Annotated in this window: 52 protein-coding genes (2 of these 52 only partly in view); 29 read left to right on the forward strand and 23 right to left on the reverse strand. The window is 60.9% G+C overall.

What is annotated here, in order from left to right; genetic code table 11:
- The 3 genes from AC1DPR_RS12780 to AC1DPR_RS12790 all read left to right on the forward strand — a co-directional run.
- Nucleotides 1–38 carry the final stretch of a tellurite resistance TerB family protein gene (locus tag AC1DPR_RS12780; protein ID WP_113470626.1) on the forward strand. The gene continues 673 nt to the left of window position 1, outside the view, so only the last 38 of its 711 coding nucleotides appear in the window; its start codon lies beyond the left edge, outside the window; its stop codon occupies nucleotides 36–38.
- A 70-nt stretch (nucleotides 39–108) separates the two neighbouring features.
- On the forward strand, nucleotides 109–801 hold the full coding sequence (locus tag AC1DPR_RS12785; RefSeq protein WP_113470627.1) for a GNAT family N-acetyltransferase: 693 nt from the start codon (nucleotides 109–111) through the stop codon (nucleotides 799–801).
- On the forward strand, nucleotides 798–1013 hold the full coding sequence (locus AC1DPR_RS12790) for a hypothetical protein (protein ID WP_018856554.1): 216 nt from the start codon (nucleotides 798–800) through the stop codon (nucleotides 1011–1013). The genes AC1DPR_RS12785 and AC1DPR_RS12790 overlap by 4 nt, the downstream gene beginning before the upstream one ends.
- An 11-nt stretch (nucleotides 1014–1024) precedes the next feature.
- Here the strand turns inward: AC1DPR_RS12790 and AC1DPR_RS12795 are convergent, their stop codons facing one another.
- The 3 genes from AC1DPR_RS12795 to AC1DPR_RS12805 form a co-directional block, all read right to left on the reverse strand.
- Nucleotides 1025–2104 carry a nickel/cobalt transporter gene (locus AC1DPR_RS12795; RefSeq protein WP_018856555.1) on the reverse strand — a complete coding sequence of 360 codons (1080 nt, stop codon included), beginning with the start codon at nucleotides 2102–2104 and terminating at the stop codon, nucleotides 1025–1027.
- Nucleotides 2098–2739, reverse strand: coding sequence for a DUF1007 family protein (locus AC1DPR_RS12800; RefSeq protein ID WP_018856556.1), 642 nt, complete (start codon nucleotides 2737–2739; stop codon nucleotides 2098–2100). Before AC1DPR_RS12800 ends, AC1DPR_RS12795 begins: the two co-directional genes overlap by 7 nt.
- Before the next feature lie 87 nt (nucleotides 2740–2826).
- Nucleotides 2827–3720 (reverse strand): LysR family transcriptional regulator, encoded by an 894-nt coding sequence (locus AC1DPR_RS12805; protein WP_018856557.1) that lies wholly within the window; start codon nucleotides 3718–3720, stop codon nucleotides 2827–2829.
- 566 nt (nucleotides 3721–4286) lie between these two features.
- Between AC1DPR_RS12805 and odc2 the strand changes: the two genes are divergently transcribed.
- The 3 genes from odc2 (at nucleotide 4287) to AC1DPR_RS12820 (ending at nucleotide 8042) form a co-directional block, all read left to right on the forward strand.
- Nucleotides 4287–5420, forward strand: a complete 1134-nt coding sequence (odc2, locus tag AC1DPR_RS12810) for an ornithine/lysine decarboxylase (RefSeq protein ID WP_025658907.1) — start codon at nucleotides 4287–4289, stop codon at nucleotides 5418–5420.
- A gap of 88 nt (nucleotides 5421–5508) precedes the next feature.
- Complete coding sequence (locus tag AC1DPR_RS12815) at nucleotides 5509–6099, forward strand: GNAT family N-acetyltransferase (RefSeq protein ID WP_018856560.1); 591 nt, start codon at nucleotides 5509–5511, stop codon at nucleotides 6097–6099.
- A 932-nt stretch (nucleotides 6100–7031) separates the two neighbouring features.
- Entirely contained in the window at nucleotides 7032–8042 is a 1011-nt protein-coding gene (locus AC1DPR_RS12820; protein ID WP_113470629.1) for a serine hydrolase domain-containing protein, read from the forward strand.
- 20 nt (nucleotides 8043–8062) lie between these two features.
- Here AC1DPR_RS12820 and AC1DPR_RS12825 read toward each other — a convergent pair whose 3' ends face one another.
- The 3 genes from AC1DPR_RS12825 to AC1DPR_RS12835 form a co-directional block, all read right to left on the reverse strand.
- A complete protein-coding gene (locus AC1DPR_RS12825) occupies nucleotides 8063–9052 on the reverse strand; it encodes a WD40 repeat domain-containing protein (protein ID WP_026371715.1) in 990 nt (329 codons plus the stop codon).
- Nucleotides 9052–10164, reverse strand: coding sequence for a CobW family GTP-binding protein (locus AC1DPR_RS12830; RefSeq protein ID WP_018856564.1), 1113 nt, complete (start codon nucleotides 10162–10164; stop codon nucleotides 9052–9054). Before AC1DPR_RS12830 ends, AC1DPR_RS12825 begins: the two co-directional genes overlap by 1 nt.
- Nucleotides 10165–10289: 125 nt before the next feature.
- Entirely contained in the window at nucleotides 10290–11081 is a 792-nt protein-coding gene (locus tag AC1DPR_RS12835; RefSeq protein WP_025658912.1) for a creatininase family protein, read from the reverse strand.
- Between the two features lie 174 nt (nucleotides 11082–11255).
- Here AC1DPR_RS12835 and AC1DPR_RS12840 point away from each other — a divergent pair, with 174 nt between their 5' ends.
- From AC1DPR_RS12840 to AC1DPR_RS12850, 3 genes are all read left to right on the forward strand, one after another.
- Nucleotides 11256–11768 carry a MarR family winged helix-turn-helix transcriptional regulator gene (locus tag AC1DPR_RS12840; protein ID WP_169682349.1) on the forward strand — a complete coding sequence of 171 codons (513 nt, stop codon included), beginning with the start codon at nucleotides 11256–11258 and terminating at the stop codon, nucleotides 11766–11768.
- Between the two features lie 121 nt (nucleotides 11769–11889).
- Complete coding sequence (locus tag AC1DPR_RS12845) at nucleotides 11890–12912, forward strand: LacI family DNA-binding transcriptional regulator (RefSeq protein ID WP_018856567.1); 1023 nt, start codon at nucleotides 11890–11892, stop codon at nucleotides 12910–12912.
- A gap of 19 nt (nucleotides 12913–12931) precedes the next feature.
- Nucleotides 12932–13879 carry a 2-hydroxyacid dehydrogenase gene (locus tag AC1DPR_RS12850; protein WP_018856568.1) on the forward strand — a complete coding sequence of 316 codons (948 nt, stop codon included), beginning with the start codon at nucleotides 12932–12934 and terminating at the stop codon, nucleotides 13877–13879.
- A 74-nt stretch (nucleotides 13880–13953) separates the two neighbouring features.
- Here AC1DPR_RS12850 and AC1DPR_RS12855 read toward each other — a convergent pair whose 3' ends face one another.
- Entirely contained in the window at nucleotides 13954–14325 is a 372-nt protein-coding gene (locus tag AC1DPR_RS12855; protein ID WP_477816435.1) for a COG4315 family predicted lipoprotein, read from the reverse strand.
- Between the two features lie 292 nt (nucleotides 14326–14617).
- On the opposite strand from AC1DPR_RS12855, the gene AC1DPR_RS12860 reads away from it, so the two are divergent.
- Together AC1DPR_RS12860 and AC1DPR_RS12865 are read left to right on the forward strand one after the other, a co-directional pair.
- Nucleotides 14618–15520: an adenylate/guanylate cyclase domain-containing protein gene (locus AC1DPR_RS12860; RefSeq protein ID WP_477816436.1), complete on the forward strand. Its 903-nt coding sequence runs from the start codon at nucleotides 14618–14620 to the stop codon at nucleotides 15518–15520.
- 122 nt (nucleotides 15521–15642) lie between these two features.
- Nucleotides 15643–16317 carry a VOC family protein gene (locus AC1DPR_RS12865; RefSeq protein ID WP_477816437.1) on the forward strand — a complete coding sequence of 225 codons (675 nt, stop codon included), beginning with the start codon at nucleotides 15643–15645 and terminating at the stop codon, nucleotides 16315–16317.
- 45 nt (nucleotides 16318–16362) lie between these two features.
- Here the strand turns inward: AC1DPR_RS12865 and AC1DPR_RS12870 are convergent, their stop codons facing one another.
- Nucleotides 16363–17142, reverse strand: a complete 780-nt coding sequence (locus tag AC1DPR_RS12870) for a gamma-glutamyl-gamma-aminobutyrate hydrolase family protein (RefSeq protein ID WP_018856572.1) — start codon at nucleotides 17140–17142, stop codon at nucleotides 16363–16365.
- Between the two features lie 298 nt (nucleotides 17143–17440).
- On the opposite strand from AC1DPR_RS12870, the gene AC1DPR_RS12875 reads away from it, so the two are divergent.
- Nucleotides 17441–18550, forward strand: a complete 1110-nt coding sequence (locus tag AC1DPR_RS12875; protein ID WP_018856573.1) for a TRAP transporter substrate-binding protein — start codon at nucleotides 17441–17443, stop codon at nucleotides 18548–18550.
- A 59-nt stretch (nucleotides 18551–18609) separates the two neighbouring features.
- Here AC1DPR_RS12875 and AC1DPR_RS12880 read toward each other — a convergent pair whose 3' ends face one another.
- Together AC1DPR_RS12880 and AC1DPR_RS12885 are read right to left on the reverse strand one after the other, a co-directional pair.
- Nucleotides 18610–20157 carry a TRAP transporter large permease gene (locus AC1DPR_RS12880; protein ID WP_477816438.1) on the reverse strand — a complete coding sequence of 516 codons (1548 nt, stop codon included), beginning with the start codon at nucleotides 20155–20157 and terminating at the stop codon, nucleotides 18610–18612.
- 20 nt (nucleotides 20158–20177) lie between these two features.
- On the reverse strand, nucleotides 20178–20717 hold the full coding sequence (locus AC1DPR_RS12885; protein WP_018856575.1) for a TRAP transporter small permease subunit: 540 nt from the start codon (nucleotides 20715–20717) through the stop codon (nucleotides 20178–20180).
- 331 nt (nucleotides 20718–21048) lie between these two features.
- Between AC1DPR_RS12885 and AC1DPR_RS12890 the strand changes: the two genes are divergently transcribed.
- The 7 genes from AC1DPR_RS12890 to AC1DPR_RS12920 all read left to right on the forward strand — a co-directional run bounded on the left by AC1DPR_RS12890 (nucleotide 21049) and on the right by AC1DPR_RS12920 (nucleotide 28417).
- Nucleotides 21049–23352 carry a putative bifunctional diguanylate cyclase/phosphodiesterase gene (locus tag AC1DPR_RS12890; RefSeq protein ID WP_026371718.1) on the forward strand — a complete coding sequence of 768 codons (2304 nt, stop codon included), beginning with the start codon at nucleotides 21049–21051 and terminating at the stop codon, nucleotides 23350–23352.
- A gap of 162 nt (nucleotides 23353–23514) precedes the next feature.
- Nucleotides 23515–24267, forward strand: a complete 753-nt coding sequence (locus AC1DPR_RS12895; protein ID WP_477816439.1) for an N-acyl amino acid synthase FeeM domain-containing protein — start codon at nucleotides 23515–23517, stop codon at nucleotides 24265–24267.
- Nucleotides 24268–24445: 178 nt separating this feature from the next.
- The gene (locus tag AC1DPR_RS12900) at nucleotides 24446–24670 is read left to right on the forward strand and encodes an aa3-type cytochrome c oxidase subunit IV (RefSeq protein ID WP_018856578.1); all 225 of its coding nucleotides are present in this window, start codon (nucleotides 24446–24448) and stop codon (nucleotides 24668–24670) included.
- Between the two features lie 96 nt (nucleotides 24671–24766).
- The gene (locus AC1DPR_RS12905; protein ID WP_018856579.1) at nucleotides 24767–25912 is read left to right on the forward strand and encodes a Re/Si-specific NAD(P)(+) transhydrogenase subunit alpha; all 1146 of its coding nucleotides are present in this window, start codon (nucleotides 24767–24769) and stop codon (nucleotides 25910–25912) included.
- The gene (locus tag AC1DPR_RS12910; protein WP_018856580.1) at nucleotides 25912–26310 is read left to right on the forward strand and encodes a proton-translocating transhydrogenase family protein; all 399 of its coding nucleotides are present in this window, start codon (nucleotides 25912–25914) and stop codon (nucleotides 26308–26310) included. The genes AC1DPR_RS12905 and AC1DPR_RS12910 overlap by 1 nt, the downstream gene beginning before the upstream one ends.
- A gap of 7 nt (nucleotides 26311–26317) precedes the next feature.
- Complete coding sequence (locus AC1DPR_RS12915) at nucleotides 26318–27712, forward strand: NAD(P)(+) transhydrogenase (Re/Si-specific) subunit beta (protein ID WP_018856581.1); 1395 nt, start codon at nucleotides 26318–26320, stop codon at nucleotides 27710–27712.
- 81 nt (nucleotides 27713–27793) lie between these two features.
- Complete coding sequence (locus AC1DPR_RS12920; RefSeq protein WP_018856582.1) at nucleotides 27794–28417, forward strand: LysE family translocator; 624 nt, start codon at nucleotides 27794–27796, stop codon at nucleotides 28415–28417.
- Nucleotides 28418–28468: 51 nt separating this feature from the next.
- On the opposite strand, the gene AC1DPR_RS12925 is transcribed toward AC1DPR_RS12920, so the two are convergent.
- The 4 genes from AC1DPR_RS12925 to rpsU (AC1DPR_RS12940) form a co-directional block, all read right to left on the reverse strand.
- Nucleotides 28469–28951, reverse strand: a complete 483-nt coding sequence (locus AC1DPR_RS12925) for a DUF992 domain-containing protein (RefSeq protein ID WP_018856583.1) — start codon at nucleotides 28949–28951, stop codon at nucleotides 28469–28471.
- A gap of 60 nt (nucleotides 28952–29011) precedes the next feature.
- Nucleotides 29012–30670: a sensor histidine kinase gene (locus tag AC1DPR_RS12930; RefSeq protein WP_018856584.1), complete on the reverse strand. Its 1659-nt coding sequence runs from the start codon at nucleotides 30668–30670 to the stop codon at nucleotides 29012–29014.
- Nucleotides 30671–31166: 496 nt separating this feature from the next.
- Nucleotides 31167–32027 (reverse strand): tetratricopeptide repeat protein, encoded by an 861-nt coding sequence (locus AC1DPR_RS12935; protein ID WP_018856585.1) that lies wholly within the window; start codon nucleotides 32025–32027, stop codon nucleotides 31167–31169.
- A gap of 134 nt (nucleotides 32028–32161) precedes the next feature.
- Complete coding sequence (gene rpsU, locus AC1DPR_RS12940; RefSeq protein WP_003585885.1) at nucleotides 32162–32374, reverse strand: 30S ribosomal protein S21; 213 nt, start codon at nucleotides 32372–32374, stop codon at nucleotides 32162–32164.
- A 442-nt stretch (nucleotides 32375–32816) separates the two neighbouring features.
- On the opposite strand from rpsU (AC1DPR_RS12940), the gene AC1DPR_RS12945 reads away from it, so the two are divergent.
- The 3 genes from AC1DPR_RS12945 to AC1DPR_RS12955 all read left to right on the forward strand — a co-directional run bounded on the left by AC1DPR_RS12945 (nucleotide 32817) and on the right by AC1DPR_RS12955 (nucleotide 33980).
- Nucleotides 32817–33026, forward strand: a complete 210-nt coding sequence (locus AC1DPR_RS12945; RefSeq protein ID WP_018856586.1) for a cold-shock protein — start codon at nucleotides 32817–32819, stop codon at nucleotides 33024–33026.
- Between the two features lie 456 nt (nucleotides 33027–33482).
- The gene (gene rpsU, locus AC1DPR_RS12950; protein ID WP_007527643.1) at nucleotides 33483–33722 is read left to right on the forward strand and encodes a 30S ribosomal protein S21; all 240 of its coding nucleotides are present in this window, start codon (nucleotides 33483–33485) and stop codon (nucleotides 33720–33722) included.
- A gap of 39 nt (nucleotides 33723–33761) precedes the next feature.
- On the forward strand, nucleotides 33762–33980 hold the full coding sequence (locus tag AC1DPR_RS12955; RefSeq protein WP_018856588.1) for a hypothetical protein: 219 nt from the start codon (nucleotides 33762–33764) through the stop codon (nucleotides 33978–33980).
- A gap of 89 nt (nucleotides 33981–34069) precedes the next feature.
- Here AC1DPR_RS12955 and AC1DPR_RS12960 read toward each other — a convergent pair whose 3' ends face one another.
- Nucleotides 34070–35503 carry a DUF1254 domain-containing protein gene (locus AC1DPR_RS12960; RefSeq protein WP_409564060.1) on the reverse strand — a complete coding sequence of 478 codons (1434 nt, stop codon included), beginning with the start codon at nucleotides 35501–35503 and terminating at the stop codon, nucleotides 34070–34072.
- Nucleotides 35504–35944: 441 nt separating this feature from the next.
- Between AC1DPR_RS12960 and AC1DPR_RS12965 the strand changes: the two genes are divergently transcribed.
- The 6 genes from AC1DPR_RS12965 to AC1DPR_RS12990 all read left to right on the forward strand — a co-directional run bounded on the left by AC1DPR_RS12965 (nucleotide 35945) and on the right by AC1DPR_RS12990 (nucleotide 42847).
- The gene (locus tag AC1DPR_RS12965; protein ID WP_018856590.1) at nucleotides 35945–37198 is read left to right on the forward strand and encodes a sarcosine oxidase subunit beta family protein; all 1254 of its coding nucleotides are present in this window, start codon (nucleotides 35945–35947) and stop codon (nucleotides 37196–37198) included.
- 12 nt (nucleotides 37199–37210) lie between these two features.
- Entirely contained in the window at nucleotides 37211–37552 is a 342-nt protein-coding gene (locus AC1DPR_RS12970) for a sarcosine oxidase subunit delta (protein WP_018856591.1), read from the forward strand.
- A complete protein-coding gene (locus AC1DPR_RS12975) occupies nucleotides 37549–40542 on the forward strand; it encodes a sarcosine oxidase subunit alpha (RefSeq protein WP_018856592.1) in 2994 nt (997 codons plus the stop codon). The genes AC1DPR_RS12970 and AC1DPR_RS12975 overlap by 4 nt, the downstream gene beginning before the upstream one ends.
- Entirely contained in the window at nucleotides 40535–41083 is a 549-nt protein-coding gene (locus AC1DPR_RS12980) for a sarcosine oxidase subunit gamma (protein WP_018856593.1), read from the forward strand. Before AC1DPR_RS12975 ends, AC1DPR_RS12980 begins: the two co-directional genes overlap by 8 nt.
- A 152-nt stretch (nucleotides 41084–41235) precedes the next feature.
- Nucleotides 41236–41631 carry a VOC family protein gene (locus AC1DPR_RS12985; protein ID WP_018856594.1) on the forward strand — a complete coding sequence of 132 codons (396 nt, stop codon included), beginning with the start codon at nucleotides 41236–41238 and terminating at the stop codon, nucleotides 41629–41631.
- Nucleotides 41632–41713: 82 nt separating this feature from the next.
- Entirely contained in the window at nucleotides 41714–42847 is a 1134-nt protein-coding gene (locus tag AC1DPR_RS12990) for a zinc-dependent alcohol dehydrogenase family protein (protein WP_113470635.1), read from the forward strand.
- Here the strand turns inward: AC1DPR_RS12990 and AC1DPR_RS12995 are convergent.
- The 7 genes from AC1DPR_RS12995 to AC1DPR_RS13025 form a co-directional block, all read right to left on the reverse strand.
- Nucleotides 42844–43329 (reverse strand): MaoC family dehydratase, encoded by a 486-nt coding sequence (locus AC1DPR_RS12995; RefSeq protein ID WP_062374398.1) that lies wholly within the window; start codon nucleotides 43327–43329, stop codon nucleotides 42844–42846. The genes AC1DPR_RS12990 and AC1DPR_RS12995 overlap by 4 nt on opposite strands.
- 91 nt (nucleotides 43330–43420) lie before the next feature.
- On the reverse strand, nucleotides 43421–45385 hold the full coding sequence (gene glgX / locus AC1DPR_RS13000) for a glycogen debranching protein GlgX (protein WP_477816440.1): 1965 nt from the start codon (nucleotides 45383–45385) through the stop codon (nucleotides 43421–43423).
- Between the two features lie 9 nt (nucleotides 45386–45394).
- Nucleotides 45395–47026, reverse strand: a complete 1632-nt coding sequence (locus AC1DPR_RS13005; protein ID WP_018856598.1) for an alpha-D-glucose phosphate-specific phosphoglucomutase — start codon at nucleotides 47024–47026, stop codon at nucleotides 45395–45397.
- A 6-nt stretch (nucleotides 47027–47032) separates the two neighbouring features.
- A complete protein-coding gene (glgA, locus tag AC1DPR_RS13010) occupies nucleotides 47033–48475 on the reverse strand; it encodes a glycogen synthase GlgA (RefSeq protein ID WP_113470637.1) in 1443 nt (480 codons plus the stop codon).
- Between the two features lie 3 nt (nucleotides 48476–48478).
- Complete coding sequence (gene glgC / locus AC1DPR_RS13015; protein WP_113470638.1) at nucleotides 48479–49741, reverse strand: glucose-1-phosphate adenylyltransferase; 1263 nt, start codon at nucleotides 49739–49741, stop codon at nucleotides 48479–48481.
- 20 nt (nucleotides 49742–49761) lie between these two features.
- Nucleotides 49762–51969, reverse strand: a complete 2208-nt coding sequence (gene glgB, locus AC1DPR_RS13020; protein ID WP_113470639.1) for a 1,4-alpha-glucan branching protein GlgB — start codon at nucleotides 51967–51969, stop codon at nucleotides 49762–49764.
- Complete coding sequence (locus tag AC1DPR_RS13025; protein WP_018856602.1) at nucleotides 51966–54428, reverse strand: glycogen/starch/alpha-glucan phosphorylase; 2463 nt, start codon at nucleotides 54426–54428, stop codon at nucleotides 51966–51968. The genes glgB and AC1DPR_RS13025 overlap by 4 nt, the downstream gene beginning before the upstream one ends.
- Nucleotides 54429–54466: 38 nt before the next feature.
- Here AC1DPR_RS13025 and AC1DPR_RS13030 point away from each other — a divergent pair, with 38 nt between their 5' ends.
- On the forward strand, nucleotides 54467–54907 hold the full coding sequence (locus AC1DPR_RS13030) for a hypothetical protein (protein ID WP_162763411.1): 441 nt from the start codon (nucleotides 54467–54469) through the stop codon (nucleotides 54905–54907).
- On the opposite strand, the gene AC1DPR_RS13035 is transcribed toward AC1DPR_RS13030, so the two are convergent.
- A protein-coding gene (locus AC1DPR_RS13035; RefSeq protein WP_477816441.1) for a transglutaminase family protein crosses the window boundary here: on the reverse strand, nucleotides 54891–55620 show its 3' portion. It continues 158 nt past the right edge of the window; only the last 730 of its 888 coding nucleotides appear in the window; the start codon falls outside the window, past its right edge — the gene reads right to left on this strand; it ends in the stop codon at nucleotides 54891–54893. The genes AC1DPR_RS13030 and AC1DPR_RS13035 overlap by 17 nt on opposite strands.

Raw genomic sequence — 55620 nt, forward strand, 5'->3', positions numbered from 1 at the left:
TCGAGGCGACGGTGTCCTCCGCCAAGGTCAGCCTCTAAAAGCATCATTCGGCCAGTTGCCTTTCCCAGGCGGCTGGCCTAAGCCATGTCTCCTTACCCGGAGGAGCGTATGCGCGATCTATCGAATTTCAAGGGCTGTCCGGCACCCCAGCCGGTGACCCTCAGGGGGCGTTTTGTCACCGTCGAACCCTATGTCCGCGAGCAGCATCTGCAGGCTTTGTGGGACGGACTTGGCGGCATGGCCATCAATCCCTTGCTGCGCTACTTCTCGCAGCCCGATTTTACAGGTACCGAGGACTTCGCCGCCTGGCTTCAGTCGGTCGCCAAATCGGGTTGGCTGACGCATGTCTTCCGAGACAACAGCTCCGGCAAGATCGTCGGCATGGCGAACTACATGCGGGCCGATCCGGCCAATGGCGTGGTCGAGGTCGGCGGCGTCGCGCACGGTTCCGACATGAAGCGCTCGCCGCTCTCCACCGAAGTTCACTATCTGATGGCCAAGCATGTCTTCGAGGATCTCGGTTACCGGCGCTACGAGTGGAAATGCGACAATCTGAACGAGGCGAGCAAGACGACGGCGGCCCGCTACGGTTTCACCTACGAAGGCGTGTTCCGCCAGCACATGATTTCCAAGGGCCGCAATCGCGATACGGCCTGGTTTTCGATGCTCGATTCCGAATGGCCTGTCCTGAACGCAGCGTTCGAGGCCTGGCTGTCTCCCAGCAATTTTGATGCAGACGGCAAGCAGAAGCGGCGGCTGGAGGAAATCCGCGCCGAGCTGACCAAGGAATCGACAGAGTGACGGATCCGAGATCGGAAGGCCGTTCGCAGGCAATTGCGGCGGCCATCATCCTTATGGCCGCCGGCCTCGTGCTCTATTTCATGCCGGCCATCATTCTCGCACTTGGCAGCTACTCGCCGTATCTGGCGGCTGGTGTCGGCGCGTGCCTGGTTCTGGCTTTTTTCGTCGTCTTCTGGCTGAGGGCGCGATATCAGCGCCAGCGCGGTAAATAGCGCCGTAGGCTCTAGCCCTGTAGCGAGGCGCCGAGCAGCAGTGCGCCCATGGCAATCACCAGCAGGGCGCCTAGGATTTCGATCGTATTCCCGATCCACACCGACGCGGCTGAGCCGCGCCCGGCGAGGCGCATCGCAGTGCCTTTGGCAGTGACCGCGAGCGTTGCCAGCATCGCGACCGTTATCGCGGTGCCAAGCGACATCGCGATCACCGATAGCACGCCGCCGAGATAGAGGCCGTTCAGCAGCGAGAATGTCATGACCAGCAGCGCGCCCGAGCAGGGGCGTAAGCCAACGGCGATGATGGCCGACCAGGCTTCGCGGACATTGAACTTCTCGGCCTTGAGCAGGGACGGATCGGGCATGTGCGATTGGCCGCAGGTCTCGCAGGCCATGCCGGCAATGAACTTGTGCCCGGCTCTGAGCGCCTGTGCTTCACCGAAGGCGTAGCTCGAACCTTGCTTCTGCGCTGCATTGTCCTGCCAGTCCAGCATCATGCTGACGGGGCCAGACGACGTTGCCATGACCTCACGGCGTGGCATGCCTGCAATGATCCCCCGCAGCTTGCGGAACAACAGCCAGCAACCGAAGAGGATGACCAGGATGAAGCTGGCAATCTCCATCGCCTGCGTCGCGGCCGTCAGGCTTATGCCGGTGCCGCGCAGCACCAGCCATGCACCGCCGACAAGTGCGATTGCGACAAATCCCTGGAGGAAGGCGGAGACGAAGGAGATGGATACGCCGCGTTTCAGCTCGATCTCATTGGCGATCATGTAGGAGGAGATAACAGCCTTACCGTGCCCGGGGCCGGCGGCGTGAAAGACGCCATAGGCGAAGGAGAGGCCGATCAGCGCCCAGAGATGCCAGGAATCCGCACGCATGGCTCGCAGCGCACCCGTCAGGGCACGATAGAAGGCCTGCTGCTGTGCATTGACATAGAGGAGGAGGGGAGCAAGCGGGCCGCCCGTCGGCTGGAAGCTCGGTTCCGATGTGCCGATGCCGAGCGGCGACTGCGCATGCGCAACGGCCATGCCCGCGACCAGCACGAATGCGGCGCCGAGCGCAATCGGCCGAAGCCGGTGTCTCAGCATGTGAGATCCAGTCGCGTCGCGAAGAGCTTCGACATGTTCGTCCCCGTCGGGTCGTTGAAGAAAGCGTCGGTCAAGGACTGCTTGTTCTCGGCGATCACCTGGTCGGCATCGGGGCGGACGACCTGGTGCTTGCAACTTTTGAACCGGTCGCCGACCAGAACCAGCTCGTTGTCGGTCGGGAAGTCGATCGAGGTGTAGAGCGTCGGGTCGTAGACACCGAAGGTAAGGCCTCCCTTGAGCGGCATCTTTTCTGCCGGCTTGACGGCGAAGAACATCAGCAACTGACCCTGCTTGTAGTCCACATGGATCAGGTCGGGCTTCTCGACCTTTATATTCTTACCGTTCATCGTAAGGTTCATGTAGTAGTCGTAGTCGACCAGCGAATCCCGCACGGTCTTGCCGACCTCGGCCAGCTCGTTCGGGTCCAGCTTCAGATCGGTGTTCTTGTCGAAATCCATCACGACGGACGACGAGAATACCTCGTCGAAGCGCCAGACGTTGCGCAGTTCAGCAACGTTGCCGTCGTCATCGGCGACGACCTCCAGCCGCGCTTCGACAAACACATGCGGGTGTGCAAAGGCTGCGGCTGGCAAAAGCGACAGGAGCGACGCCATCAGGAATGTCGATTTCTTCATGCGTGCTCTTACTGCGGGATCCCAAACTCACCTGATTCCTCGCCAGTAAATGGGACGGAATTGGGACCGGCCCCAGACGGGAAGCGGTCAGGAATGCTTCTTGAACCAATTGTGAAGGTAGTCGACGAAGATGCGGACCTTGGCCGGCAAGTAGCGGCGATGGGGGTAGACGGCATAGATACCGCGATCGGTCGGAATGTAATCGTTGAACAGCGTCACCAGCTCGCCGCTCTCGATCGGCTTGCGGGCGATGAAATCGGGAATCAGCGCGACGCCGATGCCTGACAGTGCGGCGCGCAGCGTCGCATGTGGGCTGTTGACCTCCATGGGGCCTGTCACCGCAACGGCAAAAGATGTGCTGTCCGGATTGTAGAAGCGAATGCTGCCCTGGCTGCGCGAGTTGGTGTCGACGATGAAGGGGACGTTCGACAGATCCGATGGGTGGGCAAGATCCGGATGGCGCTCCACGAAGTCGGGTGTCGCGCAAAGATGGACGCGGAAATCCGAGATCTTGCGGGCGATCATGCCGGAGTCCTCGAGCTTGGTCACGCGAATGGCGACATCGAAGCCTTCCTCGATGAGATCGACGAATCGGTCGTCCGCGGCGATCTCCAGCGCGAGATCCGGGTTTTCCTTGGCGAAGTCGATCAGCGACTGGCCGACCTCGGCATCGACGAAGGTGCGTGGCACCGAGACCTTCAGTCGGCCCTTCAGTTGGGCGTTATTCTCGCGCACGAGATCGGCGAGGTTGTCGATCTCCTTCAGGATGTCGGATGCCGTGCGGTAGTAGGTATGACCGGCCTCGGTCATGGAGAATTGGCGGGTCGTCCGGTTCAGCAGCAGGGCGCCGAGTTCGTCCTCCAATTCACGCACATATTTCGACAAAAGCGCCTTGGAGCGGCCGGTGCGCCTCGCCGCAGCCGAAAAGCCTTCTGCTTCAACGACATCGATGAAGGCGCGGATGCGGGTGAGGGTGTCCATGACGATCTCCTGAAAAAGCGCCGAACCACCATTCAAATCAGTCGGTTGCGGGCCGTTTTACCACGTTGAACAAATTGCGGTGTATTGTTCAAATATTTTCTGCCGGGAGATGCGAAAAAACCGCTTGATTATGACGGCGAATATTCCTATCTCGTGGTCAGCCCAAAGTCGCACGTGCCCATGGGTGTCCGCCGAACCCTCGAATTGGTGAGGAAATCGGTAAGGTACCTGGAATTAACCCCTCCAGTCGCTATTCTGGCCAACCGGAAAATGCGAGGACGCCTGAAGCAACGACGGTGCGGGCCTTTTTGTTCTCTCCCTGCTTTCCATCAGCGGGGGTTACTGAAGAGGCACACCTTCATTGCCGGAAGTGCGGTAGGGAACTCCCTCCAATCCATGGCAGACAAAGCCGGATCCATGTCGCTTTCGCGGCGTTGATCCATCATTTGCGCTATCAAGCGCTTGCTAAGGTTCCGGGGTCTCCACCGGCTGGTTCCTATGCGAGCGATTGATTGCCCTTTGTCCTCCGGTTTTCCGGAGCTCTGGAATTGGAAGAGGGAATCGATATGACCACCCAGCGCATCCGCGACTTTCTCGCAACCCGACGTCCCGACGGTCCCTGCCTCGTGGTCGACCTCGACGTCGTGCGCGATAATTTCTCTGCTTTCCGTCACGCCATGCCGGACAGCGCGATCTACTACGCCGTCAAGGCAAACCCGGCTCCGGAAGTCCTGAAGCTGCTCGCCGACATGGGCTCGAGCTTCGATTGCGCGTCAGTCGCTGAAATCGAAATGGCGCTCAATGCCGGTGCAACCGCTGCCCGTATTTCCTTCGGCAACACGATCAAGAAGGAACGCGACGTTGCCCGCGCGCATGCGCTCGGCGTCAGCCTCTTTGCGGTCGACAGCCACGAGGAAGTCGAGAAGATCTCGCGTGCCGCTCCCGGCGCCCGCGTGTTCTGCCGCGTCCTGACGGATGGTGAAGGTGCTGAATGGCCGCTGTCGCGCAAGTTCGGCTGCGTCCCGCAGATGGCTGTGGACGTTCTCGTCTACGCGCATCAGCTCGGCCTCGAGTCCTACGGTGTGTCGTTCCACGTCGGTTCGCAGATGACCAAGGTCGATGCCTGGGATTCAGCTCTCGCCGACGCCAAGCGCGTCTTCGTTCAGCTGGCCAAGCAGGGCATCCACCTGCAGATGGTCAACATGGGCGGCGGCTTCCCTACCAAGTATCTGCGTGATGTTCCGTCGGCGGAAGCTTACGGTCGTGCGATCTACCAGAGCCTTCGTGACCACTTCGGCAACAACCTGCCGAAGACGATCATCGAGCCGGGCCGTGGCATGGTCGGCAACGCCGGTGTCATCAAGACTGAGGTCGTGCTGATCTCGAAGAAGTCGGACAACGACGCAGCCCGCTGGGTGTTCCTCGACATCGGCAAGTTCGGCGGTCTCGCCGAGACGATGGACGAAGCCATTCGTTACCCGATCCGGACCGAGCGCGACGGCGACGAAATGGAGCCTTGCGTGATTGCCGGCCCGACCTGCGATTCCGCAGACGTGCTCTACGAGAAGAATCTTTATCCGCTGCCGATCTCCCTTTCGATTGGCGACGAGATCCTGATCGAAGGCACCGGGGCCTACACAACCACCTACTCGGCGGTCGCGTTCAACGGCTTCGAGCCGTTGAAGGCCTACGTCATCTAATATTGCCAGCCCCGTAGCCAGCCGGGGCGGCATTCTCACAATTCATATCAATCGCCGCTCATATCGGTTTTGGGTACGGGAGGCCACGATGGCCGCTGTTCTTGATTCTGTCCGCGCATTTTTTGCGCCTTCTGTCTTTACCATCGACGCCGAGAACGCTGGCGACGTCGTGGCTCGCGAAAACCTGCTGGATCGTGCCATGGGCGCGAACCGCCGCAAGAAGTCGTCGGAAAAGATCCGCCGCGGCCGTGTGCCGGCTGAAGGCCTGGCGCTGGTTGCACGCGATCGCGACGGCCATGTCATCGGCACCGTGCGCCTGTGGAACGTCGAGGCCGGCGTCAACGCCGAAGGCACGCCGATCAACGCGCTGCTGCTCGGGCCGCTGGCGGTTGATGCGAGCTTCGAGGGCAAGGGCGTCGGTTCGGCGCTGATGCGCGCCGCCATGCTGGAAGCGAAGAACCGTGGGCATGGCGCGATCCTGCTCGTCGGCGATGCCCCTTACTACGAACGTTTCGGTTTTTTTTCCGGGAAGGCTCAACATCTCGTCATGCCGGGTCCCTTCGAACGCTCGCGCTTCCTGGCGCTGGAGCTCATCGAGGGCTGGCTTGACGGTGCGGCCGGCATGATCGTCCCCTCGGGGCGGATGCTGGCAAGCGCCCCGGTCCGCAGGGCGGCGTGATCGGCAAGGCCTCTCCCCTGATGGGGAGGGGCCTTTTGTTTTCTCGTTTTTCGGAAATCAAGTTTAGGAGGCGCCGGAAAACCGGACGAACGCTTAGCCTAAACTTTTATGACTGCGTGCCCCCTCAGGCTTCAATTATTTGACGACGCTTGTGTCGACCAATTGAGTTCCGGCAGTCTGAACGACATTTTCAGGTATAGCGGCGATGAAGAACATCGTGAAAGCATAAACCGCGAATATAGTCGCTGCGGCAGTGGCCCTTAGAATCATTCATGCACTCCTATTCTCAGGAGTCCAATGTGGGCTCAAAAAGTGGCTTTCCAAAGAGTTTTCTGAACGCCAGATGAACAAAAAACTGTGAGAGCAAAAATTAATGATATTTTAGCAACACCTGAGTTTCGCCCCAAAGTGGGCGAAATTCCTGATTTGTTCTCACGAATTTGCAATTATTTCAAGCATATAGATGAAAGTTTGGGCATTGGTTTTCCTCGCTGGCGCGTGGTCGCCCTATAATCTCCTCGTCATCTGGCAGGGAGCCGGGTTCATGAACCGGTCCGCCTTCCGTTCATATTTCGGCGCTCGATGATGGTTGCCGAGGCTGGGTCGGATACCGTCAGGGTTGAAGATCCATCGGGGAATCGGGATCGGGAGACGCTCCTGTCGACTTTGAGAAGCCGGAAAGCTCGCCGCAATCGGGCAGGCGATGCAGCCTGACATCCCATTCCGCTACCCCAAATCGCCTGCCCACTCCTATCGGGAAAACCGTCACGAAGCATGGCTTCGCGCGGCGCCTTGGGCTGCCTGCGGGATGGCGGCCTACGCCTGTGGTCGTGTTCATCAGACGCGTCCCTGCCGATCATAAATTTTCACGTCCGCGTGAGCCGCATCGGGCGGACGATGATTTTGCGTTCTGCCTACGCTAGCTCAGCGAAATGATCACGCGCCTCGCTTTGCTCGTCGCTTTTCTGCTGTCGCCGCTCGCTGCCGTTGCACAGCCGGAGAACGGCCGGACGGCAGTTTTGCTCGAGAGCTTGTCCTCACGCGTGGAGTTGAAGCCGCTGAGAACCGTGATCGTCGCCAGGGATGGGCGGACGGTGGCGGAACAGGGCTACGGCGACCACGCCGCGACTGAGTCAGTCAACATCAAGTCCGCTTCCAAATCGATCATTTCATGCCTCGTCGGCATCGCCATCGAAAAGAAACTGCTGGAAAGCCCGGACCAACGGATCGCTCCGATCCTGAAAGCTGAGCTGCCTGCCGATCCCGATCCGCGGCTTAACGAGATCACCATCGGCAACCTACTTTCGATGCAGGCGGGGCTTGGTCGCCTGTCTGGTCCCAATTACGGGCGCTGGGTTGCCTCGCGCAACTGGGTGCGTTTTGCCCTTGCCCAACCTTTCGACGACGCGCCTGGCGGTCAAATGCTCTATTCGACCGCCTCCACGCACCTTCTCTCGGCGATCCTGACGAAGGTCAGCGGGAGGTCGACGCTGGCGCTCGCCCGCGAATGGCTGGCACCCGTTAGCGGCTTTAGGATCGGCGCCTGGGAGCGCGACCCGCAGGGCATCTATCTCGGCGGGAACCAGATGGCGATGACGGCCCGCTCGCTGCTGGCTTTCGGCGAACTCTATCGCAACGGCGGCAAGGCTGCGGATGGTACGCAGGTCGTGCCTGCGGACTGGATCGCGCAATCGTGGCAGCACCGCACCAATTCGCGCTTCTCCGGCGACGATTATGGCTACGGCTGGTTCTCGCGACAGATTGGCGGCGAGGAGGTCCATTTCGCCTGGGGATATGGCGGCCAGATGCTCTACATCGTCCCCTCGCTCGGCTTGACTGTTGTCATGACATCGGACGAGAGCGGCCCATCGGCGCGCACCGGCTACCGCGATGCGCTGCATGGTGTTCTTGCGGAGATTATCGAGGCGGCGCGGCTGTCCTGATAACACAGCCGCGCAAAAGCTTAGGCTGCGATATCGACGACACCGCAATCGCCGGCTTCGGAAGCGAAGGCCAGCAGCTTGCCGTTCTTGCTCCAGCTCATCGACGTGATCGCGCCTTTGCCGGGTCGGCGCAGCAGCGCTTCCTTGCTGTCGGCAATGCGGACGGCGAGGATCATGCCGTCGATGAAGCCGATCGCCAGGATGTCTTCGACAGGGTGGAACTTCACTGAGGTCGCCATGATGTTGGCGCGGGTGCCGAGCTCGAGCGGCGCTTTGCCCATCGGGCCGTCTTTGCCCTGGAATGGCCAGACGATCGCAGCCGGCGCACCTGACGAGGCAAGCCACTTGCCCTTCGCGGACCACGAGAGAGACTTCACCTTGGCGGGGTAGCCGGTCATGCGCATGTGCCGGGCTTCAGCGCCGGCCTTGCTGTCGAGCTTCCATCCGTGCAGTGCGTTCTCCTGCATCGTCGTGACGAGGAAGTTGCCGTCAGGCGAGAAGGTGACGCCGGTATGGGCGCCCTTCCATTCGAGGTCGACCGGCTTGGCAGCGGTGCCGACCCAATGCAGCGACACGCCGTTGTAGCGCGCGGCGGCAATGCGCATGCCCTTGGGCGCGAAGGCGAGGCCTTCGACGGTCCGCTCTTCGGTAAATTCCTTGGTCGTGCCGTCGGCGAGGCGCACGAGAGCGCTCTTGCCGTAGGAGTAGGCGACGGCGCCCTGCGGGCCGGCGGCAAGCTGGGAAATCCATTTGCGCGGCGCGTTTGCAAGCTCGGTCACCCCGGCATCGGCTCCGATGCGCAGCACCTTGCCGTCCTCACCGCCGGAAATCAGGCTTTCGCTATACGGGTCGCGGATGCAGCTCAGCATGCCCTGATGGGCCTCGGTCACCTTCTCGCCGCCGTCGAGGCGGTGGATGGTGCCGGCGGCATTGGCGAAGAAGGGGGTGTCACCTAAAAATTCGACGGCCAGGATATGGCCGTCGAGATCAAACGGGGCAACTGTGGGCATCAGGCCGCCGCCTCGCACGCCTTGAAGGAAGCTTCGAGCTTTTCGTGATCAAGTTCGCGGCCGATGAAGACGAGACGGGTCTCATGCTTCTCGCCGTCCTTCCAAGGGCGCTGGTGGTCACCTTCGATGATCATGTGGACACCCTGAACGACGTAGCGTTCGGGATCGTCCTTAAAGGCGATGATGCCCTTGAGGCGCAGGATATTCGGCCCCTGAGTCTGCGTGATCTTCTGGATCCAGGGGAAGAAGCGTTCCGGGTTCATTTCGCCGCCACGCAGCGAGACCGACTGCACCGTCACGTCATGGATCGGCGACATGGCGCCATGATGATGGTGGTCATGATCATGATCATGGTGGTGATGGTCATGATCGTGGTCGTGATCATGCGCATGATGATGATGGTGGTCGTGGTCGCAATCCGGACCGCAGACGTGATCGTCATGGTCATGATCAAGAAAGTGCGGATCGTTCTCCAGCGCGCGCTCCAGGTTGAAAGCCCCCTGATCGAGAACGCGGGCCAGATCGACGCCCGAGCGGCTGGTCTTGTAGACGCGGGCCGAGGGATTGATGGCGTGAACGATATCCTCGATCTGCGCCAGCTCTTCCGGCGTGACGAGGTCGGTCTTGTTAATCAGGACGACGTCGGCAAAGGCGATCTGGTCTTCGGCCTCGCGGCTGTCCTTCAGGCGCAGCGGCAGATGCTTGGCGTCGACGAGAGCGACAACCGCGTCGAGTTCCGTCTTGGCGCGCACGTCGTCATCCATGAAGAAGGTCTGGGCGACCGGCACAGGATCTGCAAGGCCCGTCGTTTCAACGATGATGCCGTCGAAACGGCCGGGGCGGCGCATCAGGCCTTCGACAACGCGGATCAGGTCGCCGCGCACGGTGCAACAGACGCAGCCATTGTTCATCTCGTAGATCTCTTCGTCGGATTCGACAATGAGGTCATTGTCGATGCCGATCTCGCCGAACTCGTTGACGATGACCGCATATTTCTTGCCGTGGTTCTCCGACAGGATGCGGTTGAGTAAGGTCGTCTTGCCGGCGCCGAGGTAGCCGGTGAGAACGGTAACGGGGATAGGCTTCTGCTGGGTGGGGATCGCGTCGGTCATAAGAACCTCGAGAGATGGCACGCCCGGGGGCGGGGCTGAAAATTCGTCGGTCTCATATAAGGAGTTGCGGGCGGCAGTTCAAAGGGTTTTGTATGTTATAAGATCACATCGCACCGGCGATGGTTTCAATCGAGCTCCGCCGCGTCGAATGCATCGACGTCCTGCAGCAGTTCGGCCAGCCCCCTCACGGACTGCGCAATCAGCGCCTCGCCCTTCTCCGCCGTCGCCAGCGACGCGTTGCCCGCCACGCCCGATGGGCTAAGGTCAGACATTTTCCATCCGAAGGCATGCGGGCCATAGGCACGCAGATGCTTGAAGCGGGCAGCGAAATCCGACTGTCGGGACGGGAAGTCTGCAGCCTTGGTCATGTCGACCTTATCCGGGTGAAGTGCCAGCATCACCGACGTCTCGATGTCGCCGCCGTGGATGTCGATCGCCTTTGCCTCGGGCGAGATGACATCGGCGGGAACGCCGAAGCGCGTCCAACTCGTGGCGACGGCGAGCATGTTGAACCGGACGCGGGCCTCCGTCGCAACGATCGTCATCAGCGGTGAGTTGCCGCCATGGGCATTCAACATCACCAACTTGCGAATGCCCATGTCCGAGAGCCTCCGGGCAATGCCGAGCCAGCGTTGGATGGCCTCTCCATATGTCAGCGTTTGCGTACCCTTCACGTCCATGTGCTCGATCGAATAGCCGACTGTTTCTGTCGGCAGAAACGTGACCGGCGAGGCGGCGGGAATTGCAGCCTTGAGCCGGGCAACGATGCCGGCTGCAATCAATGCGTCGGTGTCGAAGGGCAGGTGAGGTCCGTGTTGCTCGTGGGCGCCAAGCGGCAGGATTGCGATCCACCGACTGCGGTCCGAGGGGGAGAGATTCGGATCGTTGTGTTCGAAGTCGCGAGAAGGCACATTCATCCGGCTAAGCCCTCTTGTTTATGACGAGATGATGCGCAATGTGATAGCGCAGCGTTCTCAATGCTTATCGCATAAGCCCTTAAACCAAAATCGATTTAGGGGAGATGATTATGAATGTTCCGGCTCCCTTGCAAGGCGAGGGATGCGCAACACGGCAAAGTCAAAGGAATCGCGATGGGGAAGAAGCACAAGGACGGTAAGAAGCAGAAATCCAAGAAGAAGGACCAGACCGAATATACGGTTGTAGATCTTTCGCCGGCTTTGACACAGGCGGCCCGCTCGATGCGCACCGTGCTGTCTCGCAACCTGCTTGAAAGCGGTCTCTATGCCGGCCAGGACGGCGTGATTTTGCTGCTCGCGGAAACCGACGGGATGACGGCAGGCGGGTTGGCACAGAAGCTCGGCGTCAAGGCGCCAACCATGACGCGCACGATCGGGCGCATGGAAGCCCAAGGCTTCCTCGAACGCAAGCCGGATGCCGACGATGCCCGCCTGACCAAGGTCTATCTGACTGAACTCGGTCGCGGCAGCGTCCAGGCAATCGAAATGGCGTCCTCGGCGTGCGACAGCATGGCCACCCAGGAGTTCTCCGAGAAGGAAATTCGCAATCTTGTCCGTCTGTTGAAGGCAATCGACGGCAACTTGCAGTCCGCCGCCATCCCTCTCGATGAGCCTGAGGAAATCTGACAGATTTGTGAAATTACGAATTGCTTCGTTGCGTTTAATCTTTTAATTAAACATTTTAATAGTGCTCGATTCTTGAAATGGTTGGGCGCAAGGACAACCGCGCGTTGCCTGGGGAGGACACGTGGCTCAAAAGATAAAGCTTTCGACGATCGCCGAAACGCTCGGCATTTCCACAGCAACCGTATCTCTTGCCTTACGTGACAGCCCGCTCGTGGCTGGTGCCACCCGGGACAAAATCAAGGAACAGGCCCGCGCACTTGGCTATATCTATAACCGCCGCGCCGCCAGCCTGCGTACGTCCCGCTCTGGCATCATCGGTGTCGTCGTCCACGACATCATGAACCCGTTCTATGGCGAAATCCTGAAGGCGATCGAAAGCGAGCTCGATCGCAGTCGGCACACCTTCATTCTGTCGAACCATTACGACTCCGTCGAAAAGCAGCGCACCTTCATCGAAACGCTGCTGCAGCTCGGTGGGGACGGTGTCATAATGTCCCCGGCGATCGGTACGCCGCCGGAGGATATGCAGCTTGCGGAAGACAACGGCATGCCGGCGATCCTGGTGGCCCGCTCGCTGGACGGATTGGACCTTCCGACCTATCGCGGCGACGACAGCTACGGCATTTCGCTCGCCACCAACCATTTGATCGGCCTTGGCCATCGCTCGATCGCCATGATCGGCGGTACCGACCAGACGTCGACGGGACGCGATCGCTATCAGGGCTACGTCAATGCGCTGCGCAAGGCCGGCATCGACGTTGATCCGGGTCTACGCATTCCCGGTCCGCGCTCGATGCAGGGTGGTTTCGAAGCGGCAGTGCATTTCCTGTCGCTGCCGCAAAAGCCGACGGCGGCGGTCTGCTGGAACGATCTCGTCGCGATCGGCCTGATGAACGGCATTTCCCGCGCCGGTCTCGTTCCCGGCAAGGACATTTCCGTCACCGGCTATGACGACCTCGAGGAAGCGTCAATATCGATGCCGGCGCTGACCACCGTCTGGAATGGCCAGGCGGAAGTCGGACGCCTTGCTGCCCGCGCGCTTCTCGATCGCCTGGCGGGCAGCCACGAGCCCGACGGCATCCATCTGATCAAGCCCGAGATGCGCATCCGCCAGTCGACCAGCCCCTACCGACCGCGCCCGTAGCAAGCCAAGAGGAAGTGCCATGTCCCGCATCGCCGTTCTCGTTCCCGGGAAGATACACGAACGCGTCCTGACGCGCCTGAAGGAGAGCTTCGACGTTGTCGAAGCCAATCCCTCGACGCTTGACGCGGAGGCCGCTGGAAAGATTCGCGGTGTCGCCGTTTCCGGCACATTTGATTCGGCAGCAATCGACAGTCTTCCGAAGGTCGAACTGATCTCCAGCTTCGGTGTCGGCTATGACGGCGTCGATGCCAAGCATGCGGCAACCAAGGGTATCATCGTCACGAACACGCCCGATGTGCTGAACGACGAGGTCGCCGATACGGCGATCGGACTGCTCCTCAACGCGGTGCGAGAGCTTCCTCGTGCCGAGAACTGGCTGCGGGCCGGCAACTGGAAGCCCGGGCAGAACTATCCGCTGTCGCGCTTCTCCCTGAAGGGGCGGCATGTCGGGATCTATGGCCTTGGCCGCATCGGCCAGGAGATCGCCAAGCGCCTGGAACCGTTCAAGGTGAAGATCAGTTATCATACTCGCACGCGCCATGCCACCGCGCCCTATGGCTACTACCCGTCGCTGAAGGACCTTGCGGAAGCCGTCGACACGCTGATCTCCATCGTCCCGAAGACGCAGCAGACGCACAAGACGATCAATGCCGACATTCTTTCGGCGCTCGGCCCCGACGGCGTGTTCATCAATGTCGGGCGCGGGTGGACTGTTGACGAAGAAGCGCTTGCAGCGGCACTGAAGGCGGGAACGATCGGCGCGGCCGGCCTCGACGTCTTCTACAACGAACCGAACGTGCCGGCTTCGCTGCTCGATCTTCCGAACGCCGTGCTCCTGCCGCACCTCGCCTCAGGCTCGGTGCCGACGCGCAATGCGATGGCGGATCTGGTGGTTGACAATCTCGTTGAGTGGTTCGGGAAGGGCCGGCCGCTGACGCCAGTTCCGGAAACACCAGCGAAGGGCTGATTATCTCAATCTCGGGCCGGGATGAGGCGCGCACGCGGACAGACCGTCGGCCTCACCCCAGTCTACTGTGCTGGCTACTTGGCGACGTGCCAGACGCCGCCGACGCCATCGCCTGTCATATCGCCGGGCTTCTTGTCTCCGGCGAACGTGTAAAGTGGCTTACCTTCGTATGCCCACATTTCCTTGCCGTCGGCCGCCTTGACGAGTGTCCATTCGCCTTCGGCCTTGGCCTTGGCGGCGGCGTGGAAGGCTGGCCACTTCTTCAGGCAAGCCTCGTCGCAGTTCGATTCGCCCATGGCGTCCTTGTCGAACGTGTAGAGCGTCATGCCTTTGGCGTTTGCCAGGATCTTGCCCATCTTCGTATCGACCATTTTGGCCGGTTCCGCCGCAAACGCCGCAAAGGCGGTTGCAGCCAACAGGCCGGCAGAGACGATCAGCGTTTTCATGGTTACCTCCTGTTCAGGAGTGCCAGCGGGATGCTGGTAGCGCCCGATGTGAGCAAGAAACGTTCCTGCGACTTGGCGGTTCCATGGTCTCGCTGACAGCGGTGCGCATTCGGATTTGTTTTACTCGATCGCACGCAACGCGCATCTTTCTGCTGGAAGCGCCCAGGGCATTGTTCGCGTATGCGTTGAAAAGTGTGGTCAGCTATTGCAGAACTTTCGAATGGGGAAATCTCCCTATCAGATGGCTGCTGCTGCAAACTGTCTTGCCAAACCCAGGGTGGATCGCAATCCGATGAATGAAATGCGACGCAAGCTGACGACCATCTTCTCGGCCGATGTCCAGGACTATACGCGGCTGATGGGCGCCGACGAGGAGGGTACCCTTGCCATGCTGAAGTGGTCGCGCGATGCGATGTCGCGGCTGATCGGCGCGCATGGCGGTCGGGTGATCAATACCTGGGGCGACGGCCTAATCGCGGAATTTCCGAGCGTCGTCGAAGCGGTGCGCGCTGCCATCGATGTCCAGAACGAACTCGTCGGAATAAACGCCGCCCGGCCGGCGGAAGGACGCATGCTCTATCGGATCGGCATCAATCTCGGCGATGTCATCGCCGAGGGTGACGACCTCTACGGCGACGGCGTCAATATCGCCGCCAGGCTTCAGGCTTCCGCAGCAGCGGGCGGCATCGTGATCTCCAACACAGTCTACGACCAGGTCCGCAACAAGGTCGCCGTCGGCTTCGATTTTCTCGGGCCACTGACGGTGAAGAACGTTAGCGAGGCCGTGCCGAGCTATGCTGTGCGGATCGGAGACGACGTGTCCACGACGCCCGCACCACCCGCTCGCCCGTTGCCGGCGGCTGCGGCGCCTGCGCCGGGGCGCCCCCTTGCACCGAGGGTGCGGAAGATTGGCGGGGTGTTCGCGGTTGTCGCGATCGCGTTGGTCGTGATCAATCTTTTGACGTGGCAGGGCGAGTTCTGGGCCGTCTGGCCGCTCCTCGGCCTTGCCTTCGTCGCTGCGATGGCCTGGAACCGGAATCAGAGCCGCTTCGACCAGCGTCTTGCCGGCTTGGCCGCTATCGGCATTGGTATCGTTATCATCAACTTGCTGACATGGCACGGGGTGTTCTGGGCGATGTGGCCGCTGCTGGGCCTGGCGGTCGCCGTCGGCCTGCGGTGGGCGATGCGAAGGTAAACGCAGGAGCTCCTATCCGCCGTGCTCGGATGGGACAAATTGATTCGACTGCCTGCGGTCGCTGTGATCCACTCGCCAAGTTTTATTGCCAATCTCGAAGTATCCAAACCAGGGAGCTGAACATGGGCAATACCTCTGTGCACAGCGAGACTGCGGCCAGGACCGCGGCAATGCGGACGGCCGCCATGAAGCTCGAGGTCATCGTCATCCCGGTCTCGGACGTCGACCGTGCCAAGCAGTTTTACAGCAATCTCGGTTGGCGGTTGGATGCCGATTTCGTCACGGGCGACGACTTCAGGGTCATTCAATTCACGCCTCCGGGCTCGCCCTGCTCCGTCATCTTCGGCAAGAACGTGACGGCGGCCGTGCCCGGCACGGCGCAGGGCCTCCATCTGATCGTTTCCGATGTCGAAGCCGCTCGTGCCGAGCTCGCCGAACGCGGCGTCGCGCTGAGTGATGTCTTCCACGATGCCGGTGGCGTCTTCCATCATGCCGGCGAAAATGCACGCGTGAGAGGTCCGCATCCCCAGCGCAAGAGCTACGGCTCGTTTGCTTCATTCAGCGATCCGGATGGAAACGGCTGGCTGTTTCAGGAGATCACGACCCGACTGCCTCGGCGCATAGATGCTGATGAAACGATGTATTCGTCTGCCAGCGATCTCGCCGCGGCCTTGCGCCGTGCGGAAGCCGCTCATGGAGAACATGAGAAGCGCATCGGCAAGCGCGATGAAGACTGGCCGACCTGGTATGCGGAATACATGGTTCGCGAACAGGCGGGCAAGCCGCTGTCATCGTAGGTTTTCACCGTGCAGCCATAAAGGGCCGCGCAACTGGCAGGCCAATCAGGCGGGGGTTTTTTCCGCCGCCTTGGCGAGCTTGCCTGCCGCGTAATCCCTGACCGCATCGCCGAAAGCAGAGAAGATCTGGTTGGACGGCTTGTCGGTCTCGGCCCAGTACTCCGGGTGCCACTGGACGCCGACCGCAAAGGCCGGGGCATCGATCACGGACACGGCCTCGATCGTGCCGTCCTCGGCGACGGCCTCGACCTGCAGGCGCGGCGCGGTCTTGGCGATCGCCTGGCGATGCAGTGAGTTCACCCTGATCTCGCCGGGGCCGACGATACCTGCGATGCAGGAGCCTTCCTTGACGAAGACGCTTTGGCGGATCGCGTACTTGCCGTCACGGTCTACCTCGGCCGGGGTGCGATGATCCCATATGCCTGGCTGGTCCTGGATTTCGCTGGCAAGCGTGCCGCCCATTGCGACGTTGAGTTCCTGAATGCCGCGGCAGATTGCGAGCAAGGGAATGGCGCGGTCGATGGCACGGCGGATCAACGGCAGAGCGGTGGCGTCACGGGCGATATCGAAGGGGCCGTCGGCATCGGTCGCCGTTGCCCCATAGTAAGACGGGTGGACGTTGCTGGCCGAACCGGAGACGAGAACGCCATCGACGCGGTCGAGAATCGCGTCGGTTCCGTATCCTTCCTCGAAGGCCGGAATGATGAAGGCCATGACACCGGCGGCATTGAGTGCCGCGCGCACATACTGATGCTGGACGGCGTGCCATGTGGCACCGTCGAAGGTGCGGATATCGGCAGGAACGGCGACGATCGGCTTCGTCATTTTAACCCCGGTCGGAAGATGGAATTGGTGTATTGAGAGAGCCGAGAACGGCCCGGAAGTCAACGTCTCGGCGCAATCGCGGGCGGAATTACGGCAGTCGTGGCCGCCGGCTCCGGCAAATTACCGCTAACCTGCTGATTCTCATGGAAATGCACTTCGCCGCCATATTGCCGTTGTGATGCCAAAGACTAATGGCACAGTGCTTGAAACACGGTCGCCACCGTGCTTAGCTTCCCGCCATTGCTGCGGGTAGAGACGAGGGTTCGCCTCGCAGTGCCATCTATACGGGAGGTTTTTGATGGATCGTCGTTCATTCATGAAGAAGGCAGGAACCGCCGGCGCCGGCGCCGTTGCTGCTGCGGGTGCACTGGCAGCACCCGCCATTGCACAAGAGAACCCTAAAATTTCGTGGCGCATGACGTCGTCGTTCCCGAAGAGCCTCGATACGATCTATGGCGCTGCGGATGACATTGCCAAGCACCTTGCCGCGGCAACCGACGGCAACTTCACCATTCAGCCTTTTGCGGCCGGCGAAATCATTCCGGGCCTGCAGGCCGCCGATGCCGTCAGCGCCGGCACGGTCGAGGCCGCGCACACGTGCTCCTATTACTTTGTTGGCAAGGATCCGACTTACGCGATCGGCACTGCCATTCCATTCGGTCTGAACGGACGCCTGACCAATGCCTGGTTCTACGAAGGCAACGGCAACACGCTGATGAATGAGTTTTACGCCACGCAGGGCATCTATGGCCTGCCGGCCGGCAACACGGGCGCCCAGATGGGCGGCTGGTTCCGGAAGGAGATCAATACGCTTGACGACTTGAAGGGCGTCAAGATGCGTATTGCCGGTCTTGCCGGCCAGGTCATCAGCAAGGTTGGCGTCATTCCGCAGCAGATCGCCGGCGGCGATATTTATCCGGCCCTTGAAAAGGGCACGATCGACGCTTCAGAATTCGTCGGTCCCTATGACGACCTGAAGCTCGGCCTGCACAAGGTCGCGAAGTACTACTATTACCCCGGCTGGTGGGAAGGCGGCCCGACGGTCCACGCCTTCTTCAACCTCGAAAAGTGGAACAGCCTGCCTAAGCACTATCAGGCGGCACTGACCGATGCCTGCGCCTTTGCCAACACAAACATGATGGCAAAGTACGATGTGAAGAACCCCACGGCACTCAAGCAGTTGGTGGCGGAGGGCGCCACGCTTCGTCCCTTCAGCCAGGAAATCATGGAAGCCTGCTTCCAGGCTGCCCTCGGGATCTACGCCGAGATTTCGGCCTCGAACCCGTATTTCAAGAAGATCTACGAGGATCAGACCGCGTTCAAGCGCGATGCGTATCTCTGGGCGCAGCTGTCGGAGTACACCTTCGACACGTTCATGATGATCCAGCAGCGCGCCGGCAAGATTTGACCGACAGTCCGGTTCGGACAAAGAAAAAGCCCCGGATTTTGGTCCGGGGCTTTTTGTTGTCAGTTTATCTTCGGGGGCTGGCTGAGGTCCGTTGCAGGCGGCGCGGGCGTTGCGGGTGCCGGCGCGGGCGGCTGGCCGGGCAGGCCGTTCATCGGCGGCAAGCTCAGTCCGGGCATTTGCGGTGGGCCGCCGCCCGGGGCTCCCAGCGGGGGCAGCGACAAGCCGTTGCCGCCGAAGCCCGGCACTTCGATCTTGATCGAGTTCGGATCGACTTTCGGTCCCTTGTCCAGCCAATACGTTACCGATTGTGGCCAGAAGATCACGATCGCGACGAGGACCAGCTGCATGCAGACCCAGGGCAGGGCGCCCATGTAGATGTCCGACGTCTTGACGCTGCGATCGGCAATGGAGCGCAGGTAGAAAAGCGCGAAGCCGAAGGGCGGGTGCATGAAGCTCGTCTGCATGTTGACGCAGATCAGCACGCCGAACCAGATCAGGTCGATGCCGAGGGCTGAGGCGACCGGCGCCAGCATCGGAATGACGATGAAGGCGATCTCGAAGAAATCGAGGAAGAAGGCCAGCACGAAGATGAAGATGTTGACGAAGATCAGGAAGCCGACCGGGCCGCCGGGGATGCCCGACAGCATGTGTTCGATCCAGCGCGAGCCGTCCATGCCTTGGAAGACCAGGCTGAAACAGGTCGAGCCGATCAGGATCATCACCACCATCGAGGTGATGTGCATGGTGGAGCGCATGGCCTCCTGCATCAGCGGCCAGGTGAGGCGGCGGTGCATGGCGGCAAGCACCATTGCGCCGACAACACCGAGCGCACCGGCTTCGGTGGGGGTTGCGAGCCCCATGAAGATCGTGCCGAGAACCAGGAAGATCAGCACGATCGACGGGATCATCCCGGACAATACCCGCAGGAGCAGCGCCCAGTTGAAGTCGCCCCGCACTTCTTTCGGCAGCGGCGGCATAGAGGCCGGCTTCAGGATCGACAGGATCAGGATATAGCCCATGAAGATCGCGACCTGCAGGATCGAGGGGCCGATGGCGCCGAGATACATGTCGCCGACCGATTTGCCGAGCTGGTCGGCAAGGACGACCAGCACCAGGGACGGCGGAATGACCTGGGTAATGGTGCCGGAGGCGGCAATGACGCCGGTGGCCAGCCTCGGGCTGTAGCCGTAACGCAGCATGATCGGCAGCGAGATTACGCCCATGGTGATGACGGATGCCGCAACGGTGCCGGTGATGGCGCCAAGCACGGCGCCGACGAGGATTACCGCGTAGGCAAGGCCGCCGGGAACGCGGCCGAACAGCTTGCCTGTTCCCTCGAGCAGATCTTCAGCCAGTCCGCAGCGCTCCAGTATGGCGCCCATGAAGGTGAAGAAGGGGATGGCGAGCAGCAGGTCGTTGGAAACGATCCCGAAGAAGCGCAGCGGCAGGGCCTGCAGGAAGGCCTCGGCGAAATGTCCCGTGGCGATGCCGATGATGCCGAAGAACAGGCCGACGGCAGCCAGCGAAAAGGCGACCGGAAAGCCGTAGAGCATGAATAGAACCATGCCCACGAACATCGCCGGCGGAATAATGCCGAAATCAAACAATGGTGTTCCTCCGGTCCGGCTTACTGCAGCGGTTTTTCGTATTTCGTATCGATCAGGATGTAGCCGGTCAGGGCGGCGATCCGCTTGATCAACTCGGAGATCCCCTGAAGCGACAGCAGCCCGAAGCCGAGAACGAGGATGAACTTGACCGGCCAGCGGATCAGGCCGCCGGCATTGGCAGAGATCTCATGCTGTTGGTAAGAGGACAGGAAAAAGGGCCAGCAGAGCCAGGTCAGGAAGATGCAGGCCGGGATCAGGAAGACGATGAGGCCGATGATATCGATCCAGATCCTCGCTTTGTCGGAAACGGAGCCGTAGATGAGGTCGACGCGTACATGTTCGTTCATACGCAGCGTGTGTGCTGCACCGAGCACAACGATGAAGGCAAAGAGATACCATTGGATCTCGAGCCAGCCGTTGGAGCTATAGTTGAACGAGTAACGGATGAGTGCATTGGCGGCGCTGATCAGGCAGCAGAGCAGCACCATGTATTCGGACAGTTTGCCCATGAATTGGCTGACCGCATCGATCAGCCGGCTGACCGTCAGCAAAGCCGGCATGCCTTTCCCCCTTTTTATCGTGCCTGTTTCGACACGTTCTCCTCTCTGGATTGGTAGACTAGGGTGTTTCAAATTGGAAGATTAAAGGGGGCGTGTTGGAATATAGTCTTATGCGAAGCGCACGCCGCAGGCACTGCCGACGACTCCCTGGCACTGCCGACAATCGAGCATGGCAGGCCCGGAATCAAAGATCTCCTTGTAGCTGCGTAAACCTTTATGAAACCAGGATTTTCGCGTTATGGTTTTAAAAAATTCAACCAAATCTATGGTTTGGACGAAATCAATTTTTAAAGGGTTCGCAGTAAGGTCTCGCCGCACAGGAAAAGCATGGATGAAGCCACATAACCCGGGCAGGGTTCCAACGGATGTGTATCTGTCGTTTGTGAGTTCCCTTTCTGGGAACCGCATGACGTTGCTCGTCGGTGTTATCGTTCACGCGGCGACTTGCCTCGCAATCGCCGCCAAGACGCAGTCTTTCCTGTATCTCATCCTCGCCGCTGCCTTCGTCCTTGTGTTCGGCGGACGCATGGCGATCTTCTGGCAGTTCGATCGCGTCGACAAAGAAAGACTCTCGTACGCCGGAATCCAGCATTGGGAGCGAATTCTCGTGGCCGGCGCTGCCGGCACCACGACACTCCTGGGCATTGCCAGCGGTTATGCCATATTCTTCTTGGGCGATGGTTTTGCGGAGCTCGCCTGCATTGCCGTGACCATGGCCACCATGGTTTCCGTCGTCGGCCGCAACTACGGTTCGCGCATGGCGATCGACCTGCAGACCTTCTCTTGTTGCCTGCCGATGATCATCTGCAGCCTGATGGCGCTGGACTTCTATCGTGGAATCCTGTCGATTTTTCTCATCCCATTCTGGCTGACGACACGGGCGATGGCCAACGGGGTGCGCGAGTTTCTCTACGAGAATGTCATTGCGCGCCGGGAAATCACCGTGATCGCCGACCGTTTCGATACAGCGCTCAATAACATGCCGCATGGCCTCGTCATGGTCGATCCCGAAAACCGTATCCAGGTGATCAACCGCAAGGCCTGCGAACTTCTGAAGATCGGCGACCCCGAGCGCTTGAAGGAGCGCGACCTCAGCGCGGTCCTGCGTTACGGCGCCCGCTACAGCTTTATGGATTCCACGCAGCCGGAGCTCATCCTCCGCCAGATGACCCAGGTCGCCGATGGCAAGCTGTCACGCATGCTCATCCATTTTCCCGAGGATCTGTCGCTTGAATTCTCCGCAAGCCGCCGGCCTGATGGCGGCGCGGTGCTGATCTTCGAAGACGTGTCCAGCCGCGTGAAGGCAGAGCAGAAGATCTTGCACATGGTTCGATTCGATGCTCTGACCGGGTTGCCGAACCGCGAGTATTTCAGCCATCTCGTGCAGGACTATCTGAACAAGCACCCGAAAAAACGCGGGCCTGTTGCGTTCATGGTGCTTGATATCGACGAGTTCAAACACGTCAACGACATGCGCGGCCATATCACCGGCGACCATCTTCTCTGCGCTATCGCCAACCGCATCGAGGAGCAGGCGCGCAAGGCCATCGTCGGCCGTCTGATGGGTGACCAGTTCATCCTGTTCTTCCCGCATGCGAAGGATATGGAAGCGCTGGACGCAGAAGTTCGTCGTTTGCATGCTGCCATCCAAGGCAACTACGAAGCCGATGACGTGACCTTCTTGGTTTCGCTGAGCGGTGGCTTTGCGCTTCTTGAAAGCGATGCCTTCGCGATGGAAGAGTGGAGCATCAAAGCCGACCTGGCATTGTTCGAAAGCAAGTCGAAACAGCGCGGCGGTATTGCAAGCTTCGAGCGCGAGATGGATGGCCGCTACATCGAGCAGCAGAAGCTCAAGGCCGATCTGCGCGAAGCGGTCGGGATGCAGGGGCTCAGCATTGCCTACCAGCCGATGTTCAAGGCCGACGGCTCGCGTATTGAATGCGCCGAAGCGCTTGCTCGCTGGGTGCATCCGGAAAAGGGTGCCATTCCGCCCGACGTGTTCATCCGCCTGGCGGAAGAGATGGGCATCATCTCGGACATCACACGCTTCATCCTGATGAAGGCCTGCGCAGATTGTATGACTTGGCCCGAGCATATCGCGGTCTCGGTGAACCTTTCCGCCAGAGATCTGCGGGATGCAGACATTCTTTCCGCGGTTTCCGAAGCACTGAGCGCCTCGGGTCTGGGGCCCGAGCGACTGCATCTCGAAATCACCGAGAGTTGCTTGATCGACGAGCCGGCCGCTGTGCGCGCCATCCTGGCGGACCTGCGGGCGCGCGGCATCACGATCGCCATCGATGATTTCGGCACGGGTTTCTCGAGCCTCAGTTACCTCGACACGCTTCCGCTTGATATCGTCAAGATCGACCGGTCCTTCCTGCGAAACATCGTCGAGGACGACCGCCGCCTCAAACTGCTGCGCGGTACCGTCAATCTGGCGCGTGAACTTGGCCTCAAGATCGTCACCGAAGGTGTAGAGACGACCGAGCAGTTGGCCCTTCTCAACAAGTATCGTGCGACCGATCTCGTGCAGGGCTATGTTTTCTCGCCGGCCGTTCCGGCGCAAAATATCGCGATCCTTTCGCAGAGCCTTGCGGGCGGCCCCACCCCGCGCCGCCGCCCTAAGGTAGCCTGAATCTCAAATTTTCAGCTTGTGGAAGCGGCCCATGCCGCTCCGTTCCCTGGCGAACGCCGTTAACCTTAACAATTCAAATATAACGCAAATTATCGTTGGTTCCTTGCCGTCGGCTGTTTTTTCGGATGATTAATGAATTATTAACCGATCAGCCGAGGAACCATGGTGGATACTCCTGTAACAACGAGCGATTTCAGTAATAAGCTTCTTGAAATTCTAGATCATATTGAATACCGCCGCATGGAAAGCAGCGAGGACATGATCGAGGTGGAGCGCCTGCGCTACAAGGCTTACAAGGCCCATGACGTGCTGGCACTGGCTCCGAAGGGACTGTTGGACGCGACCGATTTCGACAGTCACGCGCATGTCTTCGGTATTTATTATTACGGCGAGTTGGTCAGCACGATACGGCTCCATTATGTTACACCTGAGCATCGCGTCAGCCAGTCCGCGGGTGCCTTTCCGTGGGCGATGGACGCGCTGCTCGATGCCGGGCTGACACTGATCGATCCGGCGCGGTTTGCCGCCGATCCTGATCTGACGGCCGATCTGCCTTGGATTCCCTATCTGACGTTGAGACCCAGTATCGTCGCGGCCGCATACTTCCGCGCGGACCGCGTCCTTCAGTTCTGCCGGCCTCCGCATGCCGCATTCTACAAGCGGGTCTTCTATGCCGATACGATCGTGCCCGGTCAGCTGGCAAAGAACTACGGAATCGACATGACGTTGATGGCAACGAACGTGATTGAAGTGGGGCGCAAGCTGCTGACGCGCTATCCGTTCTTTATCTCCAGCGCCAGCGAACAGCGCATGATGTTCTCGCGCATTCCGGAGGACACGCTGCCGCCCCTCACGATCATCCCCACAGCTCGCTTCGTGCCGAACGGTCAGCTTGGGACGGATCTCCCCCTCTGATCTGCGATGCATCGCGAAATGGAGAGTGTCGCACCAACTGCGGCATTCTCCTGCATTGCGCTTTTCCCAGGCTTTGTGTAATGCCTGACAAGGGAATTTCCAGGCGCAAGCCTTGGGAAATAATGGCATTCGTGGCCGCGTCTCAAACCGGCCAGGCATTTTGAGGGAGACGATATTCATGGCTGAGCATCACACCGGACCTGCAGAAGTCGGCGCGCCGATGGACTATAAGGAACACGAGCAGACCTACCTCATGTTCCTTGCCGCTGCTAAGTACGGCACGCTGTTTCTCGTCGCTCTCCTGCTTGGCATGACGGCTGGCTTCTTCACCGGTGCTGGCTTCCTCGGCGGCCTCGTTGTCCTGCTAATCGTCTTCATCGCCGGCCTCGTTCTGCTGCGTTAAGCGCGGCGCGGGGAGGGCGCTTTTCCAAGCTTTGACTGAATGTTCGGGCTGAGCAGGGGGACCTGCGGCAGGCTGGCTGACCCGGAGGAGGGGCGGTTGGGCAATATTGTTTTTGTGGCGAAGGAAACCACGGGGGATGAGACGCGCGTCGCTGCGTCCGTCGAGACCGTAAAGAAGATGATTGGGCTCGGTCTCGACGTCGTCGTCGAGTCCGGAGCGGGCACCAAGTCGAAAGTTCCGGATGCGGAATTCGAAGCGGTCGGCGCGCGGATTGGCTCGATCGGTGCGGCGGCGACCGCGGATGTGGTATTGAAGGTCCGTCGTCCGACGGACGAGGAGATCGGCGGCTACAAGGGGGGCGCGGTCGTCATCGCGGTCATGGATCCCTACGGCAATGACGAAGCGATCGCCGCCATGGCCAAGGCCGGGCTCTCCAGTTTCGCTATGGAGTTGATGCCGCGCATCACCCGAGCGCAGTCCATGGACGTTCTTTCCTCGCAGGCAAACCTCGCAGGCTATCAGGCGGTCATCGAAGCGGCTGCGGTTTATGACCGTGCCATGCCGATGATGATGACGGCGGCCGGCACCGTTCCCGCGGCCAAGGTCTTTGTCATGGGCGCTGGTGTTGCCGGCTTGCAGGCTATCGCCACGGCGCGCCGTCTCGGCGCCGCGGTGTCGGCGACCGACGTTCGCCCCGCGGCCAAGGAGCAGGTTGCCTCTCTGGGCGCCAAGTTCATCGCCGTCGAAGACGAAGAGTTCAAGGCGGCCGAAACGGCCGGCGGCTATGCCAAGGAAATGTCCAAGGAATACCAGGCGAAGCAGGCCGCCCTTGTGGCCGATCATATCGCCAAGCAGGACATCGTCATCACCACGGCCCTGATCCCGGGGCGTCCGGCTCCGAAGCTGGTCTCGCGTGAGATGCTGAAATCGATGAAGCCGGGTGCGGTTGCGGTCGACCTTGCCGTCGAGCGCGGCGGCAATATCGAAGGCGTCAAGCCGAACAAGGTCGCCGACGTCGACGGCGTGCGCGTCATCGGCTTTTCGAATATGGCCGGCAGGATCGCTGCCAGCGCCTCCCAGCTCTACGCCAAGAACCTCGTCACCTTCCTTGAGACCATGGTCAACAAGGAAACGAAGTCGGTCACGCTCAATCTCGAGGACGAACTGATCAAGGCGACGATGCTGACACATGCAGGCAATGTCGTGCACCCGGCGTTCGGCGCAAAGAAGGGGGATAACTGATGGCCAGTGAAGCAATGGACAAGGCGCTGGAGCAGTTGAACCAGGCCGTGAATGCCGTGGCGGCCGCGGCCGCCCATGCTCCAGAGGCGGCAAGTGCTGCAACCGGCGGTGCGATCGATCCCTTCGTGTTTCAGTTCGCGATCTTTGTGCTGGCGATCTTCGTCGGCTATTACGTCGTCTGGTCGGTGACGCCGGCGCTGCATACGCCGCTGATGGCGGTGACCAATGCGATCTCGTCAGTAATCGTTGTCGGTGCGCTTTTGGCGGTCGGCATTTCGACCAGCGGGCTTGCGACCGGCTTTGGCTTCATCGCCCTGGTCCTCGTCTCCGTGAACATCTTTGGCGGCTTCCTTGTCACCCAGCGCATGCTGGCGATGTACAAGAAGAAGGACAAGTGAGGACCGCATGAACAGTATCGCAGCCTTTCTCTATCTTGTTTCCGGCGTGCTTTTCATCCTGGCATTGCGCGGTCTTTCCCATCCGGCCACCAGCCGCAAGGGCAATCTTTACGGCATGACCGGCATGGGGATCGCGATCCTCACCACGTTGACGCTGGCGACACCCTCGTTCGGCGGGCTGGTGCTGATCGTCTTAGGTCTCGCCATCGGTGGCGGCGCGGGCGCCTATATCGCCCGCGTGATCCCGATGACCTCGATGCCGCAGCTGGTTGCAGGGTTCCACTCGCTGGTCGGCCTTGCCGCCGTGCTTGTGGCGGCCTCGGCGCTCTATACGCCGTCATCCTTCGGCATCGGCAATATCGGCGGCATTCACACCGAGGCGCGGATCGAAATGGCGCTCGGCGTTGCGATCGGCGCGCTGACCTTCACCGGCTCGATCATCGCTTTCCTGAAGCTCGACGGGCGCATGTCCGGCAAGCCGATCCTGCTGCCCTTCCGTCACCTGATCAACATCGCCCTGCTGGTGTTGATCGTGCTCTTCATCATCGGCCTCGCCGCAACGGAAAGCCATTTCGATTTCTGGGCGGTCGTCGCGCTGTCACTGGCACTCGGCGTACTGCTGATCGTGCCCATCGGCGGCGCCGACATGCCTGTCGTCGTGTCGATGCTCAATTCCTATTCGGGATGGGCGGCCGCCGGCATCGGCTTCACGCTTGGCAATCTGGCGCTGATCATCACCGGCGCGCTGGTCGGTTCGTCCGGTGCGATCCTCTCCTACATCATGTGCAAGGGCATGAACCGCTCCTTCGTTTCCGTCATCCTCGGCGGCTTCGGCGGCGAGACGGTCGCGGGCGGCGCGGATAATTCCGACAAGACGGTCAAGCTCGGTTCGGCCGAGGATGCCGCCTACCTGATGGCAAATGCCTCGAAGGTCATCATCGTGCCGGGTTACGGCATGGCGGTGGCGCAGGCGCAGCATGCGCTGCGCGAAATGGCCGACAATCTCAAGAAGAACGGCGTCGAGGTGAAATACGCGATCCATCCGGTCGCGGGCCGTATGCCGGGTCACATGAACGTGCTGCTTGCTGAAGCGAACGTGCCCTATGACGAGGTCTTCGAGCTTGAGGACATCAACTCGGAGTTCGCGCAGGCTGACGTCGCCTATGTCATCGGCGCCAACGACGTCACCAATCCGGCGGCGCGCGATGACAAGACCTCGCCGATCTACGGGATGCCGATCCTCGATGTCGACAAGGCCAAGACCTGCCTCTTCGTCAAGCGCTCGCTCGGCTCCGGTTACGCCGGTATCGACAATACGCTGTTCTACAAGGACGGTACGATGATGCTGCTCGGAGATGCCAAGAAGGTCACCGAAGAAATCAACAAGGCGATCGGCCACTGAAGCGTCGCCAGCATGCTTGATCTCGATTAAACTACAAGGGCGCGGACTTGGACCGCGCCCATTGTTTTGCACGGTGATGTCATGTCCCTCGAAACGCTGCTCCTCTACGTTCCCGCCTGTTTTGCGCTGAACATGGCGTTTGGTCCGAACAACCTGCTCTCGGTGACGATCGGTGCGCGCGCAGGAATGGGCATGGCAATTGCAGCCTCCGCCGGGCGCATCGTCGCCTTTGCGATCATGATCGCCATCACGGCCTTCGGTCTCGGCGCCCTCCTGATGGCTTCAGGCGTGGCCTTCTCGATCGTGAAGTGGCTGGGTGTCGCTTATCTGCTCTGGATTGGTTTCAAGCTGTTCCGCGCGAAGGTGGATGTGTCGGAACTGGCGGCTGCCCATCACCCTTCAACGTTCAGGGCGTATGTGCGGCAGGAGTTTCTTGTTGCGTCGAGCAACCCCAAGGCGATCCTGATCTTCACGGCTTTCTTGCCGCAGTTCGTCGAACGCAATGCCTACTGGCAGAGTTTCTTCACGCTCGGAGCAATCTTCCTGGTCTTGGAGGTCGGGGCGATCAGCATTTATGCCTTCGTCGGCTCGCGACTGCGTGGCGTCATGCGCAATGCCTGGGCGGTTCGCCTTGTCAATCGGATCAGCGGCTCGATGATGATGTTGTTCGGCGGCGCTCTTGCGCTGACGCATCGTTCCGCTTGACACGGAAAGGAGAGAGGCGGGTGCCTCTCTCCTCTTCGGCGCGACCTGAGATCAGGTGGCGGCCGGCGCCAGCGTCAGTTTCTCCACGCCGAGCGCGAGATTCAGGCCTTCCTGAGCCTGAACGTTCAACGGCTGGAGCATGAAGGATTGGTTGGTGCCGCCGGCAATGACCTTGGCACCAGCGCCGGCGCCGAAGCTTGCATCGACCCCTACGCCGTAATACTCACCGGCCAGCGCGTAATCGGGAATGTCGGTTCCGGTCTTGGCCAGAACCTGCCAGATCATCACAGTCTTGCCGGTCTGGCCGACATCCAATCCGAATTTCTGGATCGTTCCGGCATAGACGACCTTCGGGCCACCCTCCGCCGGCGTAAAGGTGCAGAGCAGGTTCTTCTGCGAGGTGACGATCAGTCCCTGACCACCCTGCGATCCGCAGACGAGCTGGCCGAGGGTGATGTAGTTTGCGGCACTTGCCGGGTTTGCGATGGCGGCTACTGCGGCAGCCGCCGCGGCAATCATCGTTTCCCTGAACATGGACTTCTCCTTTCGAGTAGCCTGTCGGAAACGAAGGTCCAGTGTTAATTGTTCCGTGCGTTATGCACGCTCGAGGTTGCGACGAGGAGCCGTCAACGCCCAGTAAAAGCCTTCTGGCGGGAAGTCGATTTCCACGGTCCCACCAAAAGCGGCGGCGGCGTGATTCTTGATGATGGTCGTCCCAAAGCCGGAATTCTCGGGAGCGCGCGCTACCGGACCGTCACGCTCCTCCCACGTGAAGACAACAAGAGGTTCGTTGCGCTCTTCGTTCTGGGCATCCCGCCAGCTCAGCCGAACGCGGCCATGCGGCACGGAAAGGGCACCGTACTTTACCGAGTTCGTGGCAAGTTCATGCAGGACGAGACCGAGATTTTGCACCACGTCGGGTTTGAGGACAAAATCCTTGCCAGATATCTCGGTCTGCTCGGCAGCCTGCGGAAAGCCCTTGAAGTGGATGTCGATCACGCGGCGCAGCGATGCGCCGGCCCATTGCTCGCTGGTGAGCAGGTCGATCGACCGGGACAGGCCTTCGAGGCGATCGACAACCGCTGCCTGGTATGCCTCCACGCTGTCCGCGCGCTTGGCGACTTGGCGCATCATCGCCTGCACCAGGGTCAGCAGGTTCTTGGTGCGGTGCACGAGTTCGTTCATCACGAAGTGCAGGCGGTCTTCCGTCTGACTCCGGTCGAAAGAAGCGTTGGAGAGCGCGACCGCAACTTGGTTCGCTTCGATGACGCTGGTCTCGATGGGGGCCACGATGTGGCCTTCGCCCATCCGAATGGCCATGTCGGCGATTGAGCGGATCGTCGTGCGCACCTGACGCGCAACGATATAGGCGGCCAGGATCGCGACAAGCATCAGCGCCAGGCCGCCGATGATCAGAAAGCGCCATGTCGTCAGGATAGAAGACTGCGCCGTGGCGACGGGGCCCCATATCACGGTCTTCCAGGACCAACCCGGAATCTGCGCATAGCCGAGCATCGCGTTCGGCAATACCTGCTTGTTCTCGTAGACGCCGCTGAAATTGACCAGGGAAGGCAGGATGTCTGGATTGAAAGGTTGGCCGAAGCCAATATTCGTGGCGCCGGCGGAAGCCACCACATGCCCACTCTGATCAATGACCGCCGCAGACCAATCGTTCGGCAGGCCTTCGGTGGTGACCAGCTTCGCAAGGTCCCCGGCGTTCTGTGTTATGATCAGCGCCCTGACCTTGCCGGCCTGCATCGGCATGGTGACGTTGTAGACGAACTCGCCGCTAGTTCGTCCCATGAACACATCGGACGCTTCGATTCGGCCGGATTTGATCGCGGCCTCGACGGACGGGAGATTGCCGGCCTTGCCCAGCGGTTCGCCATAGTCCCGACGGGTGTTCAAGAGCTGTTGCCCTGTTTCATCAACTGCGATGACGTAGAGATTGTCTGTACGCAGGGACGTCTCGGTGCGAGCGTGGAAGGAGGCGAAGTCGTTATTCTCCAGTTCCGGCGAGTTCGATAGCAACCTTAAAGTTGTGGCCATGTCCTGAAGCTGGCGATCGATGGAGCGGGCGAGAGCGGTCGCATCCTGGGCCGTTTCACGCCTCAGAGTTGAGCGCTGGTTGTCTTCCAGCTGCGCGAGCAGAAGTGCCACCAGTGCGAAAATCGGCAAGGCCGTCGCAAGTGCCATCGCGATCAGGTAGGTCCCGATCGATGCCTTCGGAAAGAAGCGGAAACGGCCTTTCATGAGCCGGTACCCCGCTGACTTATGCAGCCGAAATCACCGGTTCGCCAACCGTTTACAGGCATGAAAGCAAAAATCTGGACCACCGCAATTGCCTTCAACGCGCCCCCGGCTCTCCTGATAGCCTGCTATCGAAACCCACGGCAATGTTAGGGACAGGTAATGGTGCTTGCAACACACTAAAACATGTCGTCCGGCAATTCGCAAATTTTTGTTCAACCGTGGCGTCAATCGAAGCTTCCGAGGCGGAAGGGAACGAAAAACGGAGGCCGCATCGCTCATAAAAATCTCGTAAGAGGCGAGTGGTTGACAAACGGCGCCAAGCTCACTCGGGAGCGCGCCAGGCACCGCAAGGCCGTTCGGGCCCGATCGCGATGAGGGGGGAGGAAAGGGCCGGGGCGGCGAAAGATCCACGCCGAGCCGCGTGCTGCCGGCACCAGGTGCCGCTGAGCGGCGATGATGTTACCGTCGGCCCGTTTGGCAGGTCGCCTGTAGTGCCTTAGCCGGTGGCCGCGCCGACGCGGGCAAGACCGTCCTTCGCCGGCTGGTACTTCGGGTCGAGCCCGATTGCATGGCGGTAGGAGCGGGCGGCCTTGTCCTTTTCGCCACGACGCTCGTAGACCAGCGCCTGGTTGGCCCAGGATTCGGCGACGTTGCCGTTGAGCTCAATCGCGTGATTGAAGTCGGCAAATGCGTTGTCGTCGTCGTTCAGCGCGATGTAGGAAATGCCGCGGCCGTTATAGGGTTCAGGCGCATTCGGCGAGAGCGAGATCGCCTTCGAGAAGTCGTCGATCGCCTTATCCTGCTGATTGCGCTTCTGATAGATCAGACCGCGATTGTGATAGGCGCGGCCGTCGGTCGTGCCGTTCTGGATCGCCTTGTTGAAGTCGTTGTAGGCGGCATCGTCCTGGCCGGCGGAGCGGTAGACATTGCCACGGCCGATCAGCGCCACGTCGTAGTTCGGGTTGATCTGCAGGGCGCTGTTGTAGTCCTGGATCGCCTGCTGCTGCTGACCCATGTTGCGGTAGACCAGCGCGCGGTTGGCGTAGGCCTGATAGAAGCGTGGGTTGATCTGCAGGGCCTTGTTGAAGTCGTTCAGCGCCGCGCGGAAGTCGCCGCCGCGACCGTAGGCCGAGCCCCGGACGTTGTAGCCTTCCGGATCCTGAGGATTGGCATTGATGACTGAGGTCAGCGAGGCGATGTTTTCCTGCGAACCCTGCGCCTTGTCGATGCGGATGACGGCATCCGAGGTGCTGCCTGTCGTGCAGCCGGCAAGGCCTAGCGCGGTGACGATTGCGAAAACCGGTAGAACGGCGATTTTCGGCGAACGCAGAGAGCGGGTCTTGGTGATGTCAGCCATGCGGGCTCGTTTTCCCCCAGTGCAGCCGGTCCGCTTCAAGGACGGGCAAGCTTCAGCAGCAATAAAAAGGCGGTGGCGAATAGTTCGCCCCCGCCAACATGCATCTGAAAACGTCGAAATAACGACAGCTACGCTTAGCGTGCGACGAGACCTTCGCGCTGTGCCCGCTTGCGAGCCAGCTTGCGAACACGGCGAACGGCTTCGGCCTTTTCGCGAGCGCGCTTCTGCGACGGCTTTTCGTAGTAGTCGCGCATCTTCATTTCGCGGAAAATACCTTCGCGCTGCATCTTCTTCTTGAGAGCGCGGAGAGCCTGATCGACATTGTTATCGCGGACAAGTACCTGCACGAGAATCACGTTCCTTTGGTTTGGTTGATGCCGGCGTCAGCACGGCGCCAGAGGCAAAAAATATACAGTTCGCGCGGCAGCAGCCTTGCGATTGAGGATGCGGATAGCAGAACGGTGGGGCGAAGTCCATATGTTCCGGCGGTTCTTGCCGCAAAAAACGGTTTCTTATCCCAGGGAAGGCGCTTTTATGGGAGCGCAATGGGGCCATTCAGCGTAGCTGGGTGTTTCGGAGTGCTGTCGATCCGCGTTGCGCGAACTGCCCAAAACCCCGATAGCACGCTTCCTTGCCTTGTTTATTTCGTAGTTTGCGCTATATGTAGCTAATCGACTATTGGTTGTGACCTTTGTGAAAGAGCGTCAAGCTCCGTCAGATTTCCTCTCAAAATCGATCTTAGCCTTGTGAATGAACGCATGGCAGTAACGACTATGAAAGGAGATCGTTATGAATTCAGGTACCGTTAAGTGGTTCAACAGCACCAAGGGCTTCGGCTTCATTCAGCCGGATGACGGCAGCACGGACGTTTTCGTCCACATTTCCGCTGTTGAGCGCGCTGGCTTGGGAAGCCTGTCCGATGGACAGAAGATCACCTATGATCTCGTTCGCGACAAGAAGTCTGGCAAGAATTCTGCCGACAACCTGCGCGCAGCCTAATTCTCATTCGGCCCGGCTGACCACGGATGTACTGGCAGCTGAGAGCCTGATGGCGGAGGTCGGGGTCAAACCCGGCCTTTTATGTTTTTGACGCTCAAGACAGTTCGGTGGAACCAAATGGCACGAATGCCAAGATACGCTGTCGGCGACACTATCGTTCTGAAAGACGGTCTCGTTCGCACCGAAGAGGCGCGCAGGACCTGCAAGATCGCGGTAGTTCTACCGTCAGACGGGAGTCGCCCGCAGTATCGGGTCCGGTTCGAGACGGAAAACTTCGATCGGCGGATTCTTGAGAGCGATATCGACATGAACCAGTCGGTATCCCCTACGCCGAGAGTTGACGCCGACGCGGATATCCAGGGCGGATCCTGGTTGAAAACTTCAAGCATCAGGGTACGGAAGTAGCTTCCACTCTGACCAACCGGCAAACAGATTTGCCGCACGAAAGGAAAGAATTTGCAGGTTCTCGTTCGAGATAACAATGTCGACCAGGCACTCCGCGTCCTGAAGAAGAAGATGCAGCGCGAAGGTCTGTTCCGCGAGTTCAAGGCGCGTAGCGCTTATGAAAAGCCGTCCGAGAAGCGTGTTCGCGAAAAGGCGGAAGCGGTTCGCCGTCAGCGCAAGCTGGCGCGCAAGAAGCTGCAGCGCGAAGGTCTCCTTCCGGCTCCGAAGAAGGCAGTCCGTCCGGCTCGCTGAGCTGCCATGAGGCGAGCTCCGTCTAGATAGAGAGACCAGATGACTTCAAAAGACGAACTCTTCAATCCGGCCAAGCTCTCCCCGCGCGACAAGGCGGCTGCCACTGATACGACAGCGAAAGCAATCATCACGGCAGAAGCCGCGGCTCGCGAAAAGAAGACCGAGAAGCTCAGGGCGCTACGCTTGCAGCAAGAAGCCGAAGCACCAACAGCCGCCGCCCCTGCCAAGAAGCGGCGGACTGCGCCCAAGTCGGTTTGATCCTCCCAGCAGCCTCGCGCCAGCGCGCGAGGGCCCTCTCAACCCAATGGGGATACCCATGTGGATCGCTCGAGGCACGCGCGAAATCGCTACTGTGCTGTCACCTGTTGGAGCGCGGGCACCAGTTCGACGACCGGCGGGTTCCACTTTCCTGTCAAGGCTTCGCTCTCCGGTCCGTAGAGGCGCATTGTCAGGTTGAACGGCCCGGCAGGTGCCGGTAGCCAGTTCGCTTCCTTGTCCTCGCCCGGGCTCTTGTTCTGGAAGTAGAGATCAAGAGAACCGTCCGCATTGTAGGCGAAGGGCATCCAGCTGCTGACGGCAAATCGGTTCAGGCTGTTGGCGACTTGAAATCCCTCGGGATCGTAGAGCGTGACGGACCAGAACGCTTTGACCGGTGGCAGGTTCGCCTTGTCGAAGTGGATTTTGTAGCTGTTCGCTCCGTTTAGCGGGTTTCCCTTCTCGTCGCCGAGGTTGAGCGGATAGATCGCGTCCTCTGGCAGGTTTGCGCCCAGCCCGAGCTGCGCGACGATCGCCCGCTTCAAGTAGTAATTGCCGTAGACGCCCATGGTGTCGGTGTTCATCGACCAATTGTTGGCGACGCGGGCAAGCGTCGGAACTTTCCAGTCCATCAGCTTCTGGGCTTTGGCGGGAACCGCTTCCAATGCCTTGGCGACGGTTGGATCGATCTTGGTCTTATCGAAGCTTTTTCCCGGCTCTATGCCGATCCGTTTCATTAGCGCGATGATCGGTTGGTCGGTGATGTGAGGCGGATTATGTTTCATGACCTCGGACGCATAGGCGAAGAAATCCGCCGCGGTCATGCCGTCGACAGTCTTCTTGGGAGGCGTCGTCATATCGATCTTGGGATCGATCGTGACCTTCACCGGTTCTGCCGCCTTCCCCCATTGCGACAGCGGCGTGACCTTGTAGCCTGCCTGGATCTTGTGGACCGTGTCATAGTCGGCCGGCCCATCCGTTTTCGTGCGCCCAATGACCCAGACGAAGGGCGTCGGTGCGTCAATGCGCTGTACGCCGGCCGGCAGGTCCTTGCCGCTCCATCCAGGCGGCACAATCGCGAAATCCGCCTTCGCGGTTCCGGTCGTCCGCCATCCGGGCGAGGCGAATACGTCACTCCACATGTCGAGCATCGGCAGCAGGAAGTAGCGACCGTCGGTATCAGGCGCCGACACGATGACTGGTTCCTTGGTCATGTCGAGCCACGCAACGGAATAGAGCGTGTCAAAGTTCGGTCGGACGACATCTCGAAATTCAGCAGTTGGGAATTCCGGTACATTGGTGAACGCATTGGCCGGTCCACGGCCCATCTTCTTGCCCGCTTCGATATTTGTCGCCTGCGCACGGGTCACATCCATGGTGACTAGCGGATAAAGATAGACGTAGGCATCAACCCCGATGGCCGCGGCTTCCGCCTCGGTTATGGGGTCGGCGGCCATACCAGGCCCGGCAATGCACGCTCCGGTTAAAAATAGACCGGCAGCGAAATTGATAGCACGCAATGTCATTGCAACCCTCCCAACGACCGGCGCAACAATCCTCCTTGTTGAGGCGGTCCGTTCCAATTGATGCAAACCTGGGGTGGTGGCGCGTGTTGTAGATTATTCCCGAGGCTGCACCGGTTCGACTCATGCGAAAGACGTGATTTTCTGGTGCGCGAGGGCGGTCTCGCGCTGACTGAAAATATGCGCTCAGGAATTGTAAATTCAAGTGTTCTAAAATGCATTGAGGGTTGACCACTGTTTGCACGGGTCGGTTTGCGCGGGTCGGAAAGTGACTCAACGTTTTTCAAGTCGGGGTGAGAACGACCCGACGTCTCCTGCTGCATTCTCCCGTCGTGTCAAAACAAAAGCCGGTCCGCGTCGCAAAAGAAACGTTGTGCCGCTTTTGGATTTGCGATTTGTATGGCCGACGAGAAGGGACCTTTCCCCTGAAGGAGATGAAGGCGGATGCGCAGATACTCGGTTTTTGCCGTGGCGAGGGAGGCCCTGAGGGGTCACAAGGGCTGGGAGAAGCAGTGGACTTCACCGGAACCGCGCGCCGAATACGACGTCATCATCATCGGTGGCGGCGGGCATGGTCTGGGTGCGGCCTATTATCTCGCCAAGGAGCATGGCATCACAAATGTTGCGGTGCTCGAAAAGGGCTGGCTCGGCGGCGGGAACACGGGTCGCAATACGACCATCATCCGCTCGAACTATCTCTATGAAGAGAGCATGCACATCTACGAGCATTCGATGAAGCTCTGGGAGAACCTCTCGCAGGATCTCAACTACAATGTTATGTACTCGCCGCGCGGCGTGATGATGCTATCGCACAATGTGCACGACCAGCAGTCTTTCAAGCGCCACATTCATGCCAACCGCCTCTACGGCATCGACAATGAATGGCTGACGCCGGAGCAGGCGAAGGCTTATTGTCCGCCGCTCGATATCTCAGCCAGCGCCCGCTACCCGATCAACGGTGCCGCCCTCCAACGTCGCGGCGGCACGGCGCGTCACGATGCTGTGGCCTGGGGCTACGCGCGTGCGGCGTCCGATCGCGGCGTCCACATCATCCAGAACTGCGAAGTCACCGGCATCCGACGCGGCCCTGATGGTCGCGTTACCGGTGTCGAGACATCACGTGGCTTCATCGGCGCCAAGAAGGTCGGCGTTTCGGCCGCAGGTCACACGACCACGGTCATGAAGATGGCCGATGTGCGCGTGCCGCTGCAATCGAGCCCGCTGCAGGCGCTGGTGTCCGAACCGCTGAAGCCGATCTTCCCCTGCGTGGTCATGTCCAACACCGTGCACGCCTATATCTCGCAGTCCGACAAGGGTGAGCTCGTCATCGGCGCCGGCACCGACCAGTACAATTCCTACAGCCAGACCGGCGGCCTGCAGATCATCACGCACACGCTCGATGCCATCTGCGAGCTCTTCCCGATGTTCCGCCGCGTCAAGATGATGCGCCAGTGGGGCGGCATCGTCGACAACACGCCGGACCGTTCGGCGATTCAGTCGAAGACGCCGGTTCCGGGTCTCTACGTCAACTGCGGCTGGGGCACCGGCGGCTTCAAGGCGACGCCGGGCTCGGCCAATCTCTTCGCGCACCTCATCGCCCGCGATGAGGAACACAAGTTCAATGCCGGCCTGACGCTGGACCGCTTCCGCACCGGCCGTCTGATCGACGAAGCCGCCGCCGCCGCCGTCGCGCACTGACACGAGGACATCATGCTTCTTATCTACTGCCCATACTGTCAGGAAGAGCGTTCCGAGCTCGAATTCCGCGGTGCCGGCGATGCCCATATCGCCCGTCCCACCAATATCGCCGACATCTCCGACGAGGCGTTCGAGGAATATTTCTTCCTGCGCGACAACCCGAAGGGGCTGATCTTCGAGCGCTGGCGCCACCAGCACGGATGCGGCCGTTTCTTCAATGCGGCGCGCGATACCATCAGCGACAAGTTCATCAAGACCTACAAGGCAGGCGAGCCGAAGCCCACGATCGGCGAAGCAGCCGTTCCGCATGCTCCCGTCGAGACCTACGAACAGCTCGAAGGAGAGGCACAATGAGCGGCACGAACCGTATTGCAGGCAAGGGTCGCCTGACGCCGGCCAGAACCGCGCGCTTCACCTTCGATGGCAAGAGCTACACGGCGCTCGAAGGCGATACCGTCGCCTCGGCGCTGATCGCCAACAACATCCATCTGGTCGGCCGCTCGTTCAAGTATCACCGTCCGCGGGGCATCCTTTCGGCCGGCGCCGAGGAGCCGAATGCGCTGATCGACGTTGCGCGCGACAGCGCCCGCAAACAGCCGAACGTGCGTGCCACCGTGCAGGAAGTCTTCGACGGTATGATCGTCGAATCGCAGAACCGTTTCCCATCGCTCTCCTTCGATATCGGTGGCATCAACAATCTGATGTCCCCGTTTTTCGCGGCGGGCTTCTACTACAAGACATTCATGTGGCCGAAGGCGGCCTGGAAGCACCTCTACGAGCCGATGATCCGTCGTGCGGCGGGCCTCGGCGTTGCGCCGAAGGAAGCCGATCCCGATCACTATGCCGGCCGTTATGCGCATTGCGACGTGCTCGTCGTCGGTGCCGGGATCGCCGGTCTTTCGGCGGCACTGGCGGCGGCGCAATCCGGTGCCAAGGTGATCCTCTGCGACGAGCAGGCGGATGTCGGCGGCGCGCTGCGCTACGACAGCGGCGTCAAGATCGACGGCCTTTCCGGTTATGAGTGGGCGCAGAAGACGGTCGCCACGCTGAAGGCAATGGACAATGTGCAGGTTCTGACCCGCACCACTGCTTTCGGTTACTACAACCACAATTTCGTCGGTCTCGCCGAGCGCGTGACCGACCATGTCGCGAACCCTGGCCGCCACCTGCCGCGCGAGCGTCTGTGGCAGCTGCGCGCCAAGCGCGTCATCCTCGCCAACGGCGCGATCGAGCGCCACATGGTGTTCCCGAACAACGATCGTCCGGGCATCATGCTGGCATCGGCTGCGCGCATGTATCTCAACCAGTATGGCGTCGCCGTCGGCCAGAAGGTCGGCGTTTATACGGCGCACGACTCGGCCTATGAGGCCGCCTTCGACCTGAAACGATCAGGCGTCGAGATCGCCGCGATCGTCGATTGCAGGCAGACGCCGGGTGCGGCCGTTCTGGCGGAAGCCCGTTCGCTCGGCATCGATGTTCTCACCGGTCAGTCCGTGGTCAATACGTCAGGCAAGCTCCGCATCTCGTCGATGACCGTTGCCCGCAATGGCGGCGGCTCGCCGCGCAAGATCGCGGTCGACGCGCTGCTGGTCTCGGCCGGTTGGACGCCTTCGGTGCACCTGTTCTCGCAGTCGCGCGGCAAGGTGGCGTTCGAGCCCGAGACGCAGCGCTTCCTGCCCGGCACGTACGCGCAGGATTGCCTTTCTGTCGGCGCCTGCAACGGCACGGACGATCTGCAGCAGACGATCGAGGAATCGCTGGCGGCCGGCGAGCTGATGGCGCAGGCAGTTGGGAAGCCCTCCGGCGGCAAGATCAGCATCACGGCTGAGCAAGCCCATCAGTGGACGGGCGGCATGATTGGCGCTGCTGAAGGCGCAGGTCCCGAGACCAGCGCCAAGGCGTTCATCGATTTCCAGCACGACGTCTGCGCCAAGGACATTCGCCTTGCCGTGCGCGAGGGGATGCACTCGATCGAGCATATCAAGCGCTTCACGACGAACGGCATGGCCTCCGACCAGGGCAAGCTCTCCAACATGCACGGCCTGGCGATCGCCGCCGAGATGCTGGGCAAGGAAATCCCGCAGGTCGGTCTCACCACCTTCCGCGCGCCGTACACGCCTGTCACCTACGGCACGCTGATCGCGCATTCGCGCGGCGATCTGTTCGATCCGGCGCGCAAGACGCCGCTGCACCAGTGGGAAGAGGCCCATGGCGCGGTGTTCGAGGATGTCGGCAACTGGAAGCGTGCGTGGTTCTATCCGCGCGCCGGCGAGACGATGCACCAGGCGGTCGCCCGCGAATGCAAGACGGCGCGCGATGTCGCCGGTGTGTTCGATGCCTCGACGCTCGGCAAGATCGAGATCGTCGGCCCCGATGCCGCCGATTTCATGAACCTCATGTACACCAACGCCTGGGACACGCTGAAGCCAGGCAAGTGCCGCTACGGCATCATGACGCGCGAGGACGGGTTCGTTTATGACGACGGCGTTGTCGGGCGTCTGGCCGACGATCGCTTCCACGTGACGACGACGACGGGCGGCGCGCCGCGCGTTCTCCACCACATGGAAGACTATCTGCAGACAGAGTTCCCGCATCTGAAGGTGTGGCTGACCTCGGTGACGGAACAGTGGGCCGTCATCGCTGTACAGGGTCCGAAGGCGCGCGAGATCATCGCCCCGCTGGTCGAAGGCATCGATATCTCCAACGAGGCCTTCCCGCATATGAGCGTTGCCGAGTGCACGGTCATGGGCGTGCCGGCGCGGCTGTTCCGCGTGTCGTTCACCGGTGAAACCGGCTTCGAAATCAACGTGCCGGCCGACTATGGCCAGTCCGTTCTGGAAGCCGTGTGGGCCAATGCAGAGCCGCTCGGCGCCTGCGTCTACGGCACCGAGACGATGCACGTTCTTCGCGCCGAGAAGGGTTACATCATCGTCGGCCAGGACACGGATGGCACCGTCACGCCTGACGATGCTGGTCTTTCCTGGGCGGTCTCGAAGAAGAAGACTGACTTCGTCGGCATTCGTGGGCTGAAGCGCCCGGATCTGGTGAAGGCAGGCCGCAAGCAGTTGGTCGGCCTCGTCACCAAGGATCCGAAGCTGGTGCTGGAAGAAGGCGCGCAGATCGTCGCCAATCCGAACGAGCCGAAGCCGATGACGATGCTTGGCCATGTGACCTCGTCCTACTGGTCGGAAAATCTCGGCAGGTCGATCGCCTTCGCGCTGGTCGCCGATGGCCGCAAGCGGATGGGCGAGACACTTTATGTGCCTATGCCCGACAAGACGATCGCCGTCGAGGTGACTGACATGGTGTTCTTTGACAAGGAAGGAGGCCGCATCAATGGCTGATACGGCAGTTCGCAAGTCGGTGCTCTCAGGTCGTCATGGCGGCTCGGCGACGGTACGGCTGACGGCAGCGCCGGCCGCCACCCGCATCGCGCTCCGTGCGCCCGCCGGATCCCTCAAGGCTCTGTCCTCCGCTCTTGGGGTCACGGTTCCGTCTTCGCCGAAGACCTCCGGCCGCAAGGGTGGCCGTGCCGCCCTCTGGCTCGGGCCGGATGAATGGCTCGTTATCGATGAGTCCGGTGCAGACCTGATGGGCGCGCTCACGAAGGCGGACGTGCTGCATTCGGCAACTGATGTCTCGCACCGCAACGTCGCGATCATCGTCTCCGGTCCCGGGGCCGAGGCGACGATCTCCGCGGGTTGCCCGCAGGATCTGTCGCTTGATGCCTTCCCGGTCGGCGCCTGCTCGCGCACGATTTTCGGCAAGGCCGAGATCGTGCTCTTCCGCACCGAGGACGATACGTTCCGTGTCGAGTGCTGGCGTTCGTTCGCCGATTTCGTATTCGGCCTGCTGGCCGAGGGTGCCGAAGACGCCGCGCATTAAGCGCCACGGAACTGGAATTCCCGATTGGGGGACGGTGCTCTTGTGCCGTCCCCATTCGGCTTCAAGTTGCAAGACCGGTGTCATTCATGCCATCATTCGCCATCGCGTGCGGCTTTGTCGGAGCGTAGCCGCAACGTTGCGGGGTGTCCTCAATGATGCTGCATCACGTTTCCATCGTCACGACGGATCTCGACCGATCGGTTGCCTTCTATCGCGATATCTTCGGTCTCGAGCGGATCGAGAGGCCTCCTTTCAGTACCGACGGAGCCTGGTTTGCCTGCGGAGCGCTGCAGGTCCACATCATCGTCAATCCGGTTGGGACGTTCCGGCGGGTGGCGACCATCGATACCGCCGACGGACATTTCGCCTTCCATACCGATGACTTCGAGGGATGTATCCGGGGACTGATCGCAAAGGGTTTTCGCGAGGATGCGCCCGAGGGAGATCCCCGGCGGCTGCGTGTGAGGCGTACCGGGCCGGCCGGTTTTCCGCAGGCCTACCTGCTCGATCCTGATCGCAACATCGTTGAAATCAACGGTGCACCATAGCGCAATCGCCGCAGCCTAAAGTCCTGTTGCGGTTGGCTTTTGCGAGCGGTTAGTCTGCCGGAACCGTTCGCGGGAGGAGTTCATGAAAATACGTGCCGCGGTTTTGCGCCGATCGCCGGTCGCGCCGCCATTTGCGGTGAGCCGGCCGCTCACGATCGAAGAACTCGAGCTCGCGCCGCCGGGGCGGGACGAGATCCTTGTTCGAATTGGCGCGGCCGGGCTCTGCCATTCCGATCTCTCCGTCATCAACGGCGACAGGCCGCGTCCGGTGCCGATGGCGATTGGACATGAGGCGGCCGGCACCGTGGAAGCGGTCGGGCCCGATGTCCATGACCTGACGCCCGGCGATCATGTGGTGATGAGTTTCATGCCGAGCTGCGGCCATTGTCTGCCCTGCGCCGAGGGACGCCCGGCGCTGTGCATTCCCGGCGCCGATGCCAACGGAAAGGGCACGCTGCTGTCGGGCGAGTGGCGACTGAGCTGCGATGAGGTGCCGATCCATCATCATCTCGGCGTCTCGGGCTTTGCCACCCATGCCGTGGTCTCGCGCCATTCGGCGATTCGCATTGACCGCGATATCCCGTTCGCTCACGCCGCGTTGTTTGGCTGCGCCGTGCTGACGGGCGTTGGCGCCGTGGTGAATACCTGTCATGTGCAGCCGGGGCAGACAGTCGCTGTTGTCGGTTTGGGTGGTGTCGGCTTGGCCGCGGTGCTTGGCGCCGTGGCGGCCGGGGCCGAACGCGTTGTCGCGGTAGACCTTGCTCCTGACAAGCTCGAGATCGCGCGTTCGCTTGGGGCGACAGACGTCTTTCGCGCCAGTGACCCTGACGTTGTGGAGCAAATCCGCGAGGCGACAAAGGGCGGCGTCGACCACGCGCTCGAGATGGCCGGAGCCGTCAAGGCCTTTGATCTCGCGTACCGCATCACGCGGCGCGGCGGAACGACGGTTACCGCAGGGTTGGCTAGTCCATCCAGTCAGTTCGCAATCCCCGCAGTCAGCCTGGTCGCCGAGGAGCGGCGCGTGCTCGGGAGCTATCTCGGCAGCTGCGTGCCAAGCCGGGATATTCCGCGCTTTGTCGGGCTCTTCAGGCGTGGAAAGCTGCCGGTGGATCGCTTGTTGTCTTCAACAGGTCCGCTGGAGGGGATCAACGAAGCCTTCGACCGGCTGCATGCCGGGGAGGTGATCCGGCACGTCATCGATTTCGAAGCGCACTAGGCTTCTTCGGGCCGGTCTTTTGGGTCGAATTGGATGATGGTGATCCACCGCGCGGTGAGCGCCGGCTTCTTCTCGTTCTCGATCTCGATCGAGACGTCGTAGGTCGTCATCAACATGCCGGCGCCGCGAAAGCGGGCTTCGGCAAGGATAAAGTGGCCGCGGATGCGTGCCCCCGATTTGACGGGCGAGAGGAAGCGGACGTTCTCGAAGCCGTAGTTGATGCCCATCGTCTGCTCACGGACTTTGGGCAGGCTGTTGTAGTTCATCGCTGAAAGCAGCGAGAGGGTGAGGAATCCGTGGGCGATGGTGCCGCCGAATGGGCTCGTGGCGGCGCGCTCTGGGTCGACGTGGATGAACTGATGATCGTCGGTTGCATGCGCAAAGGCATCGATCATTGCCTGATCGACGACAATCCAGTCCGAGAGGCCGGTTTCAGTGCCGATGAGCCCGCGCACATCCGCGAGCGAAATTTCCTTGACCATTGATTCCTCATGAGAAAGCGGCTGCGCAAGCCTTACAATGGGATTGTGACAATTGCGACAAGGAATTGCAGGCAGGGGCCTGGCCGGTTAACTATCCGAGATAGAAAGCGACCGAGCGGCGCGGCACGATGGCCGATGTCGCGGATTTTTCCTGACCATTGGGGGCGAGCAGCCGCCATGAGGACGGCCCGGGCAATGCAAAAATTTCCTCGCCGCCCGAGCGATTGAAAAGCACGGCCAGCCGTGCGGGCTTTCCGCCCTGCCCATCGCGCGTCGACAGCACCATTCCAAGCGTGGAAAAGTTCGGGGTCTCCCACTCCTGCACGCTCATCGGCTGGCCCGAAGGCGATATCCATTCGACGTCGCCATGGCCATCGAAGAAACCCGTTTCCGAGAACACGGAGAAGCGCTTGCGCAGGCTTGAGATCAAAGCGGTATGGGCGATGAGCTCATCGTCGAGCGCCGCCCAGTCCATCCAGGTGATCTCATTGTCCTGGCAGTAGGCATTGTTGTTGCCGCGCTGGGTGCGGCCTGCTTCGTCGCCTGCCGTCAGCATGATGCTGCCGCGCGTAGCAAAGAGCGTGGAGAGCAGCGCCTTCAGGTCATCGCGGCGTCTGCGAATGATATCGGGGTAGTGCGTTTCGCCCTCGGCACCATTGTTCCAGGAGTGGTTCTCGTTGTGGCCGTCGCGGTTCTGCTCGCCGTTCGCCTCGTTGTGCTTGCCGCTATAGGAGACGAGATCGCGGAGCGTGAAGCCGTCATGGGCGGCAAGAAAGTTGACGCTGCGCGTCCCGGTCGCACCGTTGCGGGAAAATATGTCCGAGGAGCCGGCCAGCGCAGTTGCGAGCGGTCCGGTCTTGTGATCGTCGCCGCGCCAATAGCACCTGACGGCATCACGAACGCGGTCGTTCCACTCGAGGAAGGGGGCTGGGAAGTTACCGAGCTGGTAGCCGCCAGGACCGATGTCCCAAGGCTCGGCGATCATTACGCGGTCCGACAAGACGTCATCGGCGAGCATTGCCATCAACGTTTCGCTGTTGGCCTCGAAGCCACCAGCGGTTCGGCCAAGAACGGGGGCAAGGTCGAAGCGGAAACCGTCAACGCCCGCGCCGAGCACGAAGTGGCGGAGGCTGTCGATGATCAGTTGCCTGACATAGGGGTTATCACAGGCGACGGTGTTGCCCGTTCCGGTATCGTTGACCAATTCGCCTGGCCGGTCGGTCAGATGCCGATAGAAGGAGAGGTTGTCGAGGCCGCGCAGCGACAGCGTCGTGCCAAAGCGGTCGCTTTCGCCGGTGTGGTTGAAGACGAGGTCGAGGACGACACCAATGCCTTCGGCGTGGAGCTTCGCCACGGTGTCGCGGAGCTCCGCCATGCCGCCGGGCACGAGCCGCGGGTCGAGCGCCATGAAGGCGACGGGGTTATAGCCCCAGCCGTTTCTGAGGCCGAGCGGCGGCAGGTGGCGCTCGTCGATCCAGGCGGTGATCGGCATCAACTCGACCGCATCCACGCCGATGCGCTTCAGATGCGCGATCACTGAAGGATGCGCCAAAGCCGCGACGGTGCCGCGCTGCGCTTGGGGAACATCCGGATGCAGCATGGTGAACGGTCGGACGGCAACCTCGTAGATGAAGCCACCCGGCTTGAAGAGCGGCTTTCCCGGCTTCACGGGGACATCGCGGGTGACGATCGCCTTCGGCACGAGGTGCTGCGTCTCGGCGCCGGAGGTGCCGAGCAGGGGATCGTAGTGGAAGGGGCGATCGAGTTCCTTGGCGTAGGGATCGACCAGCAGCTTCGACGGGTCGAACCAGAGGCCGTCGTCGGGCGCATAGACGCCGCCGGCGCGGTAGCCGTAGCGCGCACCTTCCTTCAAGCCGTCGACGAAAAGGCGATGAACATCGTCATCGCCTCGTTTCATCGGCAGGCGGGCCAGTTCCTTGTCGTCGTCGCCGAACAGACACAGCTCGATCTGTCCTGACTTGCGCGACCAGACGGCGAAATCAACGCCGGTCTCGAGGATGGTTGCTCCGCCTTGCCCGGGTCTACCCGCCGCCATGCCGTTCGGTCAGGTGATCACGGAAGGAGCATCGCGGCCCGTGCGGCTGCGAATGCCCGCGATGGTCTCGGCGGCAGCAATAAGATCGGCGAGCGCTTCCTGCGTCTCGATGTTGTGGCGGGTCGAATCCGCCTCGTACCGCTCGAGATAGACACGCAGCGTGGCGCCGGATGTGCCGGTACCGGAGAGACGGAAGACCACGCGCGAACCGCCTTCGAACAGGACGCGAATGCCCTGATGCTCGCTGACCGACTTGTCGACTGGGTCGTGATAGGCAAAGTCGTCGGCCTTCTCGACCTTCAGCGGGCCGAAGCTCTGGCCCGGCAGCGACGCAAGCTGGCTGCGCAGGTTTGCGATCAGGCCGTTCGCCGCGTCAGTATCGACGCCTTCATAGTCGTGGCGCGAATAGTAGTTGCGGCCGTAGGTCTGCCAGTGCTGGGTGACGATGTCCTGAACGCTTTCGCCGCGAACGGCAAGGATGTTCAGCCACAGCAGAACCGCCCAGAGGCCGTCCTTCTCGCGCACGTGGTTGGAGCCGGTGCCGGCGCTTTCCTCGCCGCAGATCGTCGCCATGCCGGCGTCGAGCAGGTTGCCGAAGAACTTCCAGCCGGTCGGCGTCTCGTACATGCCGATACCGCGGCGCTCGGCGACGCGATCGGCCGCACCTGAGGTCGGCATGGAGCGGGCGATGCCGGCGAGACCACCGGAATAGCCGGGCGCGAGGTGGGCGTTGGCGGCAAGGATCGCGAGGCTATCGGAGGGTGTGACGAAGATGCCGCGGCCGATGATGAGGTTGCGGTCGCCGTCGCCGTCGGATGCCGCGCCGAAGTCGGGCGCATCATCACTCATCATCTCGTCGTAGAGTTCCTTGCAGTGAACCGGGTTCGGGTCCGGATGGTGGCCGCCGAAGTCGGGCAGCGGCATGAAATTGCGGACCGAACCGGACGGCGCGCCGAGACGGTTTTCGAAGATTTCCTTGGCATATGGGCCGGTGACGGCGCTCATTGCGTCAAAAGCGATGCGGAATCCGAGGCTGATGAGGTTGCGGATCGCGGGGAAGTCGAACAGCTCTTCCATCAGAGCCGTGTAGTCTTCCACCGAATCGAGCACCGAGAGGATCATGCCGCCCGGCAGTTCGTCCTTGCCGATGCGGTCGAGGTTGACGTCCGCGAAATCGGCGATCTTGTAGGTGTCGATCACCTTCGTGCGCGCATAGATCGCGTCGGTGATCTTCTCCGGCGCGGGGCCGCCATTGTTGATATTGTACTTGATGCCGAAATCTTCGGTTGGACCGCCGGGATTGTGGCTGGCCGAAAGGATGATGCCGCCGAAGGCTTTGTATTTGCGAATGATGTGGGAGGCTGCCGGGGTCGACAGGATGCCGCCCTTGCCGACGATCACCTTGCCGAAGCCATTGGCGGCGGCCATCTTGATCGCCTTCTGAATGACTTCCCGGTTGTAGTAGCGTCCGTCGCCGCCGATGACGAGGCACTTGCCATGAAAGCCTTCCAGCGAATCGAAGATCGACTGGATGAAGTTCTCGGCATAGTTCGGCTGCTGGAATACCGGAACCTTCTTTCGCAGGCCGGAGGTACCGGGCTTCTGATCCTGGTAGGGCGTAGTGGGTACGGATTTTATCATTTTCTCTCACTTGCCTTTAGGGGCGAGGCTTGAATAGAGGGCGGCATAGCGCTCGGCGCTCTTCTCCCACGAAACATCCGATTTCATGCCCTGCTTTTGCAATTGGGTCCAGACTTTTTGATCGGCGTAGAGATGTAGCGCGCGGCGGACCGCCTGCAACAGACCGGATGGAGTTACAGGCGAGAATTGTATCCCGGTTGCCGCTTTCGCCGCAAGCGCGGCATGGTTGGCGTCAATAACGGTGTCGTTCAACCCGCCGGTGCGGGCAACGATCGGCACGCATCCATAGCGCAATCCGTAAAGCTGCGTCAGGCCGCAGGGCTCGAATCTGGACGGGATGATGATGGCGTCGCAACCGGCCTGCATGAGATGGGACATCGGCTCGTTGTAGCCGATGGAAACGCCGATCCGCCCGGGGTGACGGGCGGCGGCGGCAAGCAGTGCCCCTTCGAGCGCCGCGTCTCCGGAACCCAGAATGGCCAGCTTGCCGCCCATGTCGACGATCTGGTCGGCGGTGGCGGCGATGACATCCATGCCCTTCTGCCAGGTCAGGCGGCTGATGATGCAGAAGATCGGCGCGTTGTCGTGGTGAAGTCCGAAGAACTCAGCGATCGAGCTGCGGTTTTCGACGCGGCTCTTCAGCATGCTGCTGTTGTAATGCGTGTGGACAACCGGGTCGGTCGAGGGGTTCCAGACTTCGGTATCAATGCCGTTGACGATGCCGTGCAGTGAATCGATTCGGCTTGCGATGACACCCTGGAGGCCCATGCCGAACTCGGTGGTCAGGATCTCGCCGGCATAAGAGGGGCTGACAGTGGTGATGGCGTGTGCAGTCTGCAGGCCGCCCTTCAGGAAGCCGATATTGCCGTAATATTCGATGCTTTCCGTTGCGAAGGCGTGCGGCGGCAGACGAAGACCCGGAAAGATATCGGCGCCGAACTGCCCCTGGAAAGCAATGTTGTGGATGGTCAGGACGCTCGGCAATTCCGGCGTCGGATTGTAGCGCATGTAGACCGAGGTCATTGCCGACTGCCAGTCATGCGTATGCACGAGGTCCGGCCGCCAGTCCAGCATCAACCCCGCGGCAATCTCGGCGCCGGCCAGGGACAGAGCCGCGAAACGGCGCCAATTGTCGGGGTAATCCTTGCCGGTGGCGTCGAGATAGGGGCCGCCCGACCGGTCGTAATAGGCGGGGGCGTCGAGCACGAGGATATCGAGCCCGTCGTGCTTGACTTCGAGCACGGTTGCCGGTTCGCCGAGCAGATCGTCGAATTGGAGTCGGACTACAGGATTGCGGATAGCCCTCATGACGGCCGGATAGCCCGGCATGAGGGTCTTGGTTTCGATGCCGAAACGCTCAAGGGCGATCGGCAGGGCACCCGCCACATCGGCGAGGCCCCCTGTCTTGACGAGCGGGAAGACTTCGGACGAAACCGAAAGAACTTTCATGGCTTACAGGCCCAGCTTGTCGATCATCGGTTGGGTAATGAGGCAAATGCCGCCCTCGCTGCGGCGGAAACGCTTGGCATCTAGAACCGGATCCTCGCCGACGATGAGGCCTTCAGGAATGACGACTCCGTGGTCGATCACGACGTTTCTGAGTTGGGCGTGCCTTCCGATCTTGACGCTCGGGAGAACGACGGCACCTTCGAGCTTGGAGTAGGAATTGGCGCGAACGCCGGTGAAGAGGAGGCTCTTGTTCAGCGTTGCGCCGGAAATGATGCAGTCGCCCGCGACGACGGAGGATGTGGCAGAGCCGCGGCGGTCTTCGTCGTCATGGACGAACTTCGCCGGGGGCGAGATTTCTGCATAGGTCCAGATCGGCCAGGACTTGTCGTAGATATCCAGTTCCGGAACGATCGCGGTCAGGTCGATGTTGGCCTGCCAATAGGCGTCGATCGTTCCAACATCGCGCCAGTAGGGCTCGTGCTCGAAATCCGACCGGACGCAAGAGTTGGCGAAACGATGGGCGACGGCCTTACCGTTCTTGACGATGTAAGGGATGATGTCCTTGCCGAAATCCTTGCTGGAGTTCGGGTCAGCGGCGTCGCGGCGCAGTGCGTCGATCAGGAATTTCGTGTGGAACACGTAGATGCCCATCGAGGCAAGCGCGAATTCCGGCTTGTCGGGAATGCCCGGCGGATCGGCGGGCTTCTCGACGAAGTCGATGATCCGGTCGGTCGTGTCGACGTGCATGACGCCGAAGCCGACGGCTTCCATGCGCGGGACTTCCAGGCAGCCGATCGTGACGTCGGCGCCGGAATCGACATGCTGCTGCAGCATGTATTCGTAGTCCATCTTGTAGACATGGTCGCCGGCGAGGATGACCATGTATTCGACGCCATAGTCCTCGATGATGTCGATGTTCTGGTAGACCGCATCGGCGGTGCCTTCATACCACTGCGTCTCCGAGACGCGCTGGGAGGCCGGCAAAATGTCGAAGCTTTCGTTCCGCTCGGGGCGGAAGAAGTTCCAGCCGCGCTGCATATGGCGGATCAGCGAGTGCGCCTTGTACTGGGTGGCGACGCCGATGCGGCGGATGCCCGAGTTCAGCGCGTTCGACAGCGCAAAGTCGATGATACGGGTCTTGCCGCCGAAATAGACCGCCGGCTTGGCGCGGCGATCGGTGAGCTCTTTCAAGCGGCTTCCCCGGCCGCCAGCGAGAACATAGGCCATTGCGTCGCGGGCAAGTGGCTGAACACGTCTTTCTACCATTTTTATCCTCCCACCAGTCGTCAGTTCTCGGGTTCAAGCATGATCGTCGCCAGAGGCGGCAAGGTGATGGATGCAGCAATGCTGCCGCCGGCGTTGACGGCCTGCACGCGGCCACCATTGCCCTTGCCGCTGCCACCATAGATGTCGGCATCGGTATTCAGTATCTCGCGCCAGCGCCCCTCGGTCGGCAGGCGCACGGAATAGTTCTCGCGATAGACAGGCGTCAGATTACAGATGACGGCGACCGGCTTCTCTCCTGGCGCCTTGCGCAGCCAGGAAAAAACGGAGTTCTCGTGGTCGTCGGCGATCAGCCATTCGAAGCCATCGCCCTCGCAGTCGCGGGCGTGCAGGGCCGGCTTGCTGCGGTAGGTGAAGTTGAGGTCGCGCACCAGCCGGCGCATGCCCTCGTGCATGCGGTACTGCAGCAGGTTCCAGTCGAGCGAGGTTGCCTCGTTCCACTCGCTCCACTGCGCGAATTCCTGACCCATGAAGAGCAGCTTCTTGCCCGGATAGCCCCACATGAAGGCGTAATAGGCCCGCAGATTCGCAAATTTCTGCCAGTCGTCGCCGGGCATCTTGGCGATCAGCGAGCCCTTTCCGTGCACCACCTCGTCATGGGAGAGCGGCAGCACGAAGTTTTCCGAATAGGCGTAGAGCAGGCCGAAGGTCAGCTCGTTGTGATGATGCTTTCTGTGGATCGGCTCACGGCTCATGTAGCTCAGTGTGTCGTGCATGAAGCCCATGTTCCACTTGAAGCCGAAGCCGAGGCCGCCTTCATGCACCGCCTGCGACACCTTCGGCCAGGAGGTCGATTCTTCGGCGATGGTCATGACGCCTGGATGCTCGGCGTAGATACGGGTGTTCATGTTCTGCAGGAAGCGCACAGCCTCCAGGTTCTCATTACCGCCGTACTCGTTCGGGATCCATTCGCCGTGCTTGCGGGAATAGTCGAGGTAGAGCATCGAGGCCACGGCATCGACGCGCAGACCATCGAGATGGAACTTCTCGGCCCAGTAAAGCGCGTTGTTGACCAGATAGGAAACGACTTCGGTGCGGCCGAAATTGTAGATTGCCGTATTCCAGTCGGGGTGGAAGCCCTGGCGCGGGTCGGCATGCTCGTAGAGCGCCGTGCCGTCGAACCAGCCGAGACCGTGTTCGTCGGTCGGGAAATGGGCTGGCACCCAATCGAGGATGACGCCGATGCCGACCTTGTGGCAGCCGTTGACGAAGCGGGCGAAACCCTCCGGCTCGCCGAAGCGGGCGGTCGGCGCATAGAGCCCGGTCGTCTGGTAGCCCCAGGAGGGATCATAGGGATGCTCGGTAATCGGCAGGAACTCGATATGGGTGAAGCCCATGTCGACGCAGTAGGGGATTAGACGGGCGGCAAGCTCGTCCCAGGAGAGGAACGAGCCATCGTCGCGCCGCTGCCAGGAGCCGGCATGAACCTCGTAGATCGAGATCGGCTGACGACGCTTGTCGGTTTCGCTCCAGTGCTTCAGATGCGCTGCGTCGTCCCATTCCTGCAGCAGCTCGGATGCCGCGACCGAGGCCGTCTGTGGGCGTAGTTCGCTGCGTCGGGCGAAAGGGTCGGCCTTTAGCGGCAACAGCACACCGTCGTGGCCGCGGATTTCGAATTTGTAGGCGACACCGGTCGGAACGTCAGGAGCGAAGATCTCCCAGATACCGGCGCTGGAGCGGAAGCGCATTACATGGCGGCGACCATCCCAGCCATTGAAGTCACCGACAACCGAGACACGCTGAGCATTCGGCGCCCAGACGGCGAAATGGATCCCCTGCGCGCCCTCGTGCTTGATCCAGTGTGCGCCCATCTTGTCGAAGAGGCGCAGATGGGAACCTTCCCGCACGTAATAGTCATCCATCGGGCCGAGGACGGGTCCGAAGCTGTAAGGGTCGGTCACCGCCCATTCGGCATCGCCGCGTCGCGCGCGATAGCGCACCGGCTGCTGCTTCGTCACCGAAACCTCGCCGGCGAAAAAGCCGTCAGAATGCTGCTGCTTCAATTCGCCGATGACGCTGCCATCGAGCGCCATCGCGGTCACCTCTTCGGCGCCCGGAATGAAGCAGCGGGTGACGTAGGCGTTTCCCGATTTGTGAACGCCGAGAACGGCGAAGGGATTGGAATGCGACCCTGCGAGGATTGCCGCTATCTCGTCTGCCGAAATCTCCCAGGGAAGTCTGACTTCAGGGGTGGCTTTCGGCGCTTTCATCCGGCTCTCCAGATTTCCTTGGCATATTGCCGTATCGTGCGGTCGGATGAGAACCAGCCCATCCGAGCCGTGTTGCAGATCGCTTTCTTGTTCCACGCCGACGGATCGGTCCAGAGCTGGTCGATATCGCGCTGCGCCTGCGCATAGGCATCGAAATCGGCCGCCACCATGAACCAGTCATGCGCGTAAATGCCTTCGATCAGCGCCGCGTATCGGCTTCGATCGTCGTGCGAGAAGACGCCGGAACTGATGGCCTGGAGTGCCTGAGACAGTTCACGCGACGCTTCGATGATGGCGCGGGGATTGTGGCCATCTGCACGGGCGGCGGCGACTTCGTCGGCACGCAGGCCGAAAATGATGATGTTGTCCTCGCCGACATGGTCGCGCATCTCGACATTGGCGCCGTCGAGTGTCCCGATCGTCAGCGCGCCGTTCAGCGCGAACTTCATGTTGCCGGTGCCCGATGCTTCCATCCCAGCAGTCGAGATCTGCTCAGACAGATCGGCGGCCGGCACCATGACCTCGGCAAGGGAAACGTTGTAGTTCGGCACGAACACGACCTTCAGCAGGCCGCGGACGGCCGGGTCGTTGTTGATCGTGCGGGCGACGTCGTTGATCAGTTTGATGATCAGCTTGGCGTTATGGTAGCTCGGCGCCGCCTTGCCGGCGAAGAGCTTGACGCGCGGCACCCAGTCCAATTCTGGATGTGAGCGGATCTGGTCGTAGAGCGCGACTGCTTCGATAATGTTGAGCAGCTGCCGCTTGTACTCGTGGATGCGCTTGATCTGGATATCGAACATAGCCGACGGATCGAGTTTGATGCCCATGCGGCTGGCGACGAGATTGGACAAGGCCACCTTGTTGGCGCGCTTCACCGCCGCGAACTTCTCCTGGAAGCTTGCATCATTCGCGAACTTGTCGAGCGGCTTCAGCTTTTCGGCGTCATCGAGGAAGTCGTCGCCGATCGTTTCGCGGATCAGCGAGGTCAGGCCGGGATTGCACTGCTGCAGCCAGCGGCGCGGCGTGATGCCGTTGGTCTTGTTGTTGATGCGGTCGGGATAGAGCTTATGCAGGTCGGCAAAGACGGTGACCTTCATCAGGTCGGTGTGCAGAGCCGAAACGCCGTTGATCGAATGAGCGCCGACGAAGGCGAGATTGCCCATGCGTACACGGCGCTCGCCGCTTTCCTCGATCAGGGAAATCGAGCGGATTTCCGTTTCGGAGAAGGTCTTGGTCTTGCGCGCCTCCAGCAGCACCTTGGCGTTGATCGCGTAGATGATCTGCATATGCCTCGGCAGCAGGCGCTCGAACAGTGGGATCGGCCAGCTTTCCAGCGCTTCCGGCAGGAGGGTGTGATTGGTGTAGGCGATCGTGCCGCGGGTGATGTCCCAAGCCTGGTCGAAGTCGAGACCATGCACGTCGCACAACAGGCGCATCAGTTCCGCGACCGAGACCGCCGGATGCGTGTCGTTCAGTTGGACCGCCACCTTGTCGGGCAGCGAGGTGAAATCGTCATACTGCTGCAGGTGACGGCGCAGGATGTCCTGCAGCGAAGCGGAGGAGAAGAAGAATTCCTGGCGCAGGCGCAGTTCCTGGCCGGCCGGCGTCGCGTCGGCGGGATATAGAACGCGCGTCAGGCTTTCGGCCTTGTTGCTCTCACGCAGCGCGCCGATATGGTCGCCGGCGTTGAAGGCGTCGAGCAGGATCGGGTCGATCGGCTGCGCGGACCAGAGGCGCAGCGTGTTGACGCGCTTGCCGCGCCAGCCGACCACCGGAGTGTCGAAGGCGGCGGCGATGACACGCTCGGCGGGTTTCCACACATAGCGCGGCTCGCCCTCGGGGCTATTGACCACGTCGACGGTGCCGCCGAAGCCGATTTCGTAAGCGCTCTCGCGACGCTCGAATTCCCAAGGATTGCCGTGCGCCAGCCAGCTTTCCGGCAACTCCACCTGCCAGCCATCGGCAAGCTGCTGCCGGAAAAGACCGTGGACGTAACGGATACCGTAGCCATAGGCCGGGACATCGACGGTCGCCATGCTTTCCATGAAGCAGGCGGCGAGACGGCCAAGGCCGCCGTTGCCAAGAGCGGCGTCAGGCTCGAGGCCGGCGATGACAGAGACATCGACGCCGAGCGAGGCGAGCGCGTCGCGAACCTGTTCCATGAGGCCGAGGTTCGAGACGGCGTCGCGCATCAGGCGGCCGATGAGGAATTCGAGGGAGAGGTAGTAAACGCGCTTGTCGCCTGTTGCGTAGACCTTGCGGGTCGACTCCATCCACTTGTCGATGATGCGGTCGCGTATGACGAGGATGGTCGCCGTCAGCCAGTCATGCGGCTTGGCGACCTTCGCATCCTTGCCGATGCGGTAGGTCAGGCGTTCGATGATTTCTTCGGCGAGAATTTCTGGCTTGGAGCTGCGCGGCGCGGGGGAGGGGATTGTCGGCTTCGAAACGGTGTTCATCGTCAGTCCTCGCCAATTCTGTTTGGTTTCAGTACGTTATGCCAATTTCAATCGGTTTGCCGCGCACTAAACACGCAGTTTATGCATCGTTACAACGCACTTGCAACAAAGGAATTACCCAAACGAAAAAATTGCCGAGGCTTGGCGCTCCGCTGCGGAAAGAGCTTGATTTCAATCGGTTTTCCGAATTTGATATGCGCGTTTTTGCAGGCAAACGAAAAGCCGCTCCGGTTTGTTCCGGGGCGGCTTTTGTTGTTTGCGGGTCTTTGCTGTTACCAGTTCGTCAGGCGGGTCGCGAGCTCGTCGCCTTGGCGGCCATGGCCCAAGTCCGCAACCAGCTGAGCCATGCTATTGGGCTGATAGGCGTTGCTCGGGGTGGTCCCGCAGGAGGCAAGGAGGTCCTTGACCTTTTGCGGCACCATGAACGCCACGGTAAAGATCTGAATTCTATCGGCTATTCAATTATCCCAACGGAATGACATCCACGGCCTGGACAGCGCGTTGGCCGCCGTAGCTCTTCAGCACGCCGATGACCGGGGCGACGTCGGCGTAGTCGCGGCCATAGGCAACGACGATGTGGTCGGTGCCGGCCGGGATGTTGTTCGTCGGATCCAGTTCGACCCAGCCGATCGTTTCGCCGCACCAGACCCTGACCCACGCATGCATGGCGTCCGCCCCCTCCAGCCGTTCCTTGCCGGGCGGCGGAATGGTGCGCAGGAATCCGGAGACATATCCGGCGGGAATGCCGAGGCTACGCAGAGCAAGGATCATGACATGGACGAAGTCCTGGCAGACGCCGCGCTTTATTTGGAAGGCTTCAAGCGGCGTCGTATCGACGGTCGTCGCTTCGGCATCATAGGTGAAATCCAGATGGATTTTCGCGCATAGCGCAGTGGCGATCTGCAGCACGGTCCATGACGGTTCGGCGCAGGCCTTCGCATAGTCCGAGATCGCGCGTGTGTCCGAAAGGCGGGGGCTATTGCCGAGGAAATGATGCGGGGCGTCGGGCTTCAGCGACCAGACGCCTGCGACCTCATTCGGAAGCTTTGCGAGCAAGGGGGAAAAATCCGCTGCGATGGAATGGCTCTCCACGTGCACGCGGGCATGCATGCGGATATCCAGCTTTTCATGCGGCGCGCGCAGCATGAAGGAAGTCGCGGGGTGCTCGAAGAAATCGACGAAGTGCGCCTGT

Source organism: Rhizobium sp. 01T417 (genome assembly GCF_056398905.1).

What these genes read in the sequence shown, in the direction of transcription:
- AC1DPR_RS12865 (WP_477816437.1), top strand. Translation starts at nt 15,643, where the DNA reads ATGGGCAATACCTCTGTGCACAGCGAGACTGCGGCCAGGACCGCGGCA.
- AC1DPR_RS12985 (WP_018856594.1), top strand. Translation starts at nt 41,236, where the DNA reads ATGATGCTGCATCACGTTTCCATCGTCACGACGGATCTCGACCGATCG.
- AC1DPR_RS12800 (WP_018856556.1), bottom strand. Translation starts at nt 2,739, where the DNA reads ATGAAGAAATCGACATTCCTGATGGCGTCGCTCCTGTCGCTTTTGCCA.
- AC1DPR_RS12825 (WP_026371715.1), bottom strand. Translation starts at nt 9,052, where the DNA reads ATGCCCACAGTTGCCCCGTTTGATCTCGACGGCCATATCCTGGCCGTC.
- AC1DPR_RS12925 (WP_018856583.1), bottom strand. Translation starts at nt 28,951, where the DNA reads ATGTTCAGGGAAACGATGATTGCCGCGGCGGCTGCCGCAGTAGCCGCC.
- AC1DPR_RS12935 (WP_018856585.1), bottom strand. Translation starts at nt 32,027, where the DNA reads ATGGCTGACATCACCAAGACCCGCTCTCTGCGTTCGCCGAAAATCGCC.
- AC1DPR_RS13025 (WP_018856602.1), bottom strand. Translation starts at nt 54,428, where the DNA reads ATGAACACCGTTTCGAAGCCGACAATCCCCTCCCCCGCGCCGCGCAGC.
- AC1DPR_RS12910 (WP_018856580.1), top strand. Translation starts at nt 25,912, where the DNA reads ATGGCCAGTGAAGCAATGGACAAGGCGCTGGAGCAGTTGAACCAGGCC.
- AC1DPR_RS12855 (WP_477816435.1), bottom strand. Translation starts at nt 14,325, where the DNA reads ATGAAAACGCTGATCGTCTCTGCCGGCCTGTTGGCTGCAACCGCCTTT.
- odc2 (WP_025658907.1), top strand. Translation starts at nt 4,287, where the DNA reads ATGACCACCCAGCGCATCCGCGACTTTCTCGCAACCCGACGTCCCGAC.
- AC1DPR_RS12885 (WP_018856575.1), bottom strand. Translation starts at nt 20,717, where the DNA reads ATGCCGGCTTTGCTGACGGTCAGCCGGCTGATCGATGCGGTCAGCCAA.
- AC1DPR_RS12995 (WP_062374398.1), bottom strand. Translation starts at nt 43,329, where the DNA reads ATGGTCAAGGAAATTTCGCTCGCGGATGTGCGCGGGCTCATCGGCACT.
- AC1DPR_RS12835 (WP_025658912.1), bottom strand. Translation starts at nt 11,081, where the DNA reads ATGAATGTGCCTTCTCGCGACTTCGAACACAACGATCCGAATCTCTCC.
- AC1DPR_RS12945 (WP_018856586.1), top strand. Translation starts at nt 32,817, where the DNA reads ATGAATTCAGGTACCGTTAAGTGGTTCAACAGCACCAAGGGCTTCGGC.
- AC1DPR_RS12970 (WP_018856591.1), top strand. Translation starts at nt 37,211, where the DNA reads ATGCTTCTTATCTACTGCCCATACTGTCAGGAAGAGCGTTCCGAGCTC.
- AC1DPR_RS12930 (WP_018856584.1), bottom strand. Translation starts at nt 30,670, where the DNA reads ATGAAAGGCCGTTTCCGCTTCTTTCCGAAGGCATCGATCGGGACCTAC.
- AC1DPR_RS12840 (WP_169682349.1), top strand. Translation starts at nt 11,256, where the DNA reads ATGGGGAAGAAGCACAAGGACGGTAAGAAGCAGAAATCCAAGAAGAAG.
- AC1DPR_RS12870 (WP_018856572.1), bottom strand. Translation starts at nt 17,142, where the DNA reads ATGACGAAGCCGATCGTCGCCGTTCCTGCCGATATCCGCACCTTCGAC.
- AC1DPR_RS12815 (WP_018856560.1), top strand. Translation starts at nt 5,509, where the DNA reads ATGGCCGCTGTTCTTGATTCTGTCCGCGCATTTTTTGCGCCTTCTGTC.
- AC1DPR_RS12860 (WP_477816436.1), top strand. Translation starts at nt 14,618, where the DNA reads ATGAATGAAATGCGACGCAAGCTGACGACCATCTTCTCGGCCGATGTC.
- AC1DPR_RS12965 (WP_018856590.1), top strand. Translation starts at nt 35,945, where the DNA reads ATGCGCAGATACTCGGTTTTTGCCGTGGCGAGGGAGGCCCTGAGGGGT.
- AC1DPR_RS12820 (WP_113470629.1), top strand. Translation starts at nt 7,032, where the DNA reads ATGATCACGCGCCTCGCTTTGCTCGTCGCTTTTCTGCTGTCGCCGCTC.
- glgA (WP_113470637.1), bottom strand. Translation starts at nt 48,475, where the DNA reads ATGAAAGTTCTTTCGGTTTCGTCCGAAGTCTTCCCGCTCGTCAAGACA.
- AC1DPR_RS12890 (WP_026371718.1), top strand. Translation starts at nt 21,049, where the DNA reads ATGAAGCCACATAACCCGGGCAGGGTTCCAACGGATGTGTATCTGTCG.
- AC1DPR_RS12875 (WP_018856573.1), top strand. Translation starts at nt 17,441, where the DNA reads ATGGATCGTCGTTCATTCATGAAGAAGGCAGGAACCGCCGGCGCCGGC.
- glgB (WP_113470639.1), bottom strand. Translation starts at nt 51,969, where the DNA reads ATGAAAGCGCCGAAAGCCACCCCTGAAGTCAGACTTCCCTGGGAGATT.
- AC1DPR_RS12920 (WP_018856582.1), top strand. Translation starts at nt 27,794, where the DNA reads ATGTCCCTCGAAACGCTGCTCCTCTACGTTCCCGCCTGTTTTGCGCTG.
- glgC (WP_113470638.1), bottom strand. Translation starts at nt 49,741, where the DNA reads ATGGTAGAAAGACGTGTTCAGCCACTTGCCCGCGACGCAATGGCCTAT.
- AC1DPR_RS12850 (WP_018856568.1), top strand. Translation starts at nt 12,932, where the DNA reads ATGTCCCGCATCGCCGTTCTCGTTCCCGGGAAGATACACGAACGCGTC.
- AC1DPR_RS12980 (WP_018856593.1), top strand. Translation starts at nt 40,535, where the DNA reads ATGGCTGATACGGCAGTTCGCAAGTCGGTGCTCTCAGGTCGTCATGGC.
- glgX (WP_477816440.1), bottom strand. Translation starts at nt 45,385, where the DNA reads ATGGCGGCGGGTAGACCCGGGCAAGGCGGAGCAACCATCCTCGAGACC.
- AC1DPR_RS12830 (WP_018856564.1), bottom strand. Translation starts at nt 10,164, where the DNA reads ATGACCGACGCGATCCCCACCCAGCAGAAGCCTATCCCCGTTACCGTT.
- AC1DPR_RS12795 (WP_018856555.1), bottom strand. Translation starts at nt 2,104, where the DNA reads ATGCTGAGACACCGGCTTCGGCCGATTGCGCTCGGCGCCGCATTCGTG.
- AC1DPR_RS12960 (WP_409564060.1), bottom strand. Translation starts at nt 35,503, where the DNA reads ATGACATTGCGTGCTATCAATTTCGCTGCCGGTCTATTTTTAACCGGA.
- AC1DPR_RS13005 (WP_018856598.1), bottom strand. Translation starts at nt 47,026, where the DNA reads ATGATAAAATCCGTACCCACTACGCCCTACCAGGATCAGAAGCCCGGT.
- AC1DPR_RS12975 (WP_018856592.1), top strand. Translation starts at nt 37,549, where the DNA reads ATGAGCGGCACGAACCGTATTGCAGGCAAGGGTCGCCTGACGCCGGCC.
- AC1DPR_RS12785 (WP_113470627.1), top strand. Translation starts at nt 109, where the DNA reads ATGCGCGATCTATCGAATTTCAAGGGCTGTCCGGCACCCCAGCCGGTG.
- AC1DPR_RS12990 (WP_113470635.1), top strand. Translation starts at nt 41,714, where the DNA reads ATGAAAATACGTGCCGCGGTTTTGCGCCGATCGCCGGTCGCGCCGCCA.
- AC1DPR_RS12955 (WP_018856588.1), top strand. Translation starts at nt 33,762, where the DNA reads ATGACTTCAAAAGACGAACTCTTCAATCCGGCCAAGCTCTCCCCGCGC.
- AC1DPR_RS12805 (WP_018856557.1), bottom strand. Translation starts at nt 3,720, where the DNA reads ATGGACACCCTCACCCGCATCCGCGCCTTCATCGATGTCGTTGAAGCA.
- AC1DPR_RS12915 (WP_018856581.1), top strand. Translation starts at nt 26,318, where the DNA reads ATGAACAGTATCGCAGCCTTTCTCTATCTTGTTTCCGGCGTGCTTTTC.
- AC1DPR_RS12900 (WP_018856578.1), top strand. Translation starts at nt 24,446, where the DNA reads ATGGCTGAGCATCACACCGGACCTGCAGAAGTCGGCGCGCCGATGGAC.
- AC1DPR_RS13030 (WP_162763411.1), top strand. Translation starts at nt 54,467, where the DNA reads ATGCCAATTTCAATCGGTTTGCCGCGCACTAAACACGCAGTTTATGCA.
- AC1DPR_RS12895 (WP_477816439.1), top strand. Translation starts at nt 23,515, where the DNA reads ATGGTGGATACTCCTGTAACAACGAGCGATTTCAGTAATAAGCTTCTT.